The organism is Microcoleus sp. D3_18_C2, assembly GCF_036702395.1.
GTDB lineage: Bacteria > Cyanobacteriota > Cyanobacteriia > Cyanobacteriales > Microcoleaceae > Microcoleus.
This window is the reverse complement of record NZ_JAUBTG010000014.1, coordinates 1-57,671: the sequence shown is the minus strand read 5'-3', so window position 1 is coordinate 57,671 and position 57,671 is coordinate 1. Positions and strand designations below refer to the sequence as shown.

Below are 57,671 nucleotides of genomic sequence, written 5' to 3'. Positions count from 1 at the left end.
GAGATGAGTATGAGAAAAGCGACCGATACAATGCCAGAAACGTTATGTAAATCAAATACAGTCCGCTGCCAGTGAGCTTTCCAATTAACAGAAAATCCGCGAGCCAAATTGCGCCAGCCAGTCCACAATACCAAACCACTAAAAGTTAGGCATAGCATTACTAGACCGCAAATACCGACCACAAGATGACCGAATTCTCCTCCCGCTAATTCCGCGTGTAACGTAAAAATAAAACCTGTAAAAGTTTCTTTCTTAAGGCGCGAACCATTAATTTTTCCGCTGTAAGAATTGACATAAACGTTAACTATTTCTTCACTCTTAGACAGCATTGAAACTTGGCAAATATCCTTCCCTGAGCGTGGCAGCAAAATACTAAGAGCTTGATTTTGCGGATAAGCTTTTTCGACAATATGCAGGACATTTTCCAGCGGTATTCGTTCGGCTTGAGGAATTACTTGCAGGAGTTGGGGATTGAAGAACCGATCGATTTCTGGACTAAAAACCAGCAAGCTGCCCGTTAAAGCAATTACTGCTAGAAATATTCCTACCACCAACCCCAAATACAAGTGCAGTTTGAATGCGAGTTTGCGGAACTTCATCTCTAGATTTTTCTCAAAGCCGTTAACTGTTCTCATTAAGGTAAAACTGATAGTCCGACAGGGAATTCATTCCCTGTCTCAAAGCTAAAGTCCTCGCTATGAGGACTGAGAAAAATACTTTTTAACTCATTAGTCCTCTTGAGAGGACTTTAGCTATTAGACAGGGGTTTCAACCCCTGGCGGACTGGCGGACTAGCGGGTGGCCGCGAGGACTGGCAGACTAACAGCTTAAATTGACACCAATGGGTTCTTGGAGTGTCCCTACGGGGGATATTGAATCTACTTCATAAACCTGCAATCTGCTGTAATTACCAGTTAAGGCGGTAATTAACACTGAGAGTCAAACCTCTGCCTGCATAATTAGCGCTGTCCGATCCAAATCCAGCTAAGTATTGGGAGATCACGGGAAAATATTGATTATTCAATAAATTCTCGACTTTGATTTGTAGCAGCCCAGAGCCAATTTTAACCGCGCTGACGTAATCCAGTGTGAGATAGCTGCTAATCGGGCCGCCATCCGAGCCGTCTTTGAAGGCTTGATCGCGATTGCCAGAATATAATAACTGTAACCGATTGTTCCATCCCGGCAAAGTTTCGTTTTGAACATAAGCTGTTAGCTTGAGGGGTGGAATTCTGCTGCTATCGAGGGCGATGTAACGGTTGTCCTCCTCATATTCGCCATGAAGATAGGTAGCAGTCCCGCCGATCGACCATGCTCGTGCAGGTTGCCAATCCACAGTCCCTTCTAAGCCGTAAATGCGTTCTGGGGCGCGGATTAGTTCCAGGCGACCTGTGTTGCCAACTGGTTGAAAACTGATTCCTAGATCGGAGGTATTGTAAAAAGCGGCAAGCGACATTTGCACGGATCGCCACCCTCCTCGAATGCCAATTTCGTAGCTGTTGACTTTTTGCGGTTGAGTTACTTCTAACGAGGATTCAATTCCCACAAAATCGTCGGGGGGTTGGCGGAGAATGCGGCCAAAATCTGGAACTGAGAAACCTTGAGAAAAGTTGCCAAATACGTTGAAGGTGTCATTAATTTTATAGACAGCCCCTGTATTAAATAGGGTGGCGTTAAATTTGCGATCGCCTCCTTCGATCTGGCGATCGTTAAAAGTGGTATAATCATTGACGTTTAACCCGACGCGTTCGTGACGTATCCCCCCACTTAGAATCACGATATCGTCAATATTCCATTCCAATTGACCGAAAAAGCCAAGGCTGTTGTAAGTGTAAGGAGGGACGAAAGGACGCTCGGAAATTTTCCGGTAAACCCTGCCACCACTTGCGTCAACTCTCTCTGGGTCGTACAGGTCGAAACGCTGTTTGCTATCTTCAGTAACATAGTCTGAACCCCAAGTTAATCGAAGATTTTCGGCACTGGATAAAGGAGTGGTGACCGCAAGCCTTCCTCCTATTTGTTCGTTCTCGGCTCGCGAACGAGCAACGCCGACAAACGGGCCAAAGAAATCGGACGTGCGAAAATCAGAGGGAACACTTACATTGGAATTCGTTCGATAGTAAATTTGACTTTGAAGGCTGCTGCCAAAAAGGTTTTGGTTGGTGTAACTGAGGTTGAGCTGTGTACTTCTATTTCCCGGTGTTTCCCCGTCAATATCCAAATCTCCGGTTCGGATGGCGCGGGCTTTTTGCCGTCCTTCCTGGTCGTCAACACTAAAGTCTGGAATCACATTGGGATCTTGAGTTTCCCGATAGTGATTGACAGTTAGTTGCAGCCGCTGGTTGGTGTCCAAATCTACCCCGACTTTGCCCATCACGTTGAAGAGGGTGCTGCTATCTCCGCCGAGTTCAAAATAGGGAATGCGCGAGCCTTTGGCATCGTAAAAAGCTCCACTTCTAGAGAGCGAGACAGTGCCCGTCAGATCGACATTGCCACTTCGGCCAGAAACCGTCTGCTGAGCGTTAAAGCTTAGAGCATCATCCGTGTTTGTTAAACCGCTACTGACGCCCACTTCAGTAACAGCACTTAGCCTTTCCTCAGTTGGCCGACGAGTAATAATATTAACCACGCCACCTGTAGCCTGAGCGCCGTAGATTGCTGTAGACCCCCGCACTACTTCAATGCGTTCGATCGCGCTGGGATCGATGTTTCTAAATTCTCTGCCAAACGATTGAAGATTGGTCGTTTGTGGCACGCCGTCAATCAGAACGGAAACATCCCTACCCCGCAAAGTTTGTCCATAAGTTGTAGTAAGTTGAGTCGGAGGCGCGAAACCGGGAACCTGATTTGCCAGAGCTTCCCCGATATTTCTCGATTGCCCTACCTGCTGCTGAAGTTCTTCGGAGTCTACCACCGTTATAGAGCGTGGCACGTTGGTCACTCTTTCGGCAGTTCGTGTTGCAGTGACGACGATTTCAATCGGGTCTCTCCCCGCCGGTGGTGTCCCAGGTGGCTGCGCTGTAGGCGGCAAGGGTTCTCCGGGTGTTCCAGGTGGCTGCGCTGTCGGCGGCAAGGGTGATCCGGGTGTCCCAGGTGGCTGCGCTGTAGGTGGTAAAGGTTCTCCGGGTGTTCCAGGTGGCTGCGCTGTCGGCGGTAAAGGTTCTGCAGGTATCTCTACCGGCTGCCCTGTCTGTGGGAAGGGTGCTGCAGGTGCCCCCGGCCGCTGTGTTGTAGGAGCAGGTGCCCCCGGGCGAGCCGTCATCTCCGAGGTGGGTTTTAAGCTGAGAATCAGACCCGCAGCATTAGGAATCACCCGTGCCACTGGTTGACCCCTCTCGCCAACGACTTTGATTCGGATGCTGTTGTTATCTAAAGGAGTAACGGTGACAAAAGCAATTCCGGCTGCAGGCTTGTCTTGACGAAACTCATTTCCCCCCGGTAGTCGCAGTTGAGCGGTGATGACATCAGCTTGTAAAGTTTCGCCAAAGCTGGCGCTGAAGACTTGCAGGGGTCTTCCATCTTCAGTATCTAGGATGATTTCAATGCCTTCTGACGTGGGGTTGAGGCGAACGCCCGTCACCTGCGCGATGTTGGAAGCGCACACCGGCCCAGCGACTAACGCCGACACGACTCCTGCCAGCCCAAGGCTATTTAATAATTTCTGCGATCTCTTCATTACTATTTAATCAACAATTAATGGAACTTCGGATATGTGGTTTGCGTTGCTTGCACAACATGATTTGTGGCAGCGTTGCTGCTCTTGTGTGCCTCTTGAAACTGACCTGCGGAATATCCGGCCCAGTTGTCGGGCGCAGTTCGATCCGATTCTCCCGTCGCTAGTGGCATTTGTCTGGGAACACAGCAGGCGCGTGAGGGCGAAAGCCTCAGTCCGGTGGCGCTCTGGACGATCGCCCACGGTTGGCACCTTCCTCGGTTAAAGGAAGTAGCCACTGGGTGCTTAATGAGAAAGTGCCTTAATTAGATAACAGAGCACTTGCATCTGTCAAGAGTTAACTAATGAAAATATATTGCAGTTTAAGATAGGGGGTGTCACCCCTCTATCTAGTGACACGCCACTTGCCTATTATGGTTGTTTGTCAGGGCTAGACAAACGTTCGCCTAAAATGCTATGGCAAGAGTTAGAAAATATTCTCATATAGGCCAGGATAGGAGTCAATAAAGTTTTTCAACTACTCTTGACAATAAATATCATCTAGCCTACTATGCTAAAAGTCGATAGCCGTAAAGCCCCTGAAGCTGATATCGAAGCTGGCTCGGACCCAAATCGCCCCGGAGCCATTGCCGAACAGCCCGATCGACAACAAAACGTGGAAAGAAGCGCTAATACCCGGATTGAAGACTCAAACGCGCTGATGAGAGACTCGTAACGCCCGACAACTGTTCACAGAAAGTCTATGTGGAAAGAATTTGGCGGAACTGGTTGGCGTACTGCAAACAAGATTTATTAGGTAAAAAGAATCGATGAGTGACGCAAGAATTGAGGGAAACCAACTCACCGAAAGTTGTACGAATTTAGTAGAACTCCTGCAAAATAGGGCATTACACCAACCAGAGCAGAAATATACATTTCTGTTAGACGGAAAAACTGAAACCGCCAGTTTGACTTATCGAGAGTTAGATGCGATCGCCCGATCGCACGCCGTGCGACTTCAGACATTGGGGCTCAGTGGCGAACGAGCCTTACTGCTTTTCCCGCCAGGATTGGACTATCTCGCCGCCTTTTTTGGATGCTTGTACGCCAAAGTGATCGCGGTTCCCCTCTATCCACCGAAGCTGAAACGGAATTTAGCGAAAATTAGTGCGATCGCCCTAGATGCAGGAGCAACAGTTGCGATCGCACCCGCGCGACACCTGGAAAATTTAGAACAGCTATGCGAACAAGCGCCGGAACTCAAAGGGCTGCGCTGGCTGAGTGCAGAGGCGCTTTCGGATGACGGCGAAAAGTGGAAGCAGCCACCCATCCATCCCGACGAAGTAGCTTATCTTCAGTACACTTCCGGCTCAACCTCCACCCCCAAAGGCGTAATGGTGAGCCACGCCAACGTTTTGTACAACATCGAATACATTCACCGAGGCTTCGATCACGATGCCGAAAGCGTTGCCGTAACGTGGCTTCCCCCCTTTCACGACATGGGGTTAATTGACGGATTGCTCAAACCTTTGTATCTGGGAATTCCCTCTTACTTCATGCCGCCAGCGGCGTTTATTCAGAACCCGATGTGCTGGTTGGAAGCGATTTCGCGTTACAAAGCTACCCACAGCGGCGGGCCAAATTTTGCTTACGACTTGTGTGCTAGCAAAATCAGCAAAATGTTGCTAGCACAATTTGAGGATGATTATTGTGGGGTAGGCGTCGGGCCTGCTGTGAAAATACACCGGACGGGCGGGACGCCCATCCCACAAAACAATCAAAATCATCCCGCTATTATGCAGCGCGAAATTTTGGGCGATGGCCAAAAAATGCTCGACTTGAGTAGTTGGCGCGTGGCCTATAACGGTGCAGAACCCATCCACAAAGAAACCCTAGAGCGATTTACCAAAGCTTTTGAGCCCTGCGGTTTTCAGGCCGATGCCTTTTGTCCTGCTTACGGAATGGCAGAAACTACGCTAAAAATTGCCACGGTTCGCAGCGGGACAACACCGACTTTCTTACCTGTTGACGCTGGGGCGCTGGAAAATAATCACATTGTAGAAGTTGTCGAAGGCGAGGGGGGCGCGAGAACTTTAGTCGGCTGCGGTTTCCCTGAATTTGGCACTAAAGTTGCGATCGTCAATCCCGAAACTCTGACACAATGTCAGCCGCAACAAGTCGGAGAAATTTGGGTAGCTGGCGAAACAGTGGCGCGAGGCTATTGGAATCGCCCAGAAGAGACAGAAAAAACCTTTCAAGCATATCTTTCAGATACCAGCGAAGGGCCATTTTTGCGAACAGGAGATTTAGGCTTTTTACGCGATCGAGAACTGTTTATTACAGGGCGACTCAAAGATTTAATTATCATCCGAGGTCGCAATCTTTACCCCCAAGATATAGAAAGAACAGCAGAACGCAGCCATCCCAGTTTGCGGCCGGGGGCGATCGCGGCATTCTCGGTGGAAGTCGCAGGCGAAGAACAGCTCGTTATCGTGCCAGAATTACAATCTCGCAAAGCGCCGGATAATGCCGAGGAAATTATCAGCGCCATCCGCGAACGCATTGCTCAAGAATATGAAGTGCAAGTTTATGGAGTAGTGCTGATTAAGCCCGGAAGCATTCCGAAAACGACCAGCGGTAAAATTCAACGTCGCGCCGCCTATGCTGACTTTCTAGCTGACAATTTGGAAGTTGTTGCCAGTAGCATTTTAGAGCTAGCTGATTCGGTAGAAATCGACAATCAACTAACGCGAGAAATTCTGCTGACAGCCGAGTTAGAAGAACGGCAGCCGCTGCTTGAGGCTTACCTTTGGCAGCAGGTAAACCGCCGGGTAATGAATTCCCCGGCTAATAGCCAAAGTCGGCTAAAGCCGACTGAAATCGATCGCCCACTCAGTAGCTTTGGACTAGATTCTTTAAGAATTTTTGAGTTAAAAAATCAGATAGAGAGCGACTTTGGCGTTACTGTATCGGTTGCCGATTTGTTTGAAGATAGGAGCATTGCTCGACTAGCAGTGCAAATTCTAGAGCAACTGACAGGAAATACCAAAGCAGTCGTCCCAAGGCCAGTTTCTCGCCTACAAAATATTCCCCTGTCTTTTGCCCAAGAGCGCTTGTGGTTCTTCGACCAATTGGAACCCGGAAACCCGTTTTATAACCTCTGCGGTGCAGTTCAGATCACAGGGCAACTTAATGCAGAAGCACTTAGGAAAAGTATTGAGAAAATTATCGAGCGACACGAGATTTTAAGAACTGCGTTTGCTGGTGTTGAAAAAGAACAGATACAAGTTATTTTTGATGCGAAAAGTTTCCCATTACCGCTGATAGATTTGAGCCATTGCTCCCCTGCGAAACGCGAGAAAAAAGCGCAAAAAATGTCGGCGGAAGAAGCACAATTGCCCTTTGATTTAACTCAAACTAATCTGATCCGTGCCAAACTTCTACGTTTATCTGAAACAGAACATACCCTGCTTTTATCTGCCCACCATATCATTTTTGATGGATGGTCTTTGGGCGTATTTTTACGGGAATTAGCGGCATTTTATGAAGAATTTACTAATAAGAGTTTAGCCGATATTCCACCTCTGCCAATTCAGTATGCAGACTTTGCAACTTGGCAGCGCCAACAAATGCAGGGAGAAATATTAGAAACTCAACTTACTTACTGGAAGCAGCAGTTAAGTGGCAGCGCAGCGGTGCTAAATTTACCAACAGACTTTTCTCGTCCCGCTGTTCAAAGTTACAAGGGAGGTCGGCAATTATTTGAATTGCCAGAGCACTTAACCGAGGCAATTAGGCAATTGAGTCGCCGCGAAAAAACTACTTTCTTTATGACATTGCTGGCGGCATTCAAAACACTGCTTTACCGCTACACGGGCCAAGAAGATATCCTCGTCGGTTCACCAATTGCCAGCCGCAACAGCAGCGAAACCGAATCATTAATTGGATTTTTTGTCAATACTTTAGTTTTGCGGACTGACTTAAATGGAAATCCCACTTTTCGAGAGTTGCTGAGTCGAGTGCGAGAGGTTGCATTAGGCGCTTACGCGCATCAAGATGTACCGTTTGAGAAGTTGGTAGAAGAATTGCAGCCGAATCGAGATTTAAGTCACTCGCCGTTATTTCAGGTGATGTTTGCCTTTCAAAATGCCTCCGAATTCGCCTTAGAATTGCCCGGTTTAAGCCTGAACTGCCAACAGATTCACAGCGGCACAGCCAATTTCGATTTAACCTTGGAATTAGAAGCCACAGCAACGGATATTAGAGGCTGGTTTGAATACAGCTTAGACTTATTTGAATCGGCTACAATTGCGCGAATGGCAGGACACTTTCAGAACTTATTAGAAGGCATCGTGGCGAATCCCTCCGCGCGTCTATCAGATTTGCCCCTGCTTGCAGAAACAGAACGCCAGCAACTTCTATTTGAGTGGAATAACACTGGGATAAATTACTCCCAAAATGAGTGCGTTCACCGTTTGTTTGAAGCGCAGGCTGCGAAAACACCTGATGCGGTTGCGGTGCGGTTTGAATGCCAAAGTTTGACTTACCAAGAATTAAATATTCGCGCGAATCAACTTGCCCATTATTTGCACTCCTTCGGCGTAAAACCCGATGCGATCGTCGGCATTTATATGGAGCGATCGCTCGATGCGATCGTCGGGATTTTAGGCGTATTAAAAGCAGGCGGCGCTTATTTGCCCCTCGATCCCATCTATGCTAAAGAACGCCTTATTTTCATGTTAGAAGACGCTGGCGTTCAGGTACTGCTAACACAAGCAGAATTAAAAGCAGAAACGCCAGCCCAAAATAATATCTCTGTGATTTGCTTGGATGCAGAATGGCAGACGATCGCTCAACAAAACAAGTCAAATCCTGAAAGCGCCGTTTTGCCAGAAAACCTAGCTTATATCATATATACATCCGGGTCTACCGGCAAGCCAAAAGGAGTGATGGTGCAGCATCAATCTTTGGCGAATTATACCCAAGCTGCAAGTGTCGAATATGGCATCGAACCAGGCGATCGCATTCTCCAATTCGCTTCCCTCAGCTTCGACGCCAGCGCCGAAGAAATCTATCCCTGTTTAACGCGAGGCGCAACATTGGTACTGCGCGGAAATTCCATGTTAGACAGCATTTCTTCCTTCCTGAAAAAATGCCGGGAATGGCAAATCACCGTCTTAGATTTACCAACCGCTTACTGGCGCGAATTAACCGCCAGACTCAGCACCGAAAAAGCAGAATTTCCCCCATCAGTGCGCTTGACAATCATTGGCGGAGAAACCGCACTTTCAGCATCCCTGAATCAGTGGCAAAAATGCGTATCAGAAAAAGTGCGGCTAGTCAATACTTACGGCCCCACAGAAACAACCATTGTCGCCACGTGGTGCGACACTCTCCCCTCTGCGCCCTCTGCGCCCTCTGCGGTTAAAAACTCCCCAAAAACCTTGCCGATCGGACGCCCAATTCCAAATGCCCGCACCTATGTACTCGATGCTAACTTGCAACCAGTTCCGATCGCAGTCCCCGGCGAACTATATATCGGAGGTGCGGGCGTTTCCAGAGGCTATCTCAACCGTTCAGAGTTGAATCGAGAAAAATTTATTCCCGATCCTTTTAGCAGCAAACAAGGCGTTCGCCTTTACAAAACAGGCGATTTAGTCCGCTATCTCCCCGACGGCAATTTAGAATTTCTCGATCGCACAGATCGCCAAGTAAAAATTCGCGGTTTCCGCATAGAGTTAGGAGAAATCGAATCCACACTCAGCCAACATCCAGACGTGCAAGAAGCAGTCATTCTCGCACGTGACGAAGATTCAGGCGGAAAGCGTTTAGTTGCTTACCTCGTTTTAAACTCAGCACTCAGCATTGGCAACTCCGCACTGATTAAAAATCTGCGCTCTTTTCTCCGGGAACAACTGCCAGATTATATGGTTCCTGCCAGTTTTGTGTTTTTAGAAGCCATGCCATTAACGCCAAACGGCAAGGTAGATTTCAAAGCTTTTCCCGCACCGGAAACCAACAGTTTAGATGCAGATTTTATCGCTCCTGAGACTTTAGAAGAACAAGTATTAGCGGAGATTTGGGCTGAGGTTCTGGGTTTAAAACAGGTGGGAATTAATGACAATTTCTTTGAGTTGGGAGGTCACTCTTTGCTGGCAACTCAACTGATTGCCAAGGTGCGCGATCGCTTTCAAGTCGAGCTATCGTTGCGCTGCTTGTTTCAATCCCCCACAGTCGCTAGTCTAGCAGCGACGATCGCGGAAACTAAAAGCGAGCCAGATCGACAACCTATTAAATTACTGCCGACAATCGCCCCCGATCCTCAAAATCGCTACAAACCATTTCCGCTCAATGAAATGCAGCAGGCTTACTGGATCGGGAGAAATAGCTTCTTTGAAATGGGCAATGTGGCCATTCACGGCTATGTAGAAATTGAAAGCGACTCGTTAGATTTAGAGCGGTTTAGCCTCGCGTGGCAGCGAGTTGTACAGCGTCACGATATGCTGCGGGCGATCGTACTTCCGAATGGACAGCAGCAAATTCTGGAAAACGTACCCGCTTATAAAATTGAGGTTTTGGATTTGCGATCGATCGATCCAGAGGTTGCGGGCGAAAAACTCGAAGCAATTCGCGATCGCCTTTCCCACCAAGTGCTACCGCTCGATCGCTGGCCGCTGTTCGAGATTTGCGCTTCGCAAATAAACAATCGCCGCATCCGGCTCCACATCAGCATTGACGCCTTGTGCATAGACGGCTGGAGTTTTCAAATTTTGTTTGGCGATTTGGTAAAGTTTTACCGCAATCCCCATAGTGCGATCGCGCCCTTGCAACTGTCTTTTCGCGATTGCGTGTTAGCCGCGATTGCCTTAGAAAACTCCCCATTTTACCAGCAATCCTTAGATTACTGGCGCACTCGCCTCAAAACCCTGCCACCAGCACCGGAATTGCCCCTCGCCAAACACCCGAATTCCTTAACGCAGCCGCGATTTAAACGCTGGAGCGATCGCTTAGACTTGCAAACCTGGCAGCGCCTCAAAACGCGCACAGCTCGCGCCAGCCTCACTCCTACGGGCTTATTGCTGGCCGCCTATGCGGAGGTTCTGTCTCTGTGGAGCAAAACGCCTCGGTTTACCCTCAACGTGCCGCGCTTTAATCGGTTGCCTTTGCATTCTCAAGTTGAGGAAATTATCGGAGAATTTGCGTCATTTACTCTGCTAGAAATAGATAACTCAAAGCAAGAAAGTTTTGAAGTACGAGCCAAGCGATTGCAAGAACAACTTTGGCAAGATTTAGAACACCAATATGTCAGCGGCGTGCGCGTTTTGCGAGAACTCGCTCAAGCGCAAGGTACAACTGCAGCGCTGATGCCAGTCGTGTTTACGATCGATCCGCAAAACGCGCCTGGGGAAGATTCCTCTATCTTTTCTCTGATTCAAGAATTGGGAGAATTGGTGCACATTATTGGTCAAACTCCGCAAGTTTGGATCGACGCGCAATTTACCGAAACCGCTGAGGGGATGTCTTTTAGCTGGGATGCGGTGGAAGAACTTTTCCCGCCAGGGATGATTGACGATATGTTTGATGCCTATTGCCGCCTATTGCAAAGCCTCGCCAATGAAGAGGAAACTTGGCATAAAACGGTGCAGTTTCAGCAAGCCTTTACTAACACCATTGAGGCACCGATTCCCGATGGATTGCTGCACGAATTGTTTGCTGAGAAAGTCGCGTCGCGATCGCACGAACCAGCCATCATTACGCGCGATCGTACCCTCACCTACGAGGAACTCTATCGGCGATCGAATCAAGTCGGTCATCGCTTGCGAAATCTCGGAGTTCGCCCTAATCAATTGGTTGCCGTCGTCATGGAGAAAGGATGGGAGCAAATAGTCGCTGTCCTGGGAATTCTAGCCTCTGGAGCCGCTTATTTGCCTATCGATGCGGCGCTACCAAAAGAGCGGATTTGGTATTTGCTGGAAAATGGTGAAGTTGAGATTGTTTTGACGCAATCTCAGTTAAATCAGCGATTGGAATGGCCGGAAAATGTGCGGCGAATTTGTCTTGATACTGAGGAATTAGCAACAGAAAGCGGCGAAGCTTTGGAATCAGTGCAGGAAGCGGAAGATTTAGCGTATGTGATTTATACTTCCGGATCAACTGGCTTGCCGAAAGGCGTGGCGATCGCCCATCGCGGTGCAGTCAATGCGATCGCTCAGACCAACCAAGTGTTTAATGTGGCCGAGTGCGATCGCGCGATCTCCGTCACCGCACTGCACCACGATATGTCGGTTTACGATATCTTCGGCATCCTAGCAGCCGGAGGAGCGATCGTCATTCCCGATGCCGCCCAACGGCTAGACCCCGCTCACTGGGCGCAATTGATGGTAAAAGAGCGCGTCACCATTTGGAACTCGGTTCCCCCGATGATGGAAATGCTGCTCGATTACGCTGGCGGACGTTCTGAAGTGTTGCCAGAGTGCTTGCGCTGGGCGTTTCTCGGCGGAGATTGGATTCCAGTCACACTGCCTCAGAGGTTAAGGGCGATCGTCCGTGAATGTCGCGTTGTCAGCGTTGGCGGGCCAACCGAAACTACCCTTTGGAACATCTGGTATCCGGTAGAAACTGTTGACCCTTCTTGGAAAAGCATTCCCTACGGATCGCCGATCGCCAATACACGCTATTACATTTTGAATGAAAGGCTCGAAGACTGTCCCGTCTGGGTTGCCGGCGAGATGTGCTGTGCCGGAGTTGGACTGACAAAAGGATACTGGCGGAATGAAGAAAAAACCCGCGCCAGTTGCCTCACGCACCCCGTCACGGGCGATCGCTTGTACCGAACGGGAGATTTAGGGCGCTTCCTCCCTGACGGCAATATCGAATTTTTAGGGCGAGAAGATTTCCGCCTTAAAATTCGAGGATTCCGCATCGAACCAGGAGAAATTGAAGCTGCTTTGAACGAGTACCCAGCAGTGAAAGCATCCATTGTCACCGCCTTCGGAGAAAATCACAGTCAAAAGCGCTTAGTAGCATATATCGTTCCCCAACAAAACGCGGTCCCTGCGGTTGAAGAATTGCGCCAATTCCTGAGTGAAAAACTGCCAGATTATATGGTGCCGTCTGCATTTATAATTCTGGACGCGCTGCCGCTTTCGGCGAACGGCAAAGTTAACCGCAAGGCACTGCCTGAACCGGATGCCGCAATTCCCGAAGCAAAGATTTTTGTCGCACCGCGCACCCCTATTGAGGCAATGTTAGCGAGAATTTGCTGTGAGGTTCTCTGTATCGAACACTTAAGCATTACCGACAACTTTTTTGAACTAGGAGGAAATTCGCTGCTGGCAATTCAATTAGCAGCAAAGGTACGAGAATCTTGTCAGATAGAATTGCCTTTGTGCGATATTTTTGCAGGACGATCGCTCGCCGTACTTGCCGAAAATATTAATGATGCCAAAAACAAAAATGTGGTCGTTGAAGAACCCGCGATCGCGCCTGTTTCGCGATCGGCGTACCGGAGGTCACTATCCTCTTTGCAATAAGTGATGAGTCGCGGGCGATCGGCAGATCGCCCATAAGTAATCCCCAATTATCGGCTGCAATCCTCTATTCCCAATTGCCAATTCCCAATTATCAGTTACCAATCCCATGACCGAGAATTTCTTGATGGTACAAGCCCCCTGATTTATCCGTGGAATCAATCGAAAATCTAAAATCTCAAATCCTCAAGAAAGAGACTCGATCCGTGCGGTCAATCCAAAATCTAAAATCTAAAATCTAAAATCTAAAATCCCATGACGGTGCATTTTTCCGAAAAACCTCCAACAGATACTCGCGACTCTGCGAATGCTTCCGAAGAAGAAGTATTTGCATTTCCCACCTCTTTTGCCCAGCAAAGACTGTGGTTTATTGACCAATTTGAACCGGGAAACCCTTTTTACAACCTTCCGGCGGCTGTGTTACTAAAAGGCAGGCTAAATGTAGTAGTTCTCGAACGAAGTTTCAAGGAAATTGTGCGCCGTCACGAAGCTTTGCGAACAACATTTGCCACTGTAGACGGTCAACCTGTGCAGGTGGTTGGTCAGAAATTTAATTTCGGGCTGCAAGTTTTAGACTTGCAAAAATTGGCGGAAACTGAGCGAGAAGAAAAAGTAAAACAACTGGCTGCAGAAGAAGCTAGCAAACCTTTTGATTTAACCAAAGGGCCGCTGTTGCGAGCTAGTTTGCTACAGTTAGAGGCTGAGGAATATGTGTTGCTGCTGACGCTACACCACATTATTTTTGATGGCTGGTCAATCGGAGTCTTTCTGCAAGAATTAGCAGCACTTTACGAAGCGTTTTTGATTGGCAAACCATCCCCACTTCCCGAACTTTCCATACAGTACGCCGATTTTGCTATTTGGCAGCGGGAATGGCTTGCGGGCGATCGCCTGCAAACTCAACTTAACTACTGGAAAAAGCAACTCAGCGGCGCTCCCCCCTTGCTGGAATTGCCAGCCGATCGCCCTCGTCCCCCCGCGCAAACCTATCGGGGCGCGAAAGAATCATTCCTCATCCCCAGAACGCTAGCGTCAGCCCTCAAAAAGCTCAGCCGCCAGGAAAATGTCACCCTGTTTATGACGCTGCTAGCAGCCTTTAAAACGTTGCTCTATCGCTATACAGGACAGGCAGATATCCCCGTTGGCTCTCCCATCGCCAACCGCAACCGAGCGGAAATTCAAGGGCTAATCGGGTTTTTTGTCAATACTTTGGTATTGCGAACTGATTTGTCAGGCGATCGCACTTTTCGGCAGTTGCTCGATCGCATTCGGGAGGTGAGTTTAGAAGCTTATGCTCACCAGGATTTGCCGTTTGAGAAACTGGTTGAAGAGTTGCAACCCGATCGCAATTTGAGCTACAATCCTCTGTTCCAAGTTGCTTTTGTTTTGCAAACTGCACCTGTTGCTGCGGAATCAATAGCCGGACTAAATCTCACTCTTTTAGATGTTGAGAATCAGACAGCAAAAGTAGACTTAACGCTGTATTTAGAAGAAAAGCAGGAAGAAATTAGCGGTCAGTTTGAATACAGCACCGATTTATTTGATGCGGTAACAATTAGGCGGATGGCGGGGCATTTTCTCACGTTGCTGGAGGGCATAGCTGCCAACCCAGATCGGCGGATTGAAGAGCTACCGTTGCTGGGGAAAAAAGAGCGGCATCAGTTATTAGTAGAGTGGAATGACACCCGCGCCGATTATTCGAGCGATCGCTGCATTCATCAATTATTTGAAGCGCAGGTCGATCGAACTCCCGATGCCATTGCAGTCGTATTTGAAGAGCAAAAACTCACCTACCGCGAACTGAATGAACGAGCGAACCAACTCGCGCATTACCTGCAAAAACTCGGCGTTAAACCCGAAGTTTTGGTGGGAATTTGTGTCGAGCGATCGCTTGATACGATCGTCGGTATTCTCGGAATTTTAAAAGCCGGGGGCGCTTACGTTCCGATCGATCCAGCCAACCCTCGCGATCGCCTTGCTTTTATACTCGAAGACGCGCAGGTAAATGTGCTGCTGACTGAGGAAAAGTTGTTGCAAACCCTTCCCAAATGCAGCGCCAAAATCCTTTGCCTCGATGCGGATAAAAGTGCTTTCTCCCAACACAGCAAAGAAAATCCCGCCAGCGGCACCACTGCCGAAAATCTCGCCTATATCATCTACACTTCTGGCTCAACTGGCATCCCCAAAGGCGTTTTAGTGCCTCACTCAAACGTCGTCCGCCTGTTTGCTGCTACCCAGTCGTGGTACAACTTCAACGAGCAAGATGTGTGGACGCTGTTTCACTCTTATGCTTTTGACTTCTCAGTCTGGGAAATTTGGGGCGCTTTACTCTACGGCGGGCGACTCGCGATCGTCCCTTATTCAGTCAGCCGATCGCCCCAAGATTTTTACAGCTTGCTATGCAAAGAACGAGTCACAGTTCTCAACCAAACTCCTTCTGCATTTTACCAGTTGATAAAGACAGAAGAATCTGTCGGAATTGGCGAAGATTTAAGCCTGCGCTTAGTAATTTTTGGGGGGGAAGCTTTAGACTTGCAAAGCTTAAAACCTTGGTTCGACCGGCACGGCGATCGGCATCCCCAACTTGTCAATATGTATGGCATTACAGAAACAACTGTCCACGTCACGTATCGGCCCCTGACTGCCGCTGATTTAAGTAAAAATGCCAGCCTTATTGGCCGGCCAATTCCTGACTTGCAAGTTTACCTGCTCGATCGCAACTCCCAACCCGTTCCGATCGGCATCCCTGGGGAAATTTACGTTGGTGGTGCTGGCGTCGCGCGGGGCTATCTCAATCAGCCAGAATTAACTGCCGATCGGTTTATTTCAAACCCATTTAATGACAGTTTGAAAGCGCGGTTGTACAAATCGGGAGACTTAGCTCGCTATCTGCCAAATGGCGATATTGAATACTTGGGACGAATTGACCACCAAGTAAAAGTGCGCGGTTTCCGCATCGAATTAGGAGAAATTGAAGCAGCGCTAGGACAGCATCCAGATGTCGCCCAGGCTGTGGTTGTAGTGCGAGAAGATGTACCGGGCGATAAGCGCTTGGTAGCTTATATCATTGCTAACTCAACAGCACAAAATAAGCCTTCAATACTGATTCACGAACTGCGCTGCCTTCTGAAAGAAAAATTGCCGGAATACATGGTGCCTGCTGCTTTCGTGACGCTGGAGGCGCTGCCTTTAACAAACAACGGTAAAGTCGATCGCCAAGCACTACCTGCACCGGATCGCGATCGGCCAGAACTCGAAGAGGCATTCGCCGCGCCAAGCACGGGTATTGAGAAAATTTTGGCAGAAATTTGGGCGCAAGTATTGGGGTTAGAACAAGTGGGAATTGACGACAATTTCTTTGAATTGGGCGGCGATTCTATCCTCAGCATTCAAGTCATTTCTAAAGCCAATCAAGCCGGGTTGCGGCTCACTCCAAAACAACTGTTTCAACACCAAACCATTGCACAGTTAGCAGCCGTCGCCGATACAGATGGAACCCAACAATCGGAACAGGGATTAATCATTGGCGAAGTGCCTCTGACACCGATTCAGCACTGGTTTTTTGAACAAAATCTCTCCGATCCGCACCACTGGAATCAGGCGGTGCTTTTAGAGTTGTGGCAACCTCTCGAACCTGCATTAATTGAGTCCGTTTTGCAAGAATTGCTGAAGCACCACGACGCGCTGCGCCTGCGTTTTGTGCGAGGAGAATCTGGCTGGCAGCAGGAACTCGCCCATCCCGACGAGGTTGCGACCTTTACCTGCATTGATTTGTCGTCGCTACCTCCAGAAGAACGAGAAGCCGCTTTCCAAACCGCCGCCACTCAGTTGCAAGCCAGTTTGAATTTGTCAGAGGGGCCATTACTTCGCGCTGCCCTATTTGACTTCGGCAAACATCAGCCAAATTGCTTGTTATTGGCCATTCATCACTTAGCGGTTGATGGGGTTTCGTGGCGAATTTTAATTGAGGATTTCCAGACGGCTTATGGGCAAATTAGCCGCGGCGAAACAGTCGCGCTCCCGCCCAAAACAACCTCATTTAAGCAGTGGGCAGAACGCTTGCATGAGTGGGCGCGATCGCCCGAATTGCAGGGAGAGTTCGATTACTGGCTCGCCCTTTCTCACCAACCAACTTCTCGCTTGCCGGTGGATTTCCCAACCGCAGCTAATTTAGTTGCATCTGAAAAGACAGTATCCGTTGCTTTGAGTGTTGAAGAAACAAAACTGCTCTTACAAGAAGTACCTGCCGCTTACCGCACTCAAATTAATGATGTATTGCTAACTGCTTTAGGTCAAGCATTTGAACGCTGGACTGGCAATAACTCACTTTTACTTGACTTAGAAGGTCACGGGCGCGAAGATATATTTGAGGGAGTAGATTTGTCGCGCACAATCGGCTGGTTCACATCTGTTTTTCCCGTCCTGTTGAATTTAAAAAAACCTGCCGATCTAGGAGCAGCAATTAAATCAGTGAAAGAGCAATTACGCGCCGTGCCTAATCGCGGCGTTGGTTGCGGTGTCCTAGAATATTTAAACCCAGAAAATGTAAAGAATTTGCACAAATTGCCGCAAGCTGAGGTAAGCTTTAACTATCTCGGACAGTTTGACCAAGTGCTGCCGAAATCTTCATTATTTATGCTGTCATCCGAGCCTGTTGGCCCCCTTCGCAGCCCGCGCGGAAATCGGCGTTACCTGCTGGAAATTAACGGATTTGTTGCCAGCAACAAGCTGCAATTAGATTGGACGTACAGCGAAAGCATTCACCGACGAGAAAGCATTGAAAATTTGGCAACGGGCTTTATAGAATCGCTGCGATCGCTAATTCAATACTGTCAGTCCCCCGACGCCGGTGGCTGCACTCCTTCTGACTTTGCAGAGTTTAAGTGGAGCCAGTGGAACCAGGACGATTTAGACAACATTACCGCAATTTTGGCAGAGCTTTAATATGACCAAAGGCAATATCGAAGATTTTTATCCCCTCTCCCCAGCGCAGCAGGGCATTCTCTTTCATTCCCTTTACCAGCCAGAATCGGGCGTATATTTCGGGCAACTGCTGTGCGTCTTGCGCGGCGATCTCAATGTTTCTGCGTTGAGAAATAGTTGGCAAAAAGTTGTAGAGCGACATCCCATTTTGCGGACTTGTTTCCTGTGGGAAAAATTGAAAGAACCCGTGCAAGCGGTGCGTAAGCAGGCTGCATTATCTTGGCAGCAGATGGACTGGCGATCGCTCTCGGCCTCCGAACAACAACAGCAGCTAGAAACGTTCCTAAAAGCCGATCGCGAGCAGGGCTTTGACTTGAAATCAGCTCCCTTGATTCGCATTACACTGGCGCAGTTAGAAACAGATAGTTTTCAGTTTATTTTGAGCCACCACCACTTGGTTTTAGATGGGTGGTCGCTGGCGATCGTGCTTGAGGAAGTTTTTGCATTTTATCAAGCCTTCTCCCAGGGCGAGGAATTGCACCTCAAACGCCCTCGCCCTTATCGGGATTACATCGCGTGGCTGCACCAGCAAGATTTATCTGCGGCGGAGTCATTTTGGCGGCAAACTCTCAAAGGTTTTGCAGCTCCAACTGCGATCGGCCGGGGCAATATTGTCGCGGGAAACCGTTTAGAAAGTAGTGGCGAACAGCAGGTGATATTTTCTGCAACAGCCACCGCCGCACTGCAATCTGCCGCGCGACAGCATCAGCTAACATTAAATACCCTCGTACAGGCAGCTTGGGCGCTACTTTTGAGCCGATACAGCGGCGAGGAAGATGTGGTTTTTGGTACGGTTGTCTCCGGGCGACCGCCAGAGTTAATGGGTGCTGAATCGGTAGTGGGGCTGTTCGTAAATCCTCTGCCAGTGCGCGTAAAAATTGACCCACAGGATTCTATTTTATCCTGCTTGAAAGAACTCCAAGCGCAACAAGTTGAGGCGCGACAATATGAGTACAGCCCCCTCGTTGAGGTGCAGGGGTGGAGCGAAGTTCCTCGGAGTTTACCTCTATTTGAGAGTTTTGTCGTTTTTGAAAATTATCCTTCGGATGCTTCTTTGCAGGAGAAGATTCAAAACTTAAAAGTAGAGAATATTCGCTCCTGGGAAACAACGAATTATCCTCTAACCGTGATGGCAATGCCCGGTGCCCAATTGACGCTAAAAATTGGTTACAGTAGCAGCCTCTTTGAAGACGCTGCTATCGCGCGAATGCTCGGACACCTGCACACTTTACTGGAGGAAATGACTGCCAATCCTGAGCGGAAACTGTCAGAATTGTCCCTATTGAGCGCCGCCGAACGCCAGCAATTACTTGTCCCGTGGAACGACACCCAAGCGGATTATCCCAGAAATTCCTCAATTCACGAATTATTTGCCGCGCAAACAGAGCGAACCCCAGATGCAGTGGCTGCAATTTGCGAAAATGAACAATTGACTTACCGCGAATTGAATGCCAAAGCCAATCAAATCGCGCATTACCTGCAATCTCTAGGCGTAAAACCCGAAGTTTTGGTGGGAATTTGCTTAGAGCGATCGCTGTCGATGCTGGTGGCCATTTTGGGCATTTTAAAAGTCGGTGCCGCTTACGTTCCTCTCGATCCTGCTTATCCCCAAGAACGCCGATCGTTCATGCTGGCCGACGCAAAAGTTCCGGTGCTTTTGACTCAAAAAAACCTCCTAGAAACCCTCCCCGAACACAGCGCTAAAGTCGTCTGTATCGACGCCGAATGGCAGGAAATTTGCCGCGAGATCGATCGCAACCCCGCTGTTAAAGTGGAAGCTGAAAACCTCGCTTACGTCCTCTACACTTCCGGCTCGACAGGCACTCCCAAAGGCGTACTCGGCACCCACCGAGGCACAGTCAATCGCTGTTTTTGGAACCCCTACCCTTTTATCGAATCTGATATTTGCTGTCAAAAAACGTCCTTAAATTTTGTCGATTCGGTTTGGGAAATCTTTGCTCCTTTGCTGCATGGGTTGCCCACTGTCATTATTCGCGATCGCTCCGTCAAAGATATTAACCAATTCCTTCAAACCTTATCAAAGCAAAAAGTAACCCGACTGGTACTGGTTCCTTCTTTGTTGCGCGCTATCTTAGATGCTTTCCCTGATTTAGACAGGCGTTTGCCTCAATTAAAGTATTGGATTTGCAGCGGAGAAACTCTGCCGATCGAACTTTGCCAGCAATTTCGAGAGCAGATGCCCCAGCGGGTATTAATCAATCTTTATGGCTCTTCTGAAGTAGCTGCGGACGTGACGTGGTACGATGCAACTCACTGTGTCGAAAAAGTGCCAATTGGTCGCCCGATCGCCAACACGCAAATTTATCTGCTCGATCGCAATTTGCAACCCGTTCCGATAGGAGTTCCCGGCGAGATTTACGTCGGGGGCGATGGATTGGCAAAAGGCTACTTAAACCGCCCCGACTTAACCTCGGAAAAATTCATTTCTAACCCGTTTGGGCAAGAAAAATTAGATTTTGTCGGTAATTATCATCAAAAACTTTTGTTCAAAACAGGCGATATCGGTTGTTACCTGCCGGATGGTAATATAGAATTTCTGGGTCGGGGCGATTCCCAAGTAAAAATTCGCGGTTTCCGCATCGAACTCGGAGAAATAGAGGCAGCACTTTCTCAACATTATTCTGTGTCCACCGCTGCTGTTTTGCTTCAGGAAAATGCACCGGGCAGTCAACGCCTAGTCGCTTACCTAGTTCCTAACTCAGGGTTCAGAAATCAGCACCCAGAACTTATTTCCGAACTGCGTTCATTCTTGAAGCAAAAACTGCCCGATTACATGGTGCCTTCAGCTTTTATGCTATTAGATGCGCTGCCACTAACGCCCAACGGAAAAATTGACCGTCTCGCCTTATCTCAAAGGTGCGATTACGTTTCTGATGAAACAGCATTCACTGAGCCAAAAACGCCCACAGAGAAAGAAATTGCTGAGATTTGGACTGCTATTTTAGGGATAGAAAAAGTAGGAATTAACCAAAACTTTTTTGACCTCGGCGGTCACTCTCTGATGGCAACACAGTTAATATCGCGAGTGCGATCGTGCTTTGGGGTAGAGTTAGCACTGTGCGATTTTTTTGCTGCTCCCACCATTCAGAATTTAGCTGAACTAATCGAGGAAGAAATTCTGGCAAACGCCGATGCTAACCAGATAGATGAATTGCTCGATCTCTTAGAAAAAGTGGATGAAGAGTCAGCACAAACTGTGATGGTGGCTGAGTAAATATCGGGTGGGTCAAAAAACACAAAAAGCCCTTTGCTCCTTAAGGGTTCGGTGGGTAATTGGAGATTTAAAAATCCCATTTAATATCCATTCCGGTTGTATCGGAATGATTAAACCGCAGAGGACACAGAGGATACAGAGAAAGGGAAGAGAGAGATGAATAATTCCGATGTTAACGAATTTGATATAACAGGATAAATTCGCATGAGTAAACTAACAGTAAAAGCCACAAAGTCTCAAGAGGTAATGCAGCAATTAAAAGCCTCTGTTATCCCAATTGAAGAAAAGTTAATGGAGCTATTCAGTGCCTCAGAAAAGTCATTTTTGGCAGAAGAAGCAATGGAGGAGCGAATTTCTGCCCTAGTTCAAGACTTTTTGTACGCAAAAACCGCTAGTACAGATATTGACTTAGAGTTAATTATTCAGCAGTTTAGGGAAAACAAAATTCCCGCCCTTCCTACAGATGTTGGGAATTATATCGATGATTTGACCCAAACCCTCGTTGCTCATTCCATCCACACATCTTCCCCGCGATATATCGGTCACATGACGAGTGCACTTCCCTATTTTGTGCGCCCGATCGCGAAGCTTGTAACCGCGATGAATCAAAATTTAGTCAAGATGGAAACTGCCAAAGTTTTAAGCCCCTGCGAGCGCCAGACTTTGGCAATGATGCACCGATTAATTTACGATTTTTCTGAGGATTTTTATAATCAGCACATTCAAAAAAATGATAGCACGCTCGGTATCATGGTAACGGGCGGCACCCTAGCTAATATCACCGCCCTGTGGTGCGCTCGCAACGCTTCTTTAGGGCCAAAAAATGACTTTGGTGGCATTGAAAAAGAAGGCTTGTACGCAGCTTTAGAATTTTACGGCTACAAGGGAATGGTGATAATCGGATCGAGTTTGATGCACTATTCTTTTGAAAAGGCTGCCGGTTTATTAGGCATTGGCGATCGCAATCTCCTAAAAATCCCCACCGATTCCAATCACCGGATGGATTTGGCAGCGCTGCGCCAAACTGTGGCCGAATGTCGCGATCGCAACCTGCACATTCTGGCAATTATCGGTATCGCCGGCAGCACCGATTCGGGAAGTATCGATCCGCTACCAGAAATAGCCGCGATCGCCCAATCCGCAAACGCTCACTTTCACGTCGATGCCGCGTGGGGCGGCCCCGTGCTTTTTTCCCAACGTCACCGGCACAAATTAGCAGGCATTCAACTAGCAGATTCCGTCACCATAGATGGACACAAACAAATGTATTTGCCAATGGGAATCGGCATGGTTTTATTCCGCAATCCCCAAACCGCCAAAGTTATTGAAAAAAACGCACCCTACACGGTGCGAAAAGACTCGATCGATCTAGGCAAGCGCTCTCTCGAAGGCTCTCGATCGGGTGCGAGTTTGTTCTTGCAAGCCGCCTTGAATATCATCGGCCATCAAGGCTATGAGTTTTTGATAGATGGAGGCATCCATAAAACGCAGCACTTAGCCAATTTACTTCGGGAAAATCCAGCCTTTGAATTGCTGCTAGAACCAGAAATTAATATTCTTTTATACCGCTACATTCCAGAAACATTCAGGGAAAAAGCAGCCAAAAAACAACTAACCGAAGCAGACAACCACTTCATTAATGAATTTAACGAGCGCCTTCAGGAGGCCCAGCGGCAAGCCGGTCACACCTTCGTCTCGCGAACAACCTTACAAAACACCTGTTATGGCAAAACCATTCCCATTGTTGCTTTTCGAGTCGTCCTTGCCAACCCCCTTACTACTGAAGCAGATATCAATTTTGTTTTAAATGACCAGCTAAAAATAGCAGCAAAACTTTCCTTAACTATCACAAACAGCGACCACTGCGAGGAAGTGAATTATGATGTCTACTAATCGTTCAGAACGACTAAAAAACCTCTCGCCCCAGAAGCGAGCGCTCCTCGTCAAAGCATTGGGCAAAGAGGCAGTACAGGCTGAGCAATCTAAATGTATTCCCAGGCGATCGCAGCCAAATTCTGCTCCCCTTTCTTTTGCCCAGCAACGGCTGTGGTTTCTCGATCGATTGTCTCCCGAAAACCCTGCCTACAACCTTCCGGCTGCTGTGCGGTTGCAAGGGCAATTGAATTTGTCGGCACTGCAACAAACACTCAATGAAATTGTCAGGCGTCACGAAGTTTTACGAACTGCTTTTGCAGAAATGGACGGGGAACCTGTTCAACTGATTTCTCCTTCCTTGGATTTCGCTTTGTCGGTAGTAAACTTGCGACATTTACCAGAAACTGAGCAGCAAGCTGAAATTGAGCAGCGTACTTTAGAAGAAGCCCAACGCCCCTTTGACTTAACGCGATCGCCCTTACTGCGAGGCACTTTGCTGCAACTTAGTTCGGCAGAATATGTGTTGCTGCTGACGATACACCACATTATTTCTGATGGTTGGTCTATGGGGGTATTGGTGCGAGAAGTGGCCGCACTTTATGAAGCTTTTTCCACTGACAAACCCTCTGGGCTGCCTGAACTTTCCGTGCAGTATGCCGACTTCGCCAGTTGGCAGCGGCAGCATTTCCAGGGAGAGAAATTAGAAAAACAGCTCGCTTATTGGAAACAGCAATTGGGAGGCGATTTAGCTGTGCTGTCAACAGATAAGCAGCGCTCTCCCGTGCAAACTTTCCGAGGATCGCAGCAATCTTTTGTGATTTATGCTTCTTTAACTGAGAGACTGAAAGCGCTCAACCAGCAACAAGATGTCACCCTATTTATGACGTTGTTGGCAGCATTTCAATCCTTGCTATCCTGCCAAATAAAGCAAGATAACCTCGCTATTGGCTCTCCTATTGCCAATCGCAACCGCCTTGAATTAGAGGAACTAATTGGATTTTTTGTCAATACTTTAGTGCTGCGAATTGACACGGCAGGTAATCCAACTTTCCGCGAACTACTCGATCGAACACGCGAGGTAGCGTTAGCAGCTTACGCTCACCCGGATGTTCCTTTTGAAAAGCTCGTGGAGGAATTGCAGCCGGAGCGAAATCTCAGCTATAACCCGCTGTTTCAAGTGTGGTTTGTACTCCAGAATGCACCCATGCCACCCTTGGAGTTAGCTGGTTTGACCTTGAGCATTCTGGAATCCGATGTCGGTATGTCGAGACACGACTTAAGCCTCACTCTCTGGGAGGATTCAGAAGGAATTCAAGGCTTATTTGAGTACAAAACAGACTTATTTGAGGCTGCGACTATTGCCCGAATGGTGAGAGGTTTTCAAATCCTCCTCAACCAGGTAGTCATTCAGCCAGATATCAGAATCGACGAGTTGGCAGAAATTCTTGCCGAAGCAGAAAGGCAGCACCAAATCGAGCAGCAAAAACAAATTCATCTTTCGGGAATTCAAAAATTAAAAATGGCTAAACGCAAAGTTATGAAGAGTTGAAAAGGATGGCTCATATCAATTCCGGTTGCATTAGAATGATTAAACCGCAGAGTACGCAGAGAACGCAGAGGAAGAGAACAGAGAGATGAATAGTTCCGATGCTAACGGATTTGATATCAATCTCTCAGGTTTTTTCGGGAAAAAGAGATAAATTTTTCACCAAAGCAAAAATTATGACAAATACAGAAACAAAGAATCTCAATTCCCAAAAGTTAGGATCGGTTAGGCGCAAAGCCGTCAGCCTATCCTCAGAGGAATTAGTCAAAACCGCCTACCTCCAGCCCGAAAACTTTCTACCTCTAGTGGTTCAGCCAACAGTAGAAAAATTAAATCTCGCGGGTTGGGCTGCGAACAATTGCTCATTAATTGAAACGCAGTTATGGCAGCATGGAGGAATACTTTTTCGAGGCTTTGAAGTCGGCGGGGTGAATGGTTTCGAGCAGTTTATTCAAACTCTTGCTGGCGACTTGTTGGAATATTCTTTTCGCTCGACTCCGCGTAGCCAAGTGAGCGGAAATATTTACACTTCCACCGAGTATCCTGCCGAGCAATTCATCCCCCTGCACAATGAAATGGCTTATTCTCGAAATTGGCCGCTGAAAATTGCTTTTTTCTGCGTCAAGAAAGCCGAACAGGGAGGAGAAACTCCGATCGCAGACAGCCGCAAAGTCTTTAATCGCCTCGATTCAAAGATTAGAAAAGACTTCGTACAAAAAAAGGTTATGTATGTGCGAAATTACGGCGGTGGCGTAGATTTACCCTGGCAAAATGTCTTCAATACTGATAGCAAAATAGAGGTAGAAGAGTATTGCAAAAAAGCGGGAATTGAGTTAGAATGGAAAAGTGGCGATCGCTTGAGAACTCGGCAAATATGTCAAGCTGTCGCTGAACACCCACACACGCAGGAAATGGTGTGGTTTAATCAAGCTCACCTCTTCCACATTTCCAATCTCGAACCCGCCGTTCGCAAAGAGCTTTTAACTTCTTTTAAAGAGGAAGATTTACCCCGCAATGCTTATTACGGCGATGGCTCGCCCATTGAAGATTTTATATTAGACGAAATTCGTCGCTGCTATCAGCAAGAAACGATTGTTTTCCCTTGGGAAGAAGGAGATGTCTTGCTGCTAGATAATATGCTAGCCGCGCACGGACGCACGCCATTCTCTGGTTCGCGTCGGGTTGTTGTCGGTATGGCAGAACCGTTTAGCTGTCAAGATATTTAGGCTTATTAAAGGAACTTTAGAAATGCAAAACGAAACAATCGAAGGGTTTAGACTCTCTCCACAGCAACGGCATCTGTGGGGGTTACAGCAAAATAATCCTAAACAAATCTATCGCGTTCGAGGTGCAATTTTAATTACCGGAAATCTCGACAAAAAGATTCTTAAAAAGGCGCTGCAAAATGTCGTAAATCGGCACGAAATCCTGCGGACTAGCTTTCACTGCTTGCCTGGGATGACACTACCCCTGCAAGCGATCGCCAGCACTGGTGAAGTTCCTATCTCGGAACACAATCTCAGCGGTTTGTCTCCCGAAGAACAAGAAGCTAAAATCGCAGCGCTTTTTCAGCAACTAAACCTGCTTCCTTTTGATTTTGAGCGCGGCCCACTTTGGCATCTCTCTTTAGTCACTCTGGCGCAAAACAAGCAGCTATTGCTGGTGAACTTCTCTGCCTTAATTGCAGATAGCGTCACCCTGAAAAATTTCACCCGCGAACTCAGTCTTTCCTACTCAGCCTGCGCGTGCGGGGAAGAGTTCTCTGATGAGTCAATGCAATATGCCGATATTGCTGAGTGGCAAAATGAGTTACTCGAATCAGAAGAAACGGCAATCGGCCAAGAATACTGGCGAAAGCTGAACCTTGAATCTTGGGATTTATTAACACTTCCTTGGGAAAAGAAGAATGGAGAAGCGGAATTTAAGCCACAAGTAGAAAGGGTGGAAATTCGCGGTGATTTGTTGAACAGCCTAGAAGCGATCGCCCCAAAGCACAAAAGCGATATTTCTGCCTTCCTGCTGACTTGCTGGCAAATTCTCATTTGGCGGCTTACCAGAGAGCAAAACCCGATAATCGGCGTAGCGATTGACGGCAGAAAATATGAAGAATTAGAACACTCTCTGGGGCTGCTGTGCAAATACTTACCCCTACGATGCCCAGTGCAAGACGAGTTAAATTTCTCACAAGTGAGGCAGCAAGTTGAGCTTAATCTCAACGAGATGTACAACTGGCAAGAATATTTTAGCAGGGAAGAAATCTTAGAAAACGAAAAAACCAGCAGCTTTTGGCCCGTCTGCTTTGACTTCCAAGCAGAGCCTAACAACGATGATAACTCAGACGTTTCATTTTCCCTTATTCGGCAAGATGCCTGCCTACAACCATTCAAAATCAAGCTCTCCTGCCTTCGCCTGTGCAATTCCCTAAGCGCTGAATTTCACTATGATTCCGCTTTATTTGCTGCGGCAGATATAAAGCGCTTGTCAGAACACTTTCAGGCGCTTTTAGAAAGCACAGTCAAAAATCCAGAAGTCGCTATCAGTCAGCTAGACATACTCAGCGATCGCGATCGGCTGCAACTTCTCATTGACTTTAACCAAACTCAAAAAGATTACCCGAAAAATAAATGCGTTCATCAGCTTTTTGAAGAACAAGCAGAACGCAACCCAGACAGCATTGCCGTCGTCTTTGAAAGTGAAAAAATCACCTACCGAGAACTCAACGATCGCGCCAATCAACTCGCCCATCACCTGCAAAACTTGGGAGTTGAACCAGAGGTCGTTGTTGGCATTTGCCTCGATCGCTCCTTAGAAACAATCGTAGGAATGCTGGGCGTACTCAAAGCCGGTGGCGCCTATTTACCGATCGATCCAACGACCCCAATAGAGCGCAAAGCGCTAATGCTAGAAGACGCTCAGGTAAAGGTTTTGCTCGTACAACAGCGGCTCATCGAAAGCTTGCCGAAAACTCAGGCAAATATTGTTTGCATCGATACAGATATTCCCACTGTTTCTGCATCTTACACGCCCCGTGTTTCTACAGACAATTTAGCTTACGTCATCTATACTTCCGGTTCCACTGGCATCCCCAAAGGAGTCGCGATCGAACACCGGCAACTGCTCAATTACCTGCACAGCATTCAAGAAAAATTAAACCTACCAGCCGATGCCAGTTTTGCTACCGCTTCCACCTTCGCCGCCGACTTAGGAAACACAGCCATTTTCCCCGCCCTTTGTTTCGGCGGTTGCCTGCATATTATCTCCCAACAACGCGCCACCGATCCAGAGGCACTGGGTGAATATTTCTGCCGCAATTCCATCGACTGCCTCAAAATAGTTCCCTCTCACCTAGCCGCCCTTTTAAATTCCTCTCAACCCCAGTCAATTTTGCCTGGTAAACGGCTTATTTTAGGAGGTGAATCGGCCAATTGGAGCTTAATTAAAACACTTCGCAATCTGGCTCCCAGTTGCTCAGTATTCAATCACTACGGGCCAACAGAAACAACTGTAGGTGTCCTGACTTATCAAGTCGAATTTGATAAAATTGGGTGCGATTTTGACACAGTTCCCCTCGGTCTTCCGATTGCCAACACTCAGATTTATATCTTGGATTCTTACTTGCAACCAGTGCCGATCGGCGTAGCTGGTGAACTGTACATCGGCGGTGAGAATTTGGGACGCGGATATCTTAACCGCCCTGAATTAACCGCAGAAAAATTTATTCGCAATCCATTTGACACGCAAGCAAAGACGCGACTGTACAAAACCGGCGACTTGGCTCGCTATTTGCCAGACGGAAACATCGAATTTATCGGGCGAATTGACGGCCAAGTAAAAATTCGCGGTTTCCGCATTGAATTGGGAGAAATTGAGGCGGTGCTGGGGCAACATCCAGATATCGCGCAGGCTGTAGTGGTGGCGCGGGAAGATGCGCCTGGTGAAAAGCGTCTCGTGGCTTATTTTGTTTCTAATCAGAAACAAGCACCTACCCACAAGGAAATTCGCAATTTTTTAACGTCAAAATTGCCGGAGTACATGGTGCCTTCTGCTTTTGTGATACTCAAAAGTTTTCCTTTAACTTCTAATGGAAAAGTAGACCGACGAGCGCTGCCCGCACCTGATGAAATGCGACCGGAGTTGATAGGAAACTTTGTCGCGCCTCGCACAAATATCGAGGAAGTTTTAGCCGCTATCTGGGCTGAAGTTCTCAAAATTGAAAAAGTCGGCATTTACGACAACTTTTTTGAATTAGGAGGGCATTCCTTATTAGCAACTCAAGTAATTTCCAGAGTGCGCCAAGCATTTCAGGTCGAGTTGCCTTTGCACCGTTTATTTGAGTCGGCCACTGTCGCCGATTTTGCAGTAGCGATCGCGCAAAAGCAAGTCGAACAAAGCGACAGTGAAATGCTAGCTCAAGTTTTAGCAGACCTGGATCAACTGTCAGAAACCGAAATACAGGAAATTCTCGCCCAACAAGGAGTCAATCGATTTTAGATTTTAGATTTTAGATTTTAGATTGACTTGCGCGAGATAAATGCGGGGGCTTGAGGATTTGAGATTTGAGATTTGGGATTGATTCCACGCATAAATCCGGGGCATTGTACCACCTTTGAAATTCGCTTGTCAGAAAATGAGTGATTTAATCGAACGCATCGCGGCTCTTTCTCCCCAAAAGCGCGAGTTGCTGTTGCAGCGACTCAACCAGAAAAAAGAAAGCGTTTCGCTAGAAAAAATTCTGCCTCAAAGTCGAGAGTCTAACACTTTTCCTCTGTCGTTTGCTCAACAGCGATTGTGGTTTTTTGAGCAACTAAATCCCGGCAACTTTACCTATCACATCCCCGCCGCCGTGCGTTTGACGGGAACACTTGACGCGACATCTCTCGATCGCAGTCTCAACGAACTTGTCAAGCGTCATGAAGTTTTGCGAACGGCTTTTAAGACAATAAACGGCCAACCCGTTCAGGCGATCGCTTCCAATCTGGAATTGCAAATTTTAGAAATAGATTTGCGATCGCTTCCTGAAACTGAACGATCGCGCGAAGTTGAACGGTTAATCGCCGCAGAAGCAAAGCTTGCTTTCGATCTCTCACAAGCACCCTTATTGCGTGCCAAATTGCTGCACTTGAGCGATTCCAACTGGGTGCTGCTATTGAGTACGCACCACATCATTTTCGATGCCTGGTCAATGGGAATATTCATCCAGGAACTCGCCACGTTTTATCAAGCCTTTTGCACTGGCAAACCTTCTCCCCTTCCCGAACTGTCGGTACAGTACGCAGACTTTGCAAGTTGGCAGCGCCAGTGGTTGCAGGGAGAAGTTTTAGAGACGCAGCTTGCTTACTGGAAAAAACAGCTCGGAGGGAATCTCCCGGTACTAAATTTGCCAACCGATCGCCCGCGATCGGCAGTACAAACCTTCCGAGGTGCGGTGCATAAATTCACCATTCCCAAGGCGATCGCAGAGGAAATGACTCTATTAAGCCAGCGGGAAAAAGCGACTTTATTTATGACGCTACTGGCAGCGTTTAAAACATTGATCTATCGCTACACCGGGCAAGAAGATATTTTAGTCGGCTCCCCCATTGCTAACCGCAACCGACGCGAAATCGAGGAAGTAATTGGCTTATTTGCTAACACCTTAGTTTTCCGCACCAATCTGTCGAGCAACCCGACTTTTAAAGACTTACTGGGCCGCGTGCGAGAAGTAGCTCTCGGCGCATATAACCACCAGGATTTGCCCTTCGAGAAACTGGTAGAAATTATACACCACGAACGAGATTTAAGTCATAATCCCCTATTTCAGGTGTTGTTTTCTCTGCGAAATGTTCGGACGCCGCAGATAAAATTGCCAGGATTGACGTTGAGCAGTTTGGAAATAGAACGGAAAACGGCGAGATTTGATTTAGCGCTTGACTTGGAGGAAGGATTAGAGGGTATTAATGCAACGCTTGAGTATAGCCAAGATTTGTTTGATGCTAGCACTGCACGACGGATAGCCGGACATTTTCTAACCTTACTAGAAAGTATAGCTGCCAATCCCGAACAGCGCATTTCACATTTGCCAATCTTGACGAAACCTGAACAGCAGCAACTGCTGTTCGAGTGGAACAATACTCAATCGAATTTTCCGCAAGATAAGTGCATACATGAACTATTTGAAGCGCAGACAGAGCGGACGCCGGATGCGATCGCAGTCGTCTTTGAAAATGAACATCTGACTTACCGGGAACTGAACGAAAAAGCAAATAACCTCGCCAGTTACTTGCAAAAAATTGGTGTCAACCCAGAAGTTCTGGTGGGAATTTATGTCGAGCGTTCCCTAGAAATGATGGTAGGGCTTCTCGGCATTCTCAAAGCCGGTGGCGCTTATGTTCCCCTCGATCCAGCGTATCCACCAGAGCGCCTGGGATTCATGCTGGAAGACGCGAAAATTTCAGTGTTGCTCACTCAGAAAAAGCTATTAGAAACCCTGCCCAAAAATAGCGCCTCCCTCGTGTTTCTGGACGCAGATTTGGAAGGCATATCGAGCTGCGACGAGCCACTCGTGGGTTTACAAAATTCCTCCAATTTAGCCTATGTCATCTATACTTCAGGCTCAACAGGTAAACCCAAAGGAGTGCAAATTTCCCACGCCTCTGCCGTTAACTTCTTGAGTTCTATGCGCCAACAACTCGCGATCGCAGACCGAGATGTTTGGTTAGCAGTAACATCCTTATCTTTTGACATTGCAGCGCTGGAACTCTTCCTGCCTATTACAACAGGTTCTCGCGTTGTTGTAGCCAGCCGAGAAGTGGCATCTAACGGCGAAAAGCTTTTAGAAACATTAACAAATTCTGGCGCAAGCATTATGCAAGCTACTCCAGCCAGTTGGAAAATGCTTTTAGCAGCAGGATGGCAGGGAAACAATCAATTAAAAATACTGTGCGGGGGAGAAGCTTTACCCCGACATCTCGCCAATCAGTTGCTTTTGCGCGGCGCTTCTGTGTGGAATTTATACGGCCCTACAGAAACCACGATCTGGTCAACTCTCTATCAGGTCGATCGCAAAGATGAATCAGTTTCCATCGGTCGCCCGATCGCTAACACTCAAATTTTCATATTAGACCGCTATTTAATGCCGGTTCCCGTTGGCGTTTTTGGCGAACTGCACATCGGCGGTGCCGGCTTATCTAGAGGCTACCTAAACCGACCGGAACTGACCGCAGAGAAGTTTATTCCTAACCCCTTTGCAGAAGACCCAACTCATGCTTCATTCATCCTTAATTCTTCATCGTTTATTCTTTCAGAACGCCTCTATAAAACCGGGGACTTGGCTCGCTATCTCCCAGATGGAAACATTGAATTTATGGGGCGCAGCGACAACCAGGTGAAAGTTCGCGGATTTCGCATCGAATTAGGCGAAATTGAAGCGGTACTCAGCCAATACCCAGCCGTGCGAGAAGCGATCGCACTGGTTCGAGAAGACAATCCGGGCGACAAGCGTTTAGTAGCTTATATCGTTGCTAACTCAGCACTCAAAACTCAAGACTCAGAACTTATTAATGATTTGCGCTCTTACCTGAAACAAAAATTGCCGCAGTACATGATTCCCTCAGCGTTTGTTTTATTGGAGTCGCTTCCTTTAACGCCTAACGGAAAGATCGATCGGCGATCGCTAAGAGCACCTGACACAAACACAGCCGAATTAGAGAGCAATTTTACCGAGCCTCGAACTCCCGACGAGCAATTAATAGCAGAAATTTGGGCGGAAGTTCTCGGTTTAGAGCGAGTGGGAATTCACGATAACTTCTTTGAATTGGGAGGTCATTCATTGCTGGCTACTCAGGCGATTTCTCGCCTGCGAGAAGCTTTTCAAATTGAAGTACCCTTGCGCTCTCTTTTTGAATCGCCTACCGTCGCAACAGTCACCGAAAGCCTCTTGCAATATCGCGCCGATCAAAAACTGAAAGCACCCCCCATCAAGCCTGCGTCAAGGCTGGGAGAATTACCCCTTTCTTTTGCACAACAACGACTGTGGTTTCTCGACCAATTGCAGCCGGGAAATCCTGCCTATAATATCCCAGCAGCCGTGCGCTTGAAGGGGGCGCTCAATGTAGCGGTTCTAGAGCAAACTTTTCAGGAGATTATCAAGCGACACGAAGCATTGCGGACAACTTTTAATTCCGTGGAAGGACGACCCGCTCAGGTTATTATTTCATCTTTTAAATTCACATTGCCGATCGTAAACTTAAGAGAGTTATCGCAAGCTGAACGAGAAGCCGAGGCAATGCGACTCGCCGCTGAAGAAGCGCGACAGCCTTTTGACCTCACAAAATGGCCGTTACTGCGCGTCACATTGTTACATCTTGACGAGACAGAATACCTGCTGTTAGTGACAGTACACCACATCGTAGCCGATGGCTGGTCGATGGGGGTACTGGTGCGGGAAGTGGCGGCGCTTTATGAAGCTTTCTGCAGTGGCAAACCTTCTCCCCTACCCGAACTTTCTGTACAGTACGCAGACTATGCTGTTTGGCAAATAAACTGGCTGCAAGGCGAAGTTTTGGAAGCAAAACTCGCTGACTGGAAGCAGCAGTTGGGTCAAAATTTGCCCCCGCTGCAATTGCCAGCAAAACAACCGCGTTCTGCTGTTTCTAGCGATCGAGCTGAGATTCAAGAATTTCAGCTTGATTGGCAAGTTTCAGAAGCGCTAAACGCACTCAGTCGGCAACAAAATGTCACCTTATTTATGACATTGTTGGCAGCACTCCAAACGCTGCTTTATCGCTACACAAATCAAGAAGATATTGTCGTCGGTACTGACCTAGCAAACCGCACACAAGTTGAGACAGAAGCTTTAATTGGTTTCTTTGTCAATATCCTCGTCTTGCGAACCGATATGCGCGGCAATCCTACATTTCGCCAACTGCTCGATCGAGTCCGCGAGGTGACATTAAAAGCTTACACTCACCAAGATTTGCCCTTCGACAAACTGGTAGAAGAACTGCGTCCCGATCGCAGCCTGAGTCAGACACCGCTCTTTCAAGTTTTATTCGTCATGCAAAATGCGCCTATGCCGAATTTAGAAATGGCGGGTTTAACTTTAAGCGCGGTTGAAATTGATAGCGGCACGGCTAAATTTGATTTGGCGCTATTTGTGTCGGAAACAGAGACAGGAATTGTCGGCAGTTGGAAGTATAATTCCGACCTATTTGACAGAGAGACGATCGCTCAAATGTCAAATCGCTTTGAAACCCTCCTCGGCAGCATTGTGGCGCAGCCTGACAGTCGTTTGAACACTTTAGAAATTCTCACAGAAGCCCAGAAGCAGAAACAAGCCATGCAAGAATTAAAGCGTGAAAAAAGCAATTTTAGTAAATTCAAAAGCGTCAAGCCGAAGCCAGTGGCATTGCCGCAAGGCGAATTGATAAAAACCGAGTACCTGCACCCCGACGAACTCTTTCCTTTAGTGGCAAAACCCGCAGTAGCCGATGTCGATCTCGCAGACTGGGCGAAAAATAACCGCGAATTTATAGAGGCAAAATTGCTACAGCATGGAGGGATTCTTTTTCGAGGGTTCATCAACCCTGTGGTTTCCGCATTCGAGCAGTTTGCACTCTCAATTTGTTCGGAATTATTTGGGGAGTACGGGGATTTGCCACGCGAAGGAGTTAGCGGAAAAGTTTACGGTTCAACTCCTTACCCAGCAGATAAAGCTATCTTATTTCACAGCGAGAGTTCGCACCTGCACCGCTGGCCGATGAAAATCTGGTTTTTCTGCGTTCAGCCAGCGCAACAAGGCGGAGAAACGCCGATTGTGGACTGCCGTAAAATTTACCAGTTGCTAGACCCGAAACTCAGAGAAAAATTTGCCCAAAAGCAAATTATGTACGTTCGTAACTACACAGACGGACTGGATGTAAGCTGGAAAGATTTTTTCCAAACAGAAGACAAATCTGTGGTTGAGGAATACTGCCGACAAGCTGGGATGGAATTTGAGTGGAAAGCAGGAAATAATTTGAGAACTAGCAAAATTCGCCCCGCAATTGCCAAGCACCCAAAAACCAAAGAGATGGTATTTTTCAATCAACTTCCCTTGCACCACATTTCCTGCTTAGATGTGGCAACCCGCGCTTCCTTGCTCTCTGTTTTTGGAGAAGAGAACCTCCCCCGCAATGTTTATTACGGTGACGGCACTCCTATTGAAGACTCAGTAATGGAAGAAATTCAGGCAGTGTACGCGCAAGCTGCTGTTAGTTTTCCCTGGCAAGCAGGAGACATCTTAATGCTAGATAATATGCTTGCCGCTCACAGTCGCAATCCATTTATCGGTTCGCGAAAAATTGTTGTAGCGATGGGCGAAATGATTCCTGAATCAGGAATTTAATTCCCTCTCATATCATGTCCGGTCGATTAGCCTGATTCCTGTAGGGGCGGGTTCACCAACAATATCTGCCAATAATTGACAATCTCAAAAACCCGCCCGGCCGGGATATTATGGTCAATCGATCGGGCATAATATCATCTCTTCCAGGCAAATGTAACGAGAATAAAGTAGTGCTTTGATAAAGAGGAACAATGCAAACAATTAATGGATTTCGCCTTTCACCCCAGCAAAAATATCTGTGGCTTTTGCAGCAAGACAGCCCTGCTTACCGCATTCAATCCGCTATTTCGATCGAGGGAAGTCTTCAAACTGATAACCTCAAGAAAGCTTTAGAAAAAGTTAGCGATCGCCACGAAATTATCCGCACAAGCTTTCAGGGAAAGGCAGGGCTAAAAATTCCTATACAAGTTATCTCCGAACATAGCTCTGTTTCGTGGAACTGGGTTAACTTGAGTGAAGTAAATCCCCAGGAGCAAGAAGCCAAAATAGAAGAGATTTTTCAGCAAGAAAAGAGCGCTTTCTTCAAATTCGATCGCAATCCTGTTTGGCACTTGTCTTTAATTACACTTTCATCTGAAAGGCACATTTTACTGGTTAGTTTGCCCGCACTGTGCGCCGATAGTCGCACACTAAAAAATCTGGTTCAAGAAATCAGCCAGTGCTATGCCGCCTGCCTTCACGGCGAAGAAATTACCGATGAAGTTGTGCAATACATTCAATTTTCCGAATGGCAAAATGAATTGCTCGAAGATGAGGAAGCGGCGGAGGGCAAAGAATACTGGACTAGACAAGATTTATCGGCGCTAGCGAGTTTAAGGTTGCCGTTTGAAAATAGATTAATTAACGCGCCATCTCAATTTACTCCCCAAGCTTTTGAGGTCAAATTAGAGTCAGCTTTGCTGGTTCAAGTGGAAGATATCGCCCGCCAGTACAACACCTCACTTTCTACATTCTTGCTCGCTTGCTGGAAAATTTTGCTCTGGCGACTGATTGGCCAATCAGAGCTCACTGTTGGCGTGGCATTCGACGGTCGAAAATACGAAGAACTAGAGCCAGCGCTTGGGCTGTTTGCCAAATTTTTACCGCTGTCGAGCCAACTAACAGAAAACTTTTCCTTCGCGGAAACCTTGCACCAAATTCAGCAGGAAGAATGCGAGGCATACAAGTATCAAGAATATTTCTCCCACGAATATCTAGGCAACTCTTCCGGCTTTCCATTTGGTTTCGAGTTTGAGGAACACCTCAAAAAGCATTCGGCTAGTGGCGTATTTTTTTCGATTTACAAGCAGTATGCGTGCTGCGATCGCTTCAAAGTTAAACTCTCTTGCCACCGCCAAAATGACTCGCTCGCCGCTGAGTTTCACTACGATCCTATCTTCCTTGCAGACAACAGTATCCGGTGCTTGGCCGAGCAATTTTACGCCTTAGTGCAAAGTGTAGCCAGCAACCCACAAACCGCAATCGGCAAGCTCGAAATGCTGAGCGATCGCGCCCGAAATCAATTATTACTAGAATTCAACAGCACCAAAGCAGATTACCAGCTCAATAAGTGCGTGCACCAGCTTTTTGAAGAACAAGCAGAGCGATCGCCCAACAGTATAGCTGCTGTTTGTGAAAATCAGCAAATTACCTACAGCGAACTCAACGCCCGCGCTAACCAAATTGCCCATTACTTGCAACAATTAGGTGTCAAGCCAGAGGTGATTGTCGGCATTTGCGTCGATCGCTCTTTAGAGGCTATCGCTGGAATTCTAGGCATCCTCAAAGCAGGTGGCGCCTACCTACCGCTCGATTCAGCCATGCCCAAAGAGCGCCTAGCATTGATGTTGCAAAACGCTCAGACTCCAGTGCTGTTAACGCAACAGCATCTAATCACAAATTTGCCGGAAACTCAGGCACAGATCGTCTGCTTAGATACAGACATTCTCTCTTTTTCTCCTACTACTTTCGTCTCTGCTTCTGGTGAAAATTTAGCTTACGTTATCTATACCTCCGGTTCCACCGGCACACCCAAAGGAGTCGCTATTGAACACCGCCAACTGCTCAATTACCTGCACGGCATTCAAGAAAGATTAAACCTGCCATCAGGTGCAAATTATGCCACCGTTTCCACCTTCGCAGCCGACTTAGGACACACTGTTATTTTTCCCGCTTTGTGTTCGGGTGGATGCCTGCACATTATCTCTCAAGAACGCGCAACAGATCCTCAAGCAATTGCGGCTTATTTTCAGCAACATTCTATCGATTGTTTGAAAATTGTTCCCTCTCACTTAAAAGCTTTGTTGAGCGCTTCTAACCCCGCGCAAATCTTACCGAAAAAGCGATTAATTCTCGGCGGTGAGCCTTTGATGTGGAATTTAATTGAAACAATTCAGAAATACAATCCAGACTGCTCGATCTTCAACCATTACGGGCCGACAGAAACAACTGTAGGCGTGCTGACTTATCAGGTAAAAATGCAAGGCGATCGCATTTCCCAGACAGTTCCTTTAGGTCGCCCACTACCCAACACGCAGATTTATTTGCTCGATTCGCACTTGCAGCCGGTTCCTGTAGGGGTAGCCGGTGAATTATATATTGCTGGTGCGGGATTGGCTCGCGGCTATCTAAACCAACCAGAACTCACCGCAGAAAAATTTATTTGCAAGTCATTGAATCAGGAACCGGAAACTCGACTTTACAAAACTGGCGACTTAGCTCGCTATTTGCCAGACGGAAATATAGAATTTATCGATCGCGTCGATCGCCAAGTAAAGCTGCGAGGTTTCCGCATTGAATTAGGAGAAATTGAGGCGGGGCTGTCTCATCATCCCTCTGTACGCGAGGCAGCCGTTTTACTTCAAGAAAATGAACCGGGAAATCAGCGTTTAGTCGCCTATATTGTTTCTCACTCAAAACCCAGCATTCAGGACTCACAACTAATTGAAAGCCTGCGTTCATTCCTCAAAGAACAACTGCCCGAATACATGATACCTTCTGCTTTTGTGGTTCTGAAAGCGCTGCCACTGACTCCCAATGGCAAAATAGACCGTCAAGCGCTTCCTGCACCGTCCGTAGCAGCCAATTTTACAGATACGTTTGTAGGCCCTCGCACTCCCGCTGAGGAGATTCTTGCCGAAATTTGGAGCCAGCTTCTCAACCTTAAACAGGTAGGAATTCACGACAATTTCTTTGACTTGGGGGGACACTCATTACTGATTACTCAGTTGTTAGCCAAAGTGCGAGAATGTTTTCAGGTGGAATTGCCTTTGCGCGTTTTGTTTGAAGCTCCTACTGTAGCTGGTTTAGCTGAAAAAATCGAAATGCAGCAAGGGGGCAACACAGCGGGCGATCGCACTGCAAGTTTCGATATTAATGCTGAAGTTGTTTTAGATCCGGCAATTCGCCCTGCAACTCCATTGAGCGAGCCAAAAACTGAACCAGCTTGCATTTTCTTAACAGGGGCGACGGGCTTTTTGGGAGCCTTTTTACTCCGCGATCTCTTGCAACAAACTCAAGCAGAAATTTATTGCCTAGTCCGTTCTGCCGATGCAGAATCAGCTAAAAAGCGGATTCAAAGCAGCCTCGAATCCTATTTAATTTGGGATGAAAGCAGCAGCGATCGCATTATCCCAATTGCTGGAGATCTGTCTCAATCACTTTTGGGGCTTTCCGAGGAGCAGTTCGGAGTTTTAGCCAGTAAAATTGATGTCATTTACCACAATGGCGCGTTTGTCAAGTTTACTTATCCCTACTCTGTTCTCAAACCGGCTAACGTTTTGGGGACGCAGGAAGTTCTGAGATTGGCGAGTCAAAGTAAGCTAAAACCAGTCCATTTAATTTCTACTATTTCCGTTTTTTCGGCAAAGGGAGAATCTGGGATTAAGCACGTGCGAGAGGAGGACGAACTCACTCCGGGAGAGGGTCTCAAAGGCGCTTACACTCAGACTAAGTGGGTGGCAGAAAAGTTAGTAGAGGTCGCGCGCGATCGCGGCATTCCTGTTACCATTTACAGGCCAGGTCGCATTTCTGGGGACAGCCAAACAGGGGCCTGCAATCCCAGTGATTTACTGTACAGGTTAATCGCTGGTTGCGTGCAACTTGGATGTGCACCCGATGACGATAAGCTGATGAATGTAGCGCCTGTTGACTATGTGAGCGGAGCGATCGTTCATCTTTCGAGCCAAAAAGAATTGCTCGGAAAGACGTTTCATTTAGTCAACACTCAGTCCTTTCAAATGAGCGAATTGCTTGGCTGGATTTGCTCAATGGGTTATCCAATCAAACGAGTTTCGTCTGAGACTTGGCAAGCAGAAATAATCAATCGCGCTGGAAATTCTCCCGCTCATGCTTTGTACCCGCTTGTCGGTCTTTTTTCCGAAAAAGTTTCTGATGCAGACATGGCTAAATCTGCGACGCTGCAATTTGATTGCCAGAATGCGTTGAAGGGACTTTCTGGAACGGACATTATCTGCCCGCAAGCGGATGCGAGTTTGTTTCGGACTTATTTTTCCTATCTTGTCGATCGCCAGTTAATAGAGGCTCCCAAACATCTGGTCTAAAAATGTAGAGGCGCGAGCGATCGCGTTTCTACCTTGGTCACTTTGAGGAAAATTTTCAATGAAGGAGGGCTTAAACTTAATGAATGTTAGCTTAGGAAATAATAATGCGATCGCGATCGCAGGCAGAGCTACCGCAGAAGGAACGCGGCGTTACAGGGAACGGCACAACAAAAACTGTGCAGCCGATCACTTCCGAGAAACTGGTTCGCTTGTGGCCAGCTCGATTGGAATTGGCACTTACCTTGGGGAACCAGATGAGTATACTGACACTCTGGTGGCGGAAGCTGTAGTGGAATCGGTTCGGCGGGGTGCCAACCTAATTGACTCAGCAATTAACTACCGCTACCAGTACGGAGAGCGGAGCGTAGGAAAGGCTATCCGCCGTCTCCTGGAATCGGGAGAAGCCTCAAGGGATGAACTAATTATCTGTACGAAAGGCGGCGTTGTTCCCCATCCAACTCCCAACCATGTAGAGTGGTTTTATCAGCAGTACGTCGAGCCAAACAACTCTACTATCAGCATGGCAGATTTGGCCCAGGAGCGTTACTGCATCCACCCAGAATACATTCAAGATCAGCTTAATTGGAGCCTCGCCAACCTCGGCATTGAGACAATCGATGTCTACTATCTTCACAATCCAGAAAAGCTACTTTCTCAAGTTGAACCCGATATTTTTTACAATCGGTTGCGAGAGGTTTTTGAGGTACTTGAAGGTGCGGTTTTAGCTGGAAAAATTGCTAATTACGGTGTGGCAACTTGGAATGCTTTTCGCGTACCTCCAACTGAAAAGTACCATATCGATCTGGCGCGTGCGAAGTCCATTGCTCGCGAAGTAGCTGGGAACAAAGAGGATGGGTTTCGGTTTATCCAGCTTCCTTTGAATATGGGGATGCCGGAAGCTGTGCTAAGCCCAACTCAAACAATCAAAGGAGAACAAGTCTCAGTATTGGAAGCTGCCGATCGCTTAGGCATTTGGGCGATCGCCAGTAGGTCGATCTGTGAAGCGCAGGTTATCGGTCAGATCCCAGAAAAGATTGCTTCTGCCTTTGGCGAAAGCTTGCGGACAGACTGCCAGCGGGCGCTCCAATATACCCGCAGCGCCCCTGGCCTCCTGAGTGCCCTTGTAGGGATGAAAGCGCCAAAACATATAGAAGAGAACCTAGCCCTTGCTGCTGTCGGGCGGCTTGGGAGAGCAAGGTTTCAGGAACTTACTGATTCAATTGTTCAAGTGTTAAACGGAAATTGAAGTTGCCCTTGCCGGAGAACGGCTGAACTTAAAATCTTCAATGGCATTATGGAATAGTTTCAGTTAATGTTTATGGTTCTTCCATACTTAGTGTGGGAGCATCTCAATGAAAGCAGGCCTCCGCTAGAAATTGGAGTTTTGAGGCAGGAGGCAGGAGGCAGGAGGGAAGAGGGAAGAGGAAGAAGGAAGGAGCCAGAAGAAGTGTTTTTACAAATATGAGATGCTCCCGATCGTGTGCTAAAATGAGATATTATTGTAACATTTTAGCCGACTAAGTACGCAAGCTCCCTGATTACTGAATAAATCAATCATTAATAAATTCACCTTCACAGATAATCGAGTCTCTGTTCTCCAAATCTTCTTGATTCCAGACCGCGTTTAATGCTGCAGAACTTAAGGAAGTTGACATCGTATTTAATGTTGTGTTGTAGTATTCCGCAGCATTATTAAGTTCCACCTGCGGCGCTTCCTTGAAGTATGAATTAATATCAGGCGTGCACCGCTGGGCTTGGTAGTATACATAAGCTTCAGCATTAATGCACATTACGTGGTAAAAATCCTTATTTGCTGCCGCAACATCTCCAAGTTTATACAGCGCTAAACCCCGGTTGAGATAAGCTTTAACATAGTTCGGATCGAGTTCTACTGCTTGGTCAAAGTCTTCAATTGCAAGCTGCATTTGTTTTAATTTATAGCGAACGCAACCTCTGTTATAATAGGCATAAACATTTTGTGGATCGATGGCGAGTGCAATGTTGTAATCGGCCATCGCCTGCGTATTGTCTCCTAGTTGGTGGTAACAGAGACCTCGATTTATGTAAGCTTTGATATATTTAGGATTCAACCGCAGCGTTTCGTTAAAGTTTTCCGTTGCTGCCTCTTTTTCTCCCAAAAGGTAGTAAGCGCGCCCCCGGTTGTAATAGGTTTTATAATTGTTGGAATTGATAGAGAGAGCTCGATTGTAGTCTTCTATTGCTTCTTCGTAGTTTCCTAAATTAGCAAGTACCAGTCCCCGGTTGTTGTAGATAGCGTGGCTGTTAGGCTTATTTGCTAAAGCACAGTTTAAATCTTCAATGGCTTTGTCGTGTTCTCCGAGATGACGCCAAGCATTGCCTCGATTCAGGTAAGCCTCGAAGAAATTAGGATTGATATCTAGGGCTTGGCTGAGGTCTGCGATCGCTTTTTGGTAGTCTTTCATGTAATAATACACCAAGCCGCGATTGTTATAGGCTTTGGCATCGGCGGGATTGAGTTGCAGTATGCGATCGAAATCGTCGATCGCCGCTTCATAGTTTCCTTTCTTGGCGCTGTGCAAACCGCGCTTGTAAAATTGTTTGAGGTTCATAGGTCAACTTTCAGGAGTGCTTGATTCTGGGGGTTGATTCCTGTGCTGTCAGTTTTGAGTTCGACAGCCGTTAATCTGTTGAAAGAGCATCCACCTGCGGTCAGAGTAACTCTTGAATGATTCCGGGCAATCTACCGTAAACAGGATTTTTGGTTTATTTTAACAGTAGTTAAATCATGTGGAAAGGCTTTGCACGTCGGCTGGATTTACTTATTAGTCAGTTCGATTGTTTACTCGATCGACTTGCTCTCAAAAGTCTAGTTTTACTTGGTGCTCGGTGTCTCTTGATGCAGCGACGATCGGCTAGATCGGCAAATTAAGTTTGAGACCGCTACTCAGTATAAATTGTTGCCAGCAGTCCTACCGAGTAAACTCTCTATTTTTTTGACAAATTTCGTCTCAGTATTTGCGACAGTACGTCTCTACAAACTTTTGTTGCCTAATTACCAATTACCGATTGATTTCCTCTTCCACATAAACTCTCAATTTCTCCAAATCTGGAAGTTCGATCAATTCTTGTTCCTTTTCCTTAACCGACATGGGCATCATCACAGGTTTACGCTGCTCGATCCAGCAACTCGCCAGCGGTAAAGTTTGTTCCAAATCTTCCAAAGGCCTCGGAATTACCATCACCGCGTTCAACTCGCCAATTCGCTCAGCTTCGTACATCCCGGCTTCTACGGCTACTGCTACATCTGCAACTGCACCGCGAATAATTGCCGTACACAAGCCGGCGCCTATTTTCTCGTAAGCTGCCAAGTGTACGTCTGCAGATTTGAGCATAGCATCGCAAGCACCGACCATTGCCGGAAATCCGCGGGTTTCGAGCAAACCGATCGCCTGATTGCTAAGCCGAGAATAACTGCCTTTTTCCGAAAGTTCAGTCAGCCGAAAGCCGATCGGCAAAACCACTTCCAAATTAGCCAAAGGTCTAGGAATCACTAACTTAGAAACAAACTGCCCGAACTGTTCGGCAGTTTGAGCTCCAGCTTCCACAGCCAAACGCACATCCGAAATTCTGCCCCGGACGATCGCGGTACAGTGACCGGAACCAATTTTTTCGTATCCTACTAAAATCACTCCTGCCGACTTGAGCATCATGTCAGCAGTCCCGACAATTGCCGGAAAACTCTTGGTCGATACCAAACCCAAAGCAGTGTCTTTGAAGTATTCCTGGCGCTGCGATCGCTCTTGGTGACTGTTACGATCTGTTTGTCCGTCCATCTTCTATTACCCTTAGAAACTTCCCAAAATAAAAATTTGTTGATAGTTTATAGTTTCTCAGATGAGAAGACAGACTGCACGAGCTACAAGACACTGATTGCTGCTGCAAGGTCTGACAAATTGCTGAGCTACCAATAATATGAGATTACCTATTTATATTTGATCTTTCTGCCTTTAGCATAGCTGGCTTTTGCCGAAATGACCGAAAGCATCGAGGATACCCGCCACGTGATTCATCCGTCCAGAAATAAAAAACCTGTATCCCATAAAGGAACCCCGAATTTATCTCGCGCAAGTCAATGCTTCAATCTCAAATCTAAAATCGAAAATCGCGCAATCGATTGACGGCTACCCGGAACCGCCCGATAGAGTTTGGCCGTTTTCCTCCGATCGATTAAAAGCTTGCCGGTGCGGAAACAGCGTCCCCAACAGCCGATTGATGTGAGCTTGGCCATATAGAATAGTTGGCGTTTCCCCTGGTTGGGGCGGCTCTGCGGTGGTGGGTTCCGGTGGCTCTGGGGCAGTCTCCGGCGCAGTTTGAGGCGGTGTTTGGGCGGGTTGTGGCGGCTCGATCGGCTCGAAAGGCTCGATCGGTCGATCGACTGGTGGCGTAGTGGCTTCGGGGGGTTCTGGTGCTGTTGGCGCTGCTGTTGGCGCTGCTGTTGGCGCTGCTGCTGTTGCTTCTGCGGCGACTTGGCGGCTGGTATCTCCCATTAGAGAACCTGCTGGCATAATTTGCATTTTGTCGATACAAGGATTGATTAGGGTCGTCGCGGCGCCAATACAGGCATTTTCCCCGATCGTTCCCGCACCTACCACCAGCACCCCTGCACCCAGAATTACGCCCGCCGCGATTTCCAGAGTACCTTCACGGGCGTGAAGGATAACTCCCATACCGATACAGGCACCGGCGGCGATCGAGATCCGGCTTCCGGGCTCTGCTTGCAGGATTGCTCCAGGGGCGATCGCCGCACCCTCATTCACAACTACATCGCCACTCATCAAAATCTGAGAGTTGCTACTTAATTGCAGTGGCGATAAATACATTCGACTTCACCATGAAAGGAGCTATTTTTTTCGATAAAACGACTTTAAATTATGGGTTTTCTCGACTGATAAATTTAACCATGTCAATCTAAGAAACGATAATTTACTAATACTGAGAAGCTTGATGATTTAACGTTTTATAGAAACTTTCCGAAGATTCTAGATTTTGACCAACATTTCTCATTCGAGCTTTTTAACTATCTCAAATCCAACTTAAATCCGCTGGGGTTTCTCCCGTTGGCCCCAACGCGAGGGCTTAACGGGAGAAACAAGCTAATTACCTAGCAAATTAAGGACGCTGGATAATTTCTTCGAGTACCCGGCGCTTCGCCTTGGAGTCGATGCCCAGCAAGCGGACGTACTCGCCGCTGTGTTCTTTGAGACAGCTTTCGAGGGCAGAAATCACTTCGGATTCGCGGTTGGATGCGATCGGGGCGCAACTGCTCCAAGAACCGGTGCGGAAACGGCGCGCGTCGGCGTGTTCCGTGCCAATTTTGTAGCCTTGGGAAAGCAGGTTGCGGATTTGGTCGATCGTCTTGCCGGTCAAACTGCCGCTGCTGGCCGAACCAGTCGAAGCTGCTTTGTATCCCGATGTTGCTGCAGGCTTAGCCGATTGAGCAACTGGGCCGTCGGGACGCTGAATAATTTCTTCAACCACGCGTCGCTTAGCTTTCGGGTCAATCCCGATCAAGCGCACGTACTCACCGGGGTACTCGTTCATCACAGCTTCCAAAGCGGCGATCGCCTCAGATTCGTTTCTGACTTGCAGCGAAGCCCCGCTTTGCCAAGAACTGGTGCGGAAGCGGCGCGCGTCGGCGTGTTCCGTGCCAATTTTGTAGCCTTGAGCTAGCAAGCCCCGAACCTGAGTCACTGTTTCGGCACTCAATTTTCCGCTTGACACGGAACCGCTATTGTGGTATGAAGCTTGTTGTGCAACTTTACCGTTAGATTGGTGAGTTTTCGCACCGTTAGAACCGTTAGAGCCGTTGTCTCCCGGTCTTTGGACGATTTCTTCTAGTACGCGGCGCTTGGCTTTGGTGTCAATCCCGATCAAGCGGACGTATTCTCCTTGGTGTTCGGCCATGCAAGCTGACAAAGCCGCGATCACTTCAGAGTCACGGGTTGAGGAAATCGGGCCGCAAGTACGCCAAGAACCGGTACGGAAGCGGCGTGCGTCGGCGTGTTCGGCTCCCACGCTGTATCCTTGAGCTAGTAAATTACGGATGCTATCGGCAAGAGTTGAACTCAATTGGGTGCCGGCATGGGTAGAATATTTGGTTTGAGTCATATTTGGGTTTTTAGTTTGCTCGTTGCGAATTGGTGCTAGACAGGCGATGTTCTCAGCGCAGCGATAACCCGTTCTCAGAGCGTCATTGATGCCGATGACATGGGTCGCAAATTGAATGTCAGAATCTTGAACGTCAGGCAAGCGATCGGCTTGCTTCTGATTAGTGATGATGGCTCCCGAAGGTACGTACTTACCGGGGGGAATCTCCACATCTTTAATTAGTACGTGCATCATGACAATGCAGCCGTTGCCCACTCTGGCATTGAACACCGTGGAGCGAAAGCCGATAAAGCAGTTGTCGCCCACGTAGGCCGGGCCGTGAATTAAACTCATGTGGGTGAGGGAAGTATTTTTCCCCACCCACACAGAATAGGATTTGTCGTCGTCTCCTGTGACACGGCCTTGTTCTAGGCCGTGAATCACTACTCCGTCTTGAATGTTGCTTCCTTGTCCGATATAAAAAGGAGTGCCTTCATCGGCGCGGATAGATGTCCCGGGGGCAATCATCACATTAGAACCGATATGCACATCCCCAATAATGTTAGAAAAGGAATGTACGAAGGCGGTGTCGTGAATTTTAGGCTCAGCCAAGTTTTTCGACCAAGGCGTCGGGGGAGCCGCAACGTTGCGGACTGCCATAAATTAAGTTCTCCTAAGCTGAAAAATCTTTTTGTTAGTTGTTAGTTGTTAGTTGTTAGTTGTTAGTTGTTAGTTGTTAGTTATTTTTCCACTAACTGCTAACTGCTAACGGTTGCAACTAGCCGTACGGGTCGTCTTTTTTACTGTAAATGAGGCGGTTTTCTACATTGACAGTATCTATAATGCCTACTACTAGAGCATCGATCGGACGGTTTTCGCTTCCGGGCGCGATCCGGGCTGCGCTGCCTCGGGTTACTAAAACCCATTCATCTATACCAGCGCCCACACAGTCAGCGGCTACCTCATAGCCGGGAACTGGCGAACCTTCCTCATCGATGAATTGCAGCAGTAGAAATTTCGATCCTCTCAGTGTCGGCTCTTTTTGGGTACTGACAACTGTGCCGAGAACTTTGGCCATTTGCATTTTAGGTAATAGGTAATAGGTAATTGGTAATTGTCATTTTTTCACTTAGTCACTTGTCGTTTTTAGATTTGCTTTCTTCTGTCTGCTCTGCGTCTTTTAGAGTTTTTCGTCTAGTAACTAATGACTCGCCAGAAACGGGTAAAATTCCCCACTTAAGTGGACGAGATCGAAATTTTAGACTAAGAGTTCAAGCTCCCCAATTCAATGCGAGAGTCAATCTAAAATCTAAAATCTAAAATCTAAAATCGACGGACTCATGATTCATGACTAATAACCAATATCCCATGCCCACCTCAATTAAAAATTAAAAATGCTAAATCAAAAACATCGCGATTTTTAATTTTTAATTACCAAACGCCCCTAACAGCCGTGAAGCGAAGCTATCCCGTAGGGAATCGCCTATCTTATGATCTGTTGAGAGGGCGAATGCCACTCACGCCTTCACGGAACTGTTCTACAGCTTCGGTGTAGCGAATCGGCAGCACGTACTCTAAGTTTTCGTGAGGGCGGGCGATAATGTGGGTGGACATCACTTGTCCGCCGTTAACGCGCTTCACTGACTCTACTCCGGCTGCGACAGAAGCTTGCACTTCCGAGACATCTCCTCTTACAATGACCGTAACCCGAGCGCTACCGATTTTTTCGTAGCCTACCAAGGTGACGCGGGCTGCTTTGACCATCGCGTCAGCGGCTTCTACCACTGCGGGGAAGCCTAGGGTTTCGATCATGCCAACTGCAATTGCCATTGGTTTTACTCCTGATTGAATATTTGGGGAACTAAACAGTTAATTTTTGACGATCGCACAAATTTTTCTTTAACGAAATTTTTGTGCGCTAAGAACTTAGTAGCCTCGGAACTGTTCTACTGCTTCTGTATATCGAATCGGCAGAACGTATTCTAGGTTTTCGTGGGGGCGAGCGATGATGTGGGTAGAGACGACTTCTCCGCCGTTGACCCGCTTGACGGATTCCACTCCGGCTGCGACTGAGGCTTGGACTTCCGACACGTTGCCGCGCACAATTACGGTGACGCGGGCGCTGCCGATTTTTTCATACCCCACGAGGGTAACGCGGGCAGCTTTGACCATAGCATCGGCAGCTTCCACCACAGCGGGAAAACCTTTTGTCTCAATCATTCCCACGGCAATTGACATTTTTGAATCTCCTTTGAGGATGAGCGAAATTACCGTTACAAATCTTTGAGAAATCTAAAAATTTGGACGGGGAGGCCCACATTTTTTAGTAAGGCAGTGTAAAGCTTCCTATCCTATAAGAATAGGGGAAGCTGTCCACCTTGACAATATAAACTAACATCATAATGTTTAATAACAAAAATTAAAATTTTTTATGTTACTTAAAATAATTTCATATTTATTTAATAATCTTAATATTTAGAGGGGTAGATACCGAGAGCGAGGGGGGATTAAAGTAAGTAAGAATACTCATAAAGTAGAGTTCGGTATGCGAAGCCGGAGCCGATCGCTGGCAGGAAATTAGGGGAGTTCAAAATGGGGATCGCGGGTAAATAGCCAAAAAAGGCAGTCTTGGCCCATCGGCAGACATTTTTTTCTTTGAGTGCCTCCTCTGCTCAGCTTATAAATTAGTGTTGAGATAATTATCAGTTTTGATGCTTTCATGTATAGTTAATCTGGACTGCAAATTATTTTGCCACAACTATACGATCGGGTTTAGTCAAAGTTTTAGGGCCTCGCGCGATCGCCCGCGACTGTTTTTGTATAAAGGCAGCTCGTAATTTGAAGTTTAAGGGATAAATTAAATGACTCAATTTCTCCTCCAAGCCTGTTGGTGGGTACCTTTATATGGCTTAATAGGCGCAATTTTAACTTTGCCGTGGTCTACGGGCACCGTTCGCAGAACAGGCCCGAGACCAGCAGCTTACTTCAATTTGCTGATGACGGTGTTGGCTTTCCTGCACGGGTCAGTTATTTTTACAGCGACTTGGGATCAACCGCCCCAACAGTTGCTCGTGCACTGGGTGCAAGCAGCCGATTTAGATTTGTCTTTTGCAATAGAAATCTCCACCGTCAGCGTTGGAGCAATGGAGTTAGTGAGTGTTCTGAGTTTGCTAGCACAAATTTACGCTCTAGGCTACATGGAAAAAGACTGGGCGCTAGCTCGATTTTTTGGGCTGATGGGTTTTTTTGAAGCGGCAATTAGCGGCATTGCCATTAGCGACTCGCTGCTTCTAACTTACGCTTTGTTGGAAGTGCTGACGCTTTCAACTTACTTGCTAGTCGGGTTTTGGTACGCTCAACCGCTCGTAGTAACAGCCGCTCGTGATGCGTTTTTAACCAAGCGTGTAGGAGACGTGCCGCTGCTGATGGGAGTAGTGACGCTTTCAACTTTAGCGGGAAGTTTGAATTTTTCCGATTTGGAAACATGGGCGGAAACTGCAACTTTGTCTCCCCTAGTGGCGACTCTTTTAGGTTTAGCTTTAATCTCCGCACCTACGGCCAAGTGCGCTCAATTTCCCTTCCATTTGTGGCTCGACGAGGCGATGGAAGGGCCCAACCCGGCTTCGATTATGCGGAATACGGTAGTTGTGGGCGCTGGGGCTTATGTTTTGATTAAACTTCAGCCTGTTTTAGCGCTGTCGCCCGTGACGGGTGGGGTGCTGGTGGTTTTGGGTGCGGTGACGGCTGTTGGGGCTTCCTTGGTGGCGATCGCCCAAATCGACATCAAAAGAGCACTATCGCATTCTACCAGCGCTTCTATGGGTTTGGTGTTTATCGCTGTGGGGCTAAATCAAGTTGACATTGCTTTGCTGTTGCTGTTCGCCCACTCGATCGCGAAGGGCCTATTATTCATGAGCGTAGGGTCAATTATTACCACAACTAACACTCAAGATTTAACAGAAATGGGTGGGTTGTGGTCGAAGATGCCTGCCACGACTACGGCTTATTTAGTAGGCGCTGCGGGGATGGTAGCGTTGTTGCCTTTGGGCAACTTTTGGGCGATGCGACGCTGGCTCAACGGTTTTTGGACTGTGCCTTTGTGGCTGGTAATAGTGCTGCTTGTAGTTAACGGTTTGACAGCGCTAAATTTAACTCGCATATTCGGTTTAGTGTTTGCTGGAAAACCGCAGCCGAAAACTCGCAGAGCTCCCGAAGTTGGTTGGCAGATGGCTTTGCCGATGGTAATTTTGACGGTGATGGGGCTGTTGGTGCCTTGGATGTTGCAGCGGTGGCAACTGTTAATTAGTTGGACTGGGCCTTGGGCGGAAACGGGAGATTTTGATGCTTTAAATTTGCTTTTGAAGACGCTGGATACGCCGCTGTTGTTGTTATCTGGGTTGATTGGCGTTGCGGTTGGGGTGGCGATTTATTGGTACGGGGTATTACCTCGACCGGTACGGCTGCCGGTGCCGGCGGTGCAGGATTTGTTCGCTTACGATTTTTATATCGATCGAGTTTACCGCTTGACTGTCGTTTGGGCTGTGGCTTTTATTTCTAAAATCAGCGCTTGGACTGATAGGTATGTGGTGGATGGGGCGGTGAATTTGTTCGGTTTTGCCACAATTTTCAGCGGTGAAGGGTTGAAGTACAGTGGCACCGGTCAGTCGCAGTTTTATGTGTTGACTATTGTGGGGGGGGTTGCGGTGTTGCTGGGGTTGATTATTTGGCAGTTTTAAACAGCAGAGGTTGGCAGATGAATTTTTCGGGTTTGTCTGCTTTTTGTCTGATGTTATTTAATTTTAAACCGCAGATGAACGCAGATGATTTTATTCTGGGTTTGTCTGCTTTTTTATCTACTTTTATTCAAACTCGATCGGCCACAATTCGGTCACTGGAACTTCCCAACCGGGCAAAAGTTCGGGAATTGAAATCATGTCTCCGTCTCTCAATACCACTGGCTGGGCTGTCGGACTGTAAATTGTTACTGTGCGCTTGTCTGGGTCGATTAATATTCCTAGTTTTGCTCCGAGTTCGATAAAAGATAAAATTTTTTCTTGCAGGGGTTTTAGGCGATCGGACTGAGATTTTATTTCTACAACTAAGTCGGGAACGAGTGCGGCAAAATACCTTTTACTTTGCTTGAGGCGATCGGCTACCACAAACGAAACATCGGGAGCTCTCAGATCGGAATTGGGGAGGATAAACCCGCCGCTAGATTCAAATACCCGTCCGAGTTTGCGGGGTTTGACCCAGTTTAGTAAAACTCTGCCAAACTCTGCCCCAATTTCGCTCGATACAATGTCTGATGGGCCCATAACGATAATCTTCCCGTCTACCAGTTCTAATTGGTAGTCTAGATGTGCTTCCGAGAGTATACTTTGCAGTTGTTCCAAGTCGGCAACGGTGAGGCGGGTGGAAGGAGAACCAGATTTAATTTGCAAATCTTCTCGATCTGTAAGAGTTGAGGTCATAGGAGGATTCCAGAGACATTTGAATCTATGTTAACAAGAAAATCAGCCGATAGCTTTTTTATTCAGTTGCTTTGCGTTAATGTTAAATATATAGCAATCCTTGCAGGAGTCGTAATTTTTTTACCCCACCCCAACCCTCCCCGATGCCTTGGGGAGGGAGTAAGAAATTCACAAATGATTTAGGATTGCTATAGCTCTAAATACTGTGTAACAAAGGAAAGTTTTAATTGATGCTCAGTGCTTTAATCTGGATACCAATGTTGGCCGCTGCCCTGATTGGGCTCTGGCCTGGTTCAGTGAGTTCTAAAATAGTTCGGAATGTCGCGATCGCCATTGCGGGTATAACTTTTATTCTCTCGGTGATTTTGGCAGTTCAGTTTGATGCCAGTACCAGTCAGTTGCAGTTTGCGGAATTCATTCCTTGGATAGATGTTTTGGGATTGAATTACAATCTCGGTGTTGATGGTTTGGCTCTGCCTTTGGTAATTTTAAATACTCTGCTGACAGGAATAGCTATTTACGCTACGGATGAGTCGATCCGCAGACCTCGACTTTATTATTCTTTGATTTTGTTAATTACCGGCGGCGTAACAGGGGCTTTTTTATCTCAAAATTTGCTGCTGTTTTTCCTGTTTTTTGAGGTAGAATTGATTCCGCTTTACCTGTTAATTGCGATTTGGGGAGGCGAGCGCCGGGGTTATGCTGCTACTAAGTTTTTAATCTATACTGCATTTTCGGGAATTGTGCTCCTGGCTGCTTTCTTGGGTACTGGTTGGCTTAGCGGTGCTTCGAGTTTCGATATGGTTGGTGCAGCGGGCGCATCGCATTTACAAGGAGGATTGCCATTGCCTTTGGTAAGGCAAATTGTTTTGCTGGCAGGGGTGTTGCTGGCTTTTGGAATTAAGATGCCTTTGGTGCCTTTTCATACTTGGCTGCCGGATGCTCACGTAGAAGCTTCGACGCCGGTTTCGGTGCTGCTGGCGGGGGTGCTTTTGAAGCTGGGAACTTATGGGATGCTGCGTTTTGGTTTGGGTTTGTTTCCAGATGCGTGGGCGGTGGCGGCACCTTGGTTGGCGAGTTGGGCGGTGGTAAGCGTGCTTTACGGGGCGAGTTGCGCGATCGCCCAAAAAGATATGAAAAAAATTGTAGCTTACAGTTCGATCGCTCACATGGGCTACATTTTGTTAGCTAGCGCCGCAGCTACTCCGATTAGTATGCTGGGAACAGTTTTGCAAATGGTTAGCCACGGTTTAATTTCAGGGCTGCTATTTTTGAGTGTCGGCGTTATTTACAAAAAATCCGGCACCCGCAACATCGATGTGCTCAAAGGTTTGTTCAATCCCGATCGCGGTTTGCCGATGATTGGCAGTTTAATGATCCTCGGCGTGATGGCTAGTGCCGGCATTCCTGGTTTGGCTGGATTTATTGCTGAATTTTTGATATTTCGGGGCAGTTTGCCAGTGTTTCCCCTGCAAACTTTGCTCTGCATGATTGGCACTGGTTTAACTTCAGTTTACTTTTTAATTATGGTCAACCGCGCCTTTTTCGGCCGCCTTTCTGATGTGGTGGTAAATTTGCCGCAAGTCCGCTGGGACGATCGCATTCCTTCGCTGGTTTTAGCAATAATTATTGCCATCATGGGAGTGCAGCCGGGAGTTTTAGTTGCTTTGAGCGAAAAAACTGCGATCGGAATGGTTGCTAATGTGCCACCCCAAGTTAAAGTGATTGCTCAAAACTTGAAATAAAATATGACCTAAGTTTGTAGCATCTGACATCTTGCAGCAATATCAATAAGAGGATTTTTCGTGGGGTCGGGCGGGCTTATATAACCTATTTGCAAGCTTTAAGGCTGTTGGCGAACCCGCCCCTAGGGCTAATTGAGAATGGTGCAAGATATCAGTAGCATCGGACTTTAGTCCTATGGCAGTTTTCAATCCCATAAAATACAGCAGACTGCTGTAGGGACACGGCACTGCCGTGTCCCTACCTATTCCATTCATCAGTGTATCCGTGTTCAAATCCGTGTCGTGCCTTCCTTCAATTAAGGTTAAATAAAAATGACAAGTACCGTATTAAAACCATCTTCCCATCCCCTATCCGCATACATTGACATCTTGGAATCAGGCAAAGCTTTACTGCCTGAATCTACGGAAAATGTAGTTGAAGTTGTCGGCGTACTGAAAAGTTATGCTATTGTTTTAGATGCCTATTCTCGCAATCTCAACTATATTGCAGAAGAACAGTTTTTAGTGCTTTTTCCGTTTTTTAAATATTTCAACGGAGATGTGACTCTGCCGAAATTAATTCGCTATTTGTGGCACGATCGCATAAATTTTGAGTATGCTGAGTATTGCATGAGAACAATGCTTTGGCACGGCGGCGGCGGTTTGGACAGTTATTTGGATTCCCCGGAATTTAGCAGTTTGGTCGAAAAGGCGATCGCTGCTAAATTGAAAGGCAATTTTTTCATGCAGGGACTAAACAAAACCTTTCCTAATTTTTTGCCGGAACAAGTGCGGATGCTGGCTTACTACACCGGTCTCGGTCAGTTTTGGCGGGTAATGAGCGATTTGTTTATGGACTTATCTGATTCCTACGATCGAGGGGAAACTAAGTCTATTTCTGATGTAGTTGATTTTGTCAAAGCCGGTTTAGTCGCCGCCGCCAGCCTACCGATTACCTACAGCGTCAAGATTCACAGTCAAGTCTACGATATCATTCCGGCCTCGGCTAACTTGACATTTTTACCAGATGTAGCGGTGCCTTATGTAGAGGCTGTTTTCTTTCGGGGCACAGCTTTTTTTGGCACAGTTTCCTACAACGCTCAAGCCCATCAAATCCCGGAAAAACAAAAAGATTTTGCCTACGGGGCTTTGTTTGCTGATCCATTACCTATTGGAGGTGCAGGGATTCCGCCAACTCAATTGATGCAAGATATGCGGCATTATTTGCCGGAGTATTTGCACGCAGTTTATCGCACTAGCTGTCGGGGTGAAGATGATCTGCGGGTGCAAATTTGCCAAAGTTTTCAGAAGTCGATGTTTTGCGTGACGACGGCGACTATTTTTGGTTTAGCACCTCATCCCATGAATACCTCCGATCCAGAGGAAAAAAAGGCTAATCGCGCTTATTTGGAAGGTTGGATGGATCGATTTGGAAATTCTCGCTTGGAGTGGGCAAATCAGCCAACGAACAGGGCCTGTCAGTTGTTCCCCGAACGGTAGAAGGGCGACTGGTTTTTAGGGCGCAATGTCTCTCGGAGTTGCAAGAATATTACCTGAAGAAAGCAATTGCTTACTTTTGGATACCGAAAGCTCATTCTGGCGATCGCAATTATCTCACGTCCCGTAAAATAGCCGTTATCAGGCAAGTAGTAAAAACTTCAGTCCACAGACTTTTATGAGGACTGAAGTCCTCACTACCAAACAATTTTATAGTCATTTTAGCGCACCTAATATGACAATCAAGCATCCAGGATACCCGCCACGTGATTCATCCGTCCAGAAATAAAAAACCTGTATCAAATGAAACTTGCCGAACGTATTTATCCGTGCAGTCAATCTAAAATCTAAAATCTAAAATCTAAAATCGATTGACCTGATCAACTGTTTGTTTTCGGCTCATGGTGATTGCTTTCATAAGAGATATATCCGCTAACGCTTAGACTGGCAAGGACAGGATAAAGCACTTCTTATTTCCGAACTATTTAGATTCGGACTAAAAGACTCAGGCCGTGAGAGTCCGTGCCACAAGTTCCCAGCAAACCATAAGTTTCTGCTAAATCTTTGACTAAAGCAGTTTGTTTGGGGCTTGGTTTCCAAGGATTTGGATTACCGTAAGCATAGTAAATTTCTACACCGTCAATGCCGAAACGAGCTGCTTCTGGGATTAGTTGATCGGCAGTCGATCGATACCGGCAAGGATGTGCTAGAACTGCTAAACCTCCTGCTTCATGAATAGCTTCAATTACCCTGGCTGCTGAATAACAATAGGTGCCTTCTGTACTTTTACCTCGCAAGTAAGGTTTGAGACTGGGATTTTGCGGATCGAAGGCGTAACAGAGAATGTGTACCTCATTGTTGAGCAATTCGGCATTAATTTCAGCGCCTGTCCAGAGACTAGGTGCTTCACTATTTTTGTCAGGATGGTTTAATTTCCAATTATCCAGCCAAATTTGAGCTTTAACGTAGCCTTCGGTGCTGTGGTGGTCGGTGATAGCTAAGCCCTTGAGACCGCGGGCTATGGCTTGTTCCATCAATTTCTCTGGCTGCAATCGCCCGTCAGAGTAGACTGTGTGCATATGAAAATTATAGGAACCCGGACAGCTATCGGCATCAATTGTCTGGAAGACTTGTTTGAGTGCTGAGATATTCTGGGCTTCTGGTTTGAGACTAGAAGCGGGGGACGTAGCGAAATTGACAGCCATAAGCGTTATTATAGAAAAAACTAGCTTTGTTTAATATATCTAATAAATTCATATGTTGCACCTGTGGCAATAGTCGGCTGTAGGATTGAAACATCTGGCTGATTGTGGCGTTCGGCACAAGATATCAATTCACTCGCACATCTTGCACAATTCTCTATCCAGCATTTTATCGTCGGGTGGGGGCGGGTTTATGAGATTATTGATTTTAGGCAATTTATAGTTGGTAAAACTCGCCTCTACAGGTTTGGGGAAAATGCCAGCAGATATCAATTACTCCCACAATATTGCATCATTCTTAACAACAAGCTTTCCGGCCTCTTCCACAAAGAGTAAATTTTCTTGTAGGGAGTAGGGTTGGGCACTCTTAGCCCGCCCTCATTTAAAAGTTTATGTAACAGTGATTCTAGTTTTTCAATTCAAATAATCTATTAGCAACATATTCCTTGGCGGAATGCCATACTAATTCAACTACGTTATAGTCCGGGCTATATTTTGGCAAAAACTCTATGATTAGATTCGGCATTTATGACGCTATTTTCTGCAAAGTCTCTGCTTTTATATGAAAACTAGCGTTGTCCAAAAATCTCACAAACTTACAGCCTTTATCTTGAAAGTCTTCCGCTAAATTTACTTGCAATATCCACTCGGCTTTTAAATCTTCATAAAATTTTTTCAGCACTGCATAAAAATTAGCATAATTCCCAGATGGAATAAAATATACCCGTTTTTTTTATCTTAATATCTTACTCCACCCATAACATTAATACGACTTTTTCGTCGCTCTCCTATGAATGTTACTTCGAGTTACTTTTATACACCAGTTCTTCCTTCTAATCACCCTTAAACTAAATGCACTATCGTTCTAAAACCATACCTGCAAAAGGTTTGGATATTACTTTTCTATTTTTAAATACTCCGCTAATTTATTTTTAAATCAACCCCCTTTATACCGTATATTGCTTAGACTCTAAGCTAGATTTAGCCGAAAAGAAAACATACTTTTTTGAGTTTAAAATCCTCCTAAATTGGGTACTACTCAGCTCTATTCCTGTCTGCTCTCCTAGATGTATTGCAAGTCTAGCTGTTGTCCATATTCCGAACTCATAACCATATTTCTCAGGCTCTATTTCAACTGTTTCTAAAAGTAAATCAATGTATTTTTATGTGGCTTTTCGGTAATTACCCTTCATCCTATTATCTTTAAAACTGTCTAAATTATCAGGATGACCATGAATGCGACCGTAGGCAACTTTTATGAGAGAACATCCAATTAGTTCAGCAGTCTGAGCTTGTGTATTTCCGTTGTTTAGTAATAAAAATATTAACGCTCTTTGTCGAATGTCTGGATGCTCATGGTCTTTTAATGCTTGTTGCAGAGTTTACTTTGTCTCGGAACTGAGAAAGTTTTTAGCAGGCATTCACTTTTTCTGAATATCATTATGTTATATTATACCAATATGCGTTTTAAATGCACAACAGCTTAGACACTTCTGTTGAGCTGTGATTGTGCCACCATTATAAACGCTGAAATCATCTGAGCTTAAGACCCCAGCAAATTCTGTACCCAGCATGGTTTCTAGTTCCACACGTCACAAAAGTATCCGCGGAATGGAATAAACAGAATCCCTCTCCACTAGCCGTCCATAGCCCTTCTTTAACCCCCATCAAACACTCTTAGCGTTTCATCTACATGAACATTTGATTGCACGCCCATTTCCACAGTGCATTTATAGCTGGCTTTACCGCTGCTGCTACTCGTTGATTGGTCTTTTGGAGTGTTCCTACTCCCACTTCTATCGTGTGATGGAGGAATCGAAGAAGCCTGACTGGTGGTTCGACTTTTGGGAGCGTGTCACTTTTGCAATGAGTATAAATACCCAAAAATACTAGGGCAGAGGTTTTGAGCTATTTTTGGGCAAA

The 57,671-nt window shown here is 46.9% G+C and carries 26 protein-coding genes and 1 pseudogene (1 of these 27 running past the window's edge); 14 read left to right on the top strand and 13 right to left on the bottom strand.

The features are described from left to right. The 3 genes from QUA88_RS11605 to QUA88_RS11595 form a co-directional block, all read right to left on the bottom strand. On the bottom strand, positions 1–635 hold the 5' portion of the coding sequence (locus QUA88_RS11605; RefSeq protein WP_333271807.1) for a PepSY-associated TM helix domain-containing protein. It extends 547 nt beyond the left edge of the window; the window shows 635 of its 1,182 coding nt (coding positions 1–635); it begins with the start codon at positions 633–635; its stop codon lies off the left edge, out of view. Between the two features lie 272 nt (positions 636–907). After that, a complete protein-coding gene (locus tag QUA88_RS11600) occupies positions 908–3,676 on the bottom strand; it encodes a TonB-dependent receptor domain-containing protein (RefSeq protein ID WP_333271805.1) in 2,769 nt (922 codons plus the stop codon). A gap of 17 nt (positions 3,677–3,693) precedes the next feature. Then, the gene (locus QUA88_RS11595; protein WP_333271802.1) at positions 3,694–3,951 is read right to left on the bottom strand and encodes a hypothetical protein; all 258 of its coding nucleotides are present in this window, start codon (positions 3,949–3,951) and stop codon (positions 3,694–3,696) included. 272 nt (positions 3,952–4,223) lie between these two features. On the opposite strand from QUA88_RS11595, the gene QUA88_RS11590 reads away from it, so the two are divergent. The 11 genes from QUA88_RS11590 (at position 4,224) to QUA88_RS11540 (ending at position 40,971) form a co-directional block, all read left to right on the top strand. After that, complete coding sequence (locus QUA88_RS11590; protein WP_333271799.1) at positions 4,224–4,388, top strand: hypothetical protein; 165 nt, start codon at positions 4,224–4,226, stop codon at positions 4,386–4,388. Between the two features lie 94 nt (positions 4,389–4,482). Beyond that, positions 4,483–13,185: an amino acid adenylation domain-containing protein gene (locus tag QUA88_RS11585; protein WP_333271796.1), complete on the top strand. Its 8,703-nt coding sequence runs from the start codon at positions 4,483–4,485 to the stop codon at positions 13,183–13,185. A gap of 252 nt (positions 13,186–13,437) precedes the next feature. Beyond that, complete coding sequence (locus tag QUA88_RS11580; protein WP_333271793.1) at positions 13,438–18,126, top strand: amino acid adenylation domain-containing protein; 4,689 nt, start codon at positions 13,438–13,440, stop codon at positions 18,124–18,126. Between the two features lies 1 nt (position 18,127). After that, on the top strand, positions 18,128–21,400 hold the full coding sequence (locus QUA88_RS11575; protein WP_333271789.1) for an amino acid adenylation domain-containing protein: 3,273 nt from the start codon (positions 18,128–18,130) through the stop codon (positions 21,398–21,400). A 204-nt stretch (positions 21,401–21,604) separates the two neighbouring features. Then, positions 21,605–23,293 carry a pyridoxal-dependent aspartate 1-decarboxylase PanP gene (gene panP / locus QUA88_RS11570; RefSeq protein WP_333053470.1) on the top strand — a complete coding sequence of 563 codons (1,689 nt, stop codon included), beginning with the start codon at positions 21,605–21,607 and terminating at the stop codon, positions 23,291–23,293. Beyond that, the gene (locus QUA88_RS11565; RefSeq protein ID WP_333231391.1) at positions 23,280–24,824 is read left to right on the top strand and encodes a condensation domain-containing protein; all 1,545 of its coding nucleotides are present in this window, start codon (positions 23,280–23,282) and stop codon (positions 24,822–24,824) included. Before panP ends, QUA88_RS11565 begins: the two co-directional genes overlap by 14 nt. A 173-nt stretch (positions 24,825–24,997) precedes the next feature. Further along, positions 24,998–26,047, top strand: coding sequence for a TauD/TfdA family dioxygenase (locus QUA88_RS11560; protein WP_333271785.1), 1,050 nt, complete (start codon positions 24,998–25,000; stop codon positions 26,045–26,047). A gap of 22 nt (positions 26,048–26,069) precedes the next feature. Continuing rightward, positions 26,070–29,312, top strand: a complete 3,243-nt coding sequence (locus QUA88_RS11555; RefSeq protein WP_333271782.1) for an amino acid adenylation domain-containing protein — start codon at positions 26,070–26,072, stop codon at positions 29,310–29,312. A gap of 136 nt (positions 29,313–29,448) precedes the next feature. Next, entirely contained in the window at positions 29,449–35,184 is a 5,736-nt protein-coding gene (locus QUA88_RS11550; RefSeq protein ID WP_333271779.1) for an amino acid adenylation domain-containing protein, read from the top strand. A gap of 191 nt (positions 35,185–35,375) precedes the next feature. Then, positions 35,376–39,725 carry an amino acid adenylation domain-containing protein gene (locus QUA88_RS11545; protein ID WP_333271774.1) on the top strand — a complete coding sequence of 1,450 codons (4,350 nt, stop codon included), beginning with the start codon at positions 35,376–35,378 and terminating at the stop codon, positions 39,723–39,725. A gap of 58 nt (positions 39,726–39,783) precedes the next feature. After that, the gene (locus tag QUA88_RS11540) at positions 39,784–40,971 is read left to right on the top strand and encodes an aldo/keto reductase (protein WP_333053463.1); all 1,188 of its coding nucleotides are present in this window, start codon (positions 39,784–39,786) and stop codon (positions 40,969–40,971) included. Between the two features lie 304 nt (positions 40,972–41,275). On the opposite strand, the gene QUA88_RS11535 is transcribed toward QUA88_RS11540, so the two are convergent. The 7 genes from QUA88_RS11535 to QUA88_RS11505 form a co-directional block, all read right to left on the bottom strand. Beyond that, positions 41,276–42,316, bottom strand: a complete 1,041-nt coding sequence (locus tag QUA88_RS11535; protein ID WP_333053462.1) for a tetratricopeptide repeat protein — start codon at positions 42,314–42,316, stop codon at positions 41,276–41,278. 450 nt (positions 42,317–42,766) lie between these two features. Further along, entirely contained in the window at positions 42,767–43,540 is a 774-nt protein-coding gene (locus QUA88_RS11530; protein WP_333053461.1) for a BMC domain-containing protein, read from the bottom strand. A 348-nt stretch (positions 43,541–43,888) separates the two neighbouring features. Beyond that, positions 43,889–44,587 carry a carbon dioxide concentrating mechanism protein gene (locus QUA88_RS11525; RefSeq protein WP_333053460.1) on the bottom strand — a complete coding sequence of 233 codons (699 nt, stop codon included), beginning with the start codon at positions 44,585–44,587 and terminating at the stop codon, positions 43,889–43,891. A gap of 289 nt (positions 44,588–44,876) precedes the next feature. Further along, a complete protein-coding gene (locus QUA88_RS11520; protein ID WP_333053458.1) occupies positions 44,877–46,514 on the bottom strand; it encodes a ribulose bisphosphate carboxylase small subunit in 1,638 nt (545 codons plus the stop codon). A gap of 118 nt (positions 46,515–46,632) precedes the next feature. Further along, a complete protein-coding gene (locus QUA88_RS11515; protein WP_006635057.1) occupies positions 46,633–46,938 on the bottom strand; it encodes a EutN/CcmL family microcompartment protein in 306 nt (101 codons plus the stop codon). Between the two features lie 404 nt (positions 46,939–47,342). After that, positions 47,343–47,684: a carbon dioxide-concentrating mechanism protein CcmK gene (locus tag QUA88_RS11510; RefSeq protein WP_006635058.1), complete on the bottom strand. Its 342-nt coding sequence runs from the start codon at positions 47,682–47,684 to the stop codon at positions 47,343–47,345. Between the two features lie 96 nt (positions 47,685–47,780). Continuing rightward, entirely contained in the window at positions 47,781–48,092 is a 312-nt protein-coding gene (locus QUA88_RS11505) for a carbon dioxide-concentrating mechanism protein CcmK (RefSeq protein ID WP_006635059.1), read from the bottom strand. Between the two features lie 623 nt (positions 48,093–48,715). Here QUA88_RS11505 and QUA88_RS11500 point away from each other — a divergent pair. Continuing rightward, entirely contained in the window at positions 48,716–50,590 is a 1,875-nt protein-coding gene (locus QUA88_RS11500) for an NAD(P)H-quinone oxidoreductase subunit F (RefSeq protein WP_333271770.1), read from the top strand. A 123-nt stretch (positions 50,591–50,713) separates the two neighbouring features. Here the strand turns inward: QUA88_RS11500 and QUA88_RS11495 are convergent, their stop codons facing one another. Continuing rightward, positions 50,714–51,325 (bottom strand): Uma2 family endonuclease, encoded by a 612-nt coding sequence (locus tag QUA88_RS11495; RefSeq protein ID WP_333271767.1) that lies wholly within the window; start codon positions 51,323–51,325, stop codon positions 50,714–50,716. 230 nt (positions 51,326–51,555) lie between these two features. On the opposite strand from QUA88_RS11495, the gene QUA88_RS11490 reads away from it, so the two are divergent. Continuing rightward, on the top strand, positions 51,556–53,070 hold the full coding sequence (locus QUA88_RS11490; protein ID WP_333271764.1) for an NADH-quinone oxidoreductase subunit M: 1,515 nt from the start codon (positions 51,556–51,558) through the stop codon (positions 53,068–53,070). A 312-nt stretch (positions 53,071–53,382) separates the two neighbouring features. After that, a complete protein-coding gene (locus QUA88_RS11485; protein WP_333209389.1) occupies positions 53,383–54,549 on the top strand; it encodes a CO2 hydration protein in 1,167 nt (388 codons plus the stop codon). A 482-nt stretch (positions 54,550–55,031) separates the two neighbouring features. On the opposite strand, the gene QUA88_RS11480 is transcribed toward QUA88_RS11485, so the two are convergent. Next, a complete protein-coding gene (locus tag QUA88_RS11480; RefSeq protein WP_333053453.1) occupies positions 55,032–55,751 on the bottom strand; it encodes a PHP domain-containing protein in 720 nt (239 codons plus the stop codon). 266 nt (positions 55,752–56,017) lie between these two features. Then, a pseudogene (locus tag QUA88_RS11475) lies at positions 56,018–57,127 on the bottom strand (IS630 family transposase). Positions 57,128–57,671: the final 544 nt, after the last annotated feature.

Bases quoted from the DNA above. Each gene is read 5' to 3' on its own strand.
- QUA88_RS11600 (WP_333271805.1), bottom strand. From the start codon at position 3,676: ATGAAGAGATCGCAGAAATTATTAAATAGCCTTGGGCTGGCAGGAGTC.
- QUA88_RS11590 (WP_333271799.1), top strand. From the start codon at position 4,224: ATGCTAAAAGTCGATAGCCGTAAAGCCCCTGAAGCTGATATCGAAGCT.
- QUA88_RS11585 (WP_333271796.1), top strand. From the start codon at position 4,483: ATGAGTGACGCAAGAATTGAGGGAAACCAACTCACCGAAAGTTGTACG.
- QUA88_RS11580 (WP_333271793.1), top strand. From the start codon at position 13,438: ATGACGGTGCATTTTTCCGAAAAACCTCCAACAGATACTCGCGACTCT.
- QUA88_RS11575 (WP_333271789.1), top strand. From the start codon at position 18,128: ATGACCAAAGGCAATATCGAAGATTTTTATCCCCTCTCCCCAGCGCAG.
- panP (WP_333053470.1), top strand. From the start codon at position 21,605: ATGAGTAAACTAACAGTAAAAGCCACAAAGTCTCAAGAGGTAATGCAG.
- QUA88_RS11565 (WP_333231391.1), top strand. From the start codon at position 23,280: ATGATGTCTACTAATCGTTCAGAACGACTAAAAAACCTCTCGCCCCAG.
- QUA88_RS11560 (WP_333271785.1), top strand. From the start codon at position 24,998: ATGACAAATACAGAAACAAAGAATCTCAATTCCCAAAAGTTAGGATCG.
- QUA88_RS11555 (WP_333271782.1), top strand. From the start codon at position 26,070: ATGCAAAACGAAACAATCGAAGGGTTTAGACTCTCTCCACAGCAACGG.
- QUA88_RS11550 (WP_333271779.1), top strand. From the start codon at position 29,449: ATGAGTGATTTAATCGAACGCATCGCGGCTCTTTCTCCCCAAAAGCGC.
- QUA88_RS11545 (WP_333271774.1), top strand. From the start codon at position 35,376: ATGCAAACAATTAATGGATTTCGCCTTTCACCCCAGCAAAAATATCTG.
- QUA88_RS11540 (WP_333053463.1), top strand. From the start codon at position 39,784: ATGAAGGAGGGCTTAAACTTAATGAATGTTAGCTTAGGAAATAATAAT.
- QUA88_RS11535 (WP_333053462.1), bottom strand. From the start codon at position 42,316: ATGAACCTCAAACAATTTTACAAGCGCGGTTTGCACAGCGCCAAGAAA.
- QUA88_RS11530 (WP_333053461.1), bottom strand. From the start codon at position 43,540: ATGGACGGACAAACAGATCGTAACAGTCACCAAGAGCGATCGCAGCGC.
- QUA88_RS11525 (WP_333053460.1), bottom strand. From the start codon at position 44,587: ATGTATTTATCGCCACTGCAATTAAGTAGCAACTCTCAGATTTTGATG.
- QUA88_RS11520 (WP_333053458.1), bottom strand. From the start codon at position 46,514: ATGGCAGTCCGCAACGTTGCGGCTCCCCCGACGCCTTGGTCGAAAAAC.
- QUA88_RS11515 (WP_006635057.1), bottom strand. From the start codon at position 46,938: ATGCAAATGGCCAAAGTTCTCGGCACAGTTGTCAGTACCCAAAAAGAG.
- QUA88_RS11510 (WP_006635058.1), bottom strand. From the start codon at position 47,684: ATGGCAATTGCAGTTGGCATGATCGAAACCCTAGGCTTCCCCGCAGTG.
- QUA88_RS11505 (WP_006635059.1), bottom strand. From the start codon at position 48,092: ATGTCAATTGCCGTGGGAATGATTGAGACAAAAGGTTTTCCCGCTGTG.
- QUA88_RS11500 (WP_333271770.1), top strand. From the start codon at position 48,716: ATGACTCAATTTCTCCTCCAAGCCTGTTGGTGGGTACCTTTATATGGC.
- QUA88_RS11495 (WP_333271767.1), bottom strand. From the start codon at position 51,325: ATGACCTCAACTCTTACAGATCGAGAAGATTTGCAAATTAAATCTGGT.
- QUA88_RS11490 (WP_333271764.1), top strand. From the start codon at position 51,556: ATGCTCAGTGCTTTAATCTGGATACCAATGTTGGCCGCTGCCCTGATT.
- QUA88_RS11485 (WP_333209389.1), top strand. From the start codon at position 53,383: ATGACAAGTACCGTATTAAAACCATCTTCCCATCCCCTATCCGCATAC.
- QUA88_RS11480 (WP_333053453.1), bottom strand. From the start codon at position 55,751: ATGGCTGTCAATTTCGCTACGTCCCCCGCTTCTAGTCTCAAACCAGAA.